The organism is Nocardiopsis sediminis, from assembly GCF_042650565.1.
Taxonomy (GTDB): domain Bacteria; phylum Actinomycetota; class Actinomycetes; order Streptosporangiales; family Streptosporangiaceae; genus Nocardiopsis_B; species Nocardiopsis_B sediminis.
Genome location: NZ_JBHSBH010000014.1, coordinates 76,943 through 133,738 on the forward strand (window position 1 = coordinate 76,943; position 56,796 = coordinate 133,738).

At 73.9% G+C, this 56,796-nt stretch carries 51 protein-coding genes and 1 pseudogene; 16 read left to right on the plus strand and 36 right to left on the minus strand.

Features of this window, described 5'->3' with window-relative positions:
- Window positions 1–478: 478 nt before the first annotated feature.
- Complete coding sequence (locus tag ACFOVU_RS22020) at window positions 479–904, minus strand: GNAT family N-acetyltransferase (RefSeq protein ID WP_378536608.1); 426 nt, start codon at window positions 902–904, stop codon at window positions 479–481.
- A gap of 75 nt (window positions 905–979) precedes the next feature.
- Here ACFOVU_RS22020 and ACFOVU_RS22025 point away from each other — a divergent pair, with 75 nt between their 5' ends.
- The 5 genes from ACFOVU_RS22025 (at window position 980) to ACFOVU_RS22045 (ending at window position 5,187) form a co-directional block, all read left to right on the plus strand.
- Window positions 980–1,840 carry an AraC family transcriptional regulator gene (locus tag ACFOVU_RS22025; RefSeq protein WP_378536610.1) on the plus strand — a complete coding sequence of 287 codons (861 nt, stop codon included), beginning with the start codon at window positions 980–982 and terminating at the stop codon, window positions 1,838–1,840.
- A gap of 9 nt (window positions 1,841–1,849) precedes the next feature.
- Window positions 1,850–2,203 carry an Imm51 family immunity protein gene (locus tag ACFOVU_RS22030; protein WP_378536611.1) on the plus strand — a complete coding sequence of 118 codons (354 nt, stop codon included), beginning with the start codon at window positions 1,850–1,852 and terminating at the stop codon, window positions 2,201–2,203.
- 118 nt (window positions 2,204–2,321) lie between these two features.
- Entirely contained in the window at window positions 2,322–3,020 is a 699-nt protein-coding gene (locus ACFOVU_RS22035) for an AzlC family ABC transporter permease (protein ID WP_378536784.1), read from the plus strand.
- Between the two features lie 83 nt (window positions 3,021–3,103).
- Entirely contained in the window at window positions 3,104–3,418 is a 315-nt protein-coding gene (locus tag ACFOVU_RS22040) for an AzlD domain-containing protein (RefSeq protein WP_378536613.1), read from the plus strand.
- 71 nt (window positions 3,419–3,489) lie between these two features.
- Window positions 3,490–5,187 carry a thiamine pyrophosphate-dependent enzyme gene (locus ACFOVU_RS22045; protein WP_378536615.1) on the plus strand — a complete coding sequence of 566 codons (1,698 nt, stop codon included), beginning with the start codon at window positions 3,490–3,492 and terminating at the stop codon, window positions 5,185–5,187.
- A gap of 1 nt (window position 5,188) precedes the next feature.
- Here ACFOVU_RS22045 and ACFOVU_RS22050 read toward each other — a convergent pair whose 3' ends face one another.
- Window positions 5,189–6,091: a LysR family transcriptional regulator gene (locus ACFOVU_RS22050; RefSeq protein ID WP_378536617.1), complete on the minus strand. Its 903-nt coding sequence runs from the start codon at window positions 6,089–6,091 to the stop codon at window positions 5,189–5,191.
- A gap of 73 nt (window positions 6,092–6,164) precedes the next feature.
- Between ACFOVU_RS22050 and ACFOVU_RS22055 the strand changes: the two genes are divergently transcribed.
- On the plus strand, window positions 6,165–7,163 hold the full coding sequence (locus ACFOVU_RS22055; RefSeq protein WP_378536619.1) for a DMT family transporter: 999 nt from the start codon (window positions 6,165–6,167) through the stop codon (window positions 7,161–7,163).
- Here ACFOVU_RS22055 and ACFOVU_RS22060 read toward each other — a convergent pair.
- The 4 genes from ACFOVU_RS22060 to ACFOVU_RS22075 all read right to left on the minus strand — a co-directional run bounded on the left by ACFOVU_RS22060 (window position 7,115) and on the right by ACFOVU_RS22075 (window position 9,717).
- Window positions 7,115–8,023 carry an RluA family pseudouridine synthase gene (locus tag ACFOVU_RS22060; protein WP_378536785.1) on the minus strand — a complete coding sequence of 303 codons (909 nt, stop codon included), beginning with the start codon at window positions 8,021–8,023 and terminating at the stop codon, window positions 7,115–7,117. The genes ACFOVU_RS22055 and ACFOVU_RS22060 overlap by 49 nt on opposite strands.
- A gap of 17 nt (window positions 8,024–8,040) precedes the next feature.
- On the minus strand, window positions 8,041–8,694 hold the full coding sequence (gene lspA, locus ACFOVU_RS22065) for a signal peptidase II (protein ID WP_378536621.1): 654 nt from the start codon (window positions 8,692–8,694) through the stop codon (window positions 8,041–8,043).
- A gap of 35 nt (window positions 8,695–8,729) precedes the next feature.
- Window positions 8,730–9,194, minus strand: coding sequence for a TraR/DksA family transcriptional regulator (locus tag ACFOVU_RS22070; protein WP_378536623.1), 465 nt, complete (start codon window positions 9,192–9,194; stop codon window positions 8,730–8,732).
- Between the two features lie 250 nt (window positions 9,195–9,444).
- A complete protein-coding gene (locus ACFOVU_RS22075) occupies window positions 9,445–9,717 on the minus strand; it encodes a hypothetical protein (protein ID WP_378536625.1) in 273 nt (90 codons plus the stop codon).
- 374 nt (window positions 9,718–10,091) lie between these two features.
- On the opposite strand from ACFOVU_RS22075, the gene ileS reads away from it, so the two are divergent.
- A complete protein-coding gene (gene ileS, locus ACFOVU_RS22080; RefSeq protein WP_378536627.1) occupies window positions 10,092–13,271 on the plus strand; it encodes an isoleucine--tRNA ligase in 3,180 nt (1,059 codons plus the stop codon).
- Window positions 13,272–13,537: 266 nt separating this feature from the next.
- On the opposite strand, the gene ACFOVU_RS22085 is transcribed toward ileS, so the two are convergent.
- From ACFOVU_RS22085 to mraZ, 19 genes are all read right to left on the minus strand, one after another.
- Window positions 13,538–15,136 carry a hypothetical protein gene (locus tag ACFOVU_RS22085; RefSeq protein WP_378536629.1) on the minus strand — a complete coding sequence of 533 codons (1,599 nt, stop codon included), beginning with the start codon at window positions 15,134–15,136 and terminating at the stop codon, window positions 13,538–13,540.
- Window positions 15,137–15,224: 88 nt separating this feature from the next.
- Complete coding sequence (locus tag ACFOVU_RS22090) at window positions 15,225–16,124, minus strand: DivIVA domain-containing protein (protein ID WP_378536631.1); 900 nt, start codon at window positions 16,122–16,124, stop codon at window positions 15,225–15,227.
- Window positions 16,125–16,254: 130 nt separating this feature from the next.
- Window positions 16,255–16,551 carry a YggT family protein gene (locus ACFOVU_RS22095; protein WP_378536632.1) on the minus strand — a complete coding sequence of 99 codons (297 nt, stop codon included), beginning with the start codon at window positions 16,549–16,551 and terminating at the stop codon, window positions 16,255–16,257.
- Between the two features lie 39 nt (window positions 16,552–16,590).
- A complete protein-coding gene (locus ACFOVU_RS22100; RefSeq protein WP_378536634.1) occupies window positions 16,591–17,115 on the minus strand; it encodes a cell division protein SepF in 525 nt (174 codons plus the stop codon).
- A 114-nt stretch (window positions 17,116–17,229) separates the two neighbouring features.
- Window positions 17,230–18,018, minus strand: a complete 789-nt coding sequence (locus ACFOVU_RS22105; RefSeq protein WP_378536636.1) for a YggS family pyridoxal phosphate-dependent enzyme — start codon at window positions 18,016–18,018, stop codon at window positions 17,230–17,232.
- A 2-nt stretch (window positions 18,019–18,020) separates the two neighbouring features.
- Window positions 18,021–18,743 carry a peptidoglycan editing factor PgeF gene (gene pgeF / locus ACFOVU_RS22110; RefSeq protein ID WP_378536638.1) on the minus strand — a complete coding sequence of 241 codons (723 nt, stop codon included), beginning with the start codon at window positions 18,741–18,743 and terminating at the stop codon, window positions 18,021–18,023.
- A 119-nt stretch (window positions 18,744–18,862) separates the two neighbouring features.
- Entirely contained in the window at window positions 18,863–20,248 is a 1,386-nt protein-coding gene (gene ftsZ / locus ACFOVU_RS22115; RefSeq protein ID WP_378536639.1) for a cell division protein FtsZ, read from the minus strand.
- 401 nt (window positions 20,249–20,649) lie between these two features.
- The gene (locus ACFOVU_RS22120; RefSeq protein ID WP_378536641.1) at window positions 20,650–21,405 is read right to left on the minus strand and encodes a cell division protein FtsQ/DivIB; all 756 of its coding nucleotides are present in this window, start codon (window positions 21,403–21,405) and stop codon (window positions 20,650–20,652) included.
- A gap of 55 nt (window positions 21,406–21,460) precedes the next feature.
- Window positions 21,461–22,897: a UDP-N-acetylmuramate--L-alanine ligase gene (gene murC, locus ACFOVU_RS22125; protein WP_378536643.1), complete on the minus strand. Its 1,437-nt coding sequence runs from the start codon at window positions 22,895–22,897 to the stop codon at window positions 21,461–21,463.
- Complete coding sequence (gene murG, locus ACFOVU_RS22130; RefSeq protein WP_378536645.1) at window positions 22,894–24,045, minus strand: undecaprenyldiphospho-muramoylpentapeptide beta-N-acetylglucosaminyltransferase; 1,152 nt, start codon at window positions 24,043–24,045, stop codon at window positions 22,894–22,896. Before murG ends, murC begins: the two co-directional genes overlap by 4 nt.
- Window positions 24,042–25,412, minus strand: coding sequence for a putative lipid II flippase FtsW (gene ftsW, locus ACFOVU_RS22135; protein WP_378536646.1), 1,371 nt, complete (start codon window positions 25,410–25,412; stop codon window positions 24,042–24,044). The genes murG and ftsW overlap by 4 nt, the downstream gene beginning before the upstream one ends.
- Window positions 25,413–25,592: 180 nt before the next feature.
- Complete coding sequence (gene murD / locus ACFOVU_RS22140) at window positions 25,593–27,035, minus strand: UDP-N-acetylmuramoyl-L-alanine--D-glutamate ligase (protein WP_378536647.1); 1,443 nt, start codon at window positions 27,033–27,035, stop codon at window positions 25,593–25,595.
- Window positions 27,020–28,075, minus strand: a complete 1,056-nt coding sequence (gene mraY / locus ACFOVU_RS22145; RefSeq protein ID WP_378536649.1) for a phospho-N-acetylmuramoyl-pentapeptide-transferase — start codon at window positions 28,073–28,075, stop codon at window positions 27,020–27,022. The genes murD and mraY overlap by 16 nt, the downstream gene beginning before the upstream one ends.
- Complete coding sequence (locus ACFOVU_RS22150; RefSeq protein ID WP_378536651.1) at window positions 28,072–29,484, minus strand: UDP-N-acetylmuramoyl-tripeptide--D-alanyl-D-alanine ligase; 1,413 nt, start codon at window positions 29,482–29,484, stop codon at window positions 28,072–28,074. Before ACFOVU_RS22150 ends, mraY begins: the two co-directional genes overlap by 4 nt.
- A gap of 248 nt (window positions 29,485–29,732) precedes the next feature.
- Complete coding sequence (locus tag ACFOVU_RS22155; RefSeq protein ID WP_378536653.1) at window positions 29,733–31,328, minus strand: UDP-N-acetylmuramoyl-L-alanyl-D-glutamate--2,6-diaminopimelate ligase; 1,596 nt, start codon at window positions 31,326–31,328, stop codon at window positions 29,733–29,735.
- Window positions 31,329–31,424: 96 nt separating this feature from the next.
- Entirely contained in the window at window positions 31,425–33,401 is a 1,977-nt protein-coding gene (locus ACFOVU_RS22160) for a penicillin-binding transpeptidase domain-containing protein (protein ID WP_378536655.1), read from the minus strand.
- A gap of 92 nt (window positions 33,402–33,493) precedes the next feature.
- Window positions 33,494–33,961, minus strand: a complete 468-nt coding sequence (locus tag ACFOVU_RS22165; protein ID WP_378536656.1) for a hypothetical protein — start codon at window positions 33,959–33,961, stop codon at window positions 33,494–33,496.
- Between the two features lie 34 nt (window positions 33,962–33,995).
- On the minus strand, window positions 33,996–34,964 hold the full coding sequence (gene rsmH, locus ACFOVU_RS22170) for a 16S rRNA (cytosine(1402)-N(4))-methyltransferase RsmH (protein ID WP_378536658.1): 969 nt from the start codon (window positions 34,962–34,964) through the stop codon (window positions 33,996–33,998).
- A gap of 255 nt (window positions 34,965–35,219) precedes the next feature.
- Complete coding sequence (gene mraZ, locus ACFOVU_RS22175) at window positions 35,220–35,651, minus strand: division/cell wall cluster transcriptional repressor MraZ (protein ID WP_378536660.1); 432 nt, start codon at window positions 35,649–35,651, stop codon at window positions 35,220–35,222.
- A 345-nt stretch (window positions 35,652–35,996) separates the two neighbouring features.
- Here mraZ and ACFOVU_RS22180 point away from each other — a divergent pair, with 345 nt between their 5' ends.
- The 3 genes from ACFOVU_RS22180 to ACFOVU_RS22190 are packed head-to-tail and all read left to right on the plus strand — an operon-like array spanning window position 35,997 to window position 40,628.
- Window positions 35,997–36,989, plus strand: coding sequence for an AAA family ATPase (locus ACFOVU_RS22180; RefSeq protein WP_378536662.1), 993 nt, complete (start codon window positions 35,997–35,999; stop codon window positions 36,987–36,989).
- A 14-nt stretch (window positions 36,990–37,003) separates the two neighbouring features.
- Complete coding sequence (locus ACFOVU_RS22185; protein WP_378536663.1) at window positions 37,004–38,239, plus strand: DUF58 domain-containing protein; 1,236 nt, start codon at window positions 37,004–37,006, stop codon at window positions 38,237–38,239.
- A 58-nt stretch (window positions 38,240–38,297) separates the two neighbouring features.
- Window positions 38,298–40,628, plus strand: coding sequence for a transglutaminaseTgpA domain-containing protein (locus ACFOVU_RS22190; protein ID WP_378536665.1), 2,331 nt, complete (start codon window positions 38,298–38,300; stop codon window positions 40,626–40,628).
- A 119-nt stretch (window positions 40,629–40,747) separates the two neighbouring features.
- On the opposite strand, the gene ACFOVU_RS22195 is transcribed toward ACFOVU_RS22190, so the two are convergent.
- Window positions 40,748–41,146, minus strand: a complete 399-nt coding sequence (locus ACFOVU_RS22195) for a DUF3040 domain-containing protein (RefSeq protein ID WP_378536667.1) — start codon at window positions 41,144–41,146, stop codon at window positions 40,748–40,750.
- Between the two features lie 358 nt (window positions 41,147–41,504).
- Entirely contained in the window at window positions 41,505–42,776 is a 1,272-nt protein-coding gene (locus tag ACFOVU_RS22200) for a DNA polymerase IV (protein ID WP_378536668.1), read from the minus strand.
- A 115-nt stretch (window positions 42,777–42,891) separates the two neighbouring features.
- Between ACFOVU_RS22200 and ACFOVU_RS22205 the strand changes: the two genes are divergently transcribed.
- A complete protein-coding gene (locus ACFOVU_RS22205) occupies window positions 42,892–43,320 on the plus strand; it encodes a protein-tyrosine phosphatase family protein (protein WP_378536670.1) in 429 nt (142 codons plus the stop codon).
- Between the two features lie 23 nt (window positions 43,321–43,343).
- Here ACFOVU_RS22205 and ACFOVU_RS22210 read toward each other — a convergent pair whose 3' ends face one another.
- The 6 genes from ACFOVU_RS22210 to aroC all read right to left on the minus strand — a co-directional run bounded on the left by ACFOVU_RS22210 (window position 43,344) and on the right by aroC (window position 48,186).
- The gene (locus ACFOVU_RS22210) at window positions 43,344–44,135 is read right to left on the minus strand and encodes a methyltransferase (protein ID WP_378536671.1); all 792 of its coding nucleotides are present in this window, start codon (window positions 44,133–44,135) and stop codon (window positions 43,344–43,346) included.
- A gap of 57 nt (window positions 44,136–44,192) precedes the next feature.
- On the minus strand, window positions 44,193–44,606 hold the full coding sequence (gene nusB / locus ACFOVU_RS22215; protein ID WP_378536673.1) for a transcription antitermination factor NusB: 414 nt from the start codon (window positions 44,604–44,606) through the stop codon (window positions 44,193–44,195).
- Window positions 44,607–44,646: 40 nt separating this feature from the next.
- Window positions 44,647–45,213 (minus strand): elongation factor P, encoded by a 567-nt coding sequence (gene efp / locus ACFOVU_RS22220; RefSeq protein WP_378536675.1) that lies wholly within the window; start codon window positions 45,211–45,213, stop codon window positions 44,647–44,649.
- A 129-nt stretch (window positions 45,214–45,342) separates the two neighbouring features.
- Window positions 45,343–46,437 (minus strand): 3-dehydroquinate synthase, encoded by a 1,095-nt coding sequence (gene aroB / locus ACFOVU_RS22225; RefSeq protein WP_378536676.1) that lies wholly within the window; start codon window positions 46,435–46,437, stop codon window positions 45,343–45,345.
- Window positions 46,434–46,958, minus strand: coding sequence for a shikimate kinase (locus ACFOVU_RS22230; RefSeq protein ID WP_378536678.1), 525 nt, complete (start codon window positions 46,956–46,958; stop codon window positions 46,434–46,436). Before ACFOVU_RS22230 ends, aroB begins: the two co-directional genes overlap by 4 nt.
- Before the next feature lie 49 nt (window positions 46,959–47,007).
- On the minus strand, window positions 47,008–48,186 hold the full coding sequence (gene aroC / locus ACFOVU_RS22235; RefSeq protein ID WP_378536679.1) for a chorismate synthase: 1,179 nt from the start codon (window positions 48,184–48,186) through the stop codon (window positions 47,008–47,010).
- 208 nt (window positions 48,187–48,394) lie between these two features.
- On the opposite strand from aroC, the pseudogene ACFOVU_RS22240 reads away from it, so the two are divergent.
- Window positions 48,395–48,796, plus strand: a pseudogene (locus ACFOVU_RS22240) (DedA family protein); the annotation flags it as partial.
- A 126-nt stretch (window positions 48,797–48,922) separates the two neighbouring features.
- Here ACFOVU_RS22240 and ACFOVU_RS22245 read toward each other — a convergent pair.
- Together ACFOVU_RS22245 and ACFOVU_RS22250 are read right to left on the minus strand one after the other, a co-directional pair.
- Window positions 48,923–49,765, minus strand: a complete 843-nt coding sequence (locus ACFOVU_RS22245; RefSeq protein WP_378536680.1) for a prepilin peptidase — start codon at window positions 49,763–49,765, stop codon at window positions 48,923–48,925.
- Between the two features lie 51 nt (window positions 49,766–49,816).
- Window positions 49,817–50,521, minus strand: coding sequence for an SseB family protein (locus tag ACFOVU_RS22250; protein ID WP_378536681.1), 705 nt, complete (start codon window positions 50,519–50,521; stop codon window positions 49,817–49,819).
- Window positions 50,522–50,790: 269 nt separating this feature from the next.
- Here ACFOVU_RS22250 and ACFOVU_RS22255 point away from each other — a divergent pair, with 269 nt between their 5' ends.
- From ACFOVU_RS22255 to ACFOVU_RS22270, 4 genes are all read left to right on the plus strand, one after another.
- Complete coding sequence (locus ACFOVU_RS22255) at window positions 50,791–51,333, plus strand: YceI family protein (RefSeq protein WP_378536683.1); 543 nt, start codon at window positions 50,791–50,793, stop codon at window positions 51,331–51,333.
- Between the two features lie 145 nt (window positions 51,334–51,478).
- Window positions 51,479–51,793, plus strand: a complete 315-nt coding sequence (locus tag ACFOVU_RS22260) for a DUF2470 domain-containing protein (protein WP_378536684.1) — start codon at window positions 51,479–51,481, stop codon at window positions 51,791–51,793.
- 195 nt (window positions 51,794–51,988) lie between these two features.
- Window positions 51,989–54,664 carry a protein kinase domain-containing protein gene (locus ACFOVU_RS22265; RefSeq protein WP_378536686.1) on the plus strand — a complete coding sequence of 892 codons (2,676 nt, stop codon included), beginning with the start codon at window positions 51,989–51,991 and terminating at the stop codon, window positions 54,662–54,664.
- A 416-nt stretch (window positions 54,665–55,080) separates the two neighbouring features.
- Entirely contained in the window at window positions 55,081–55,992 is a 912-nt protein-coding gene (locus tag ACFOVU_RS22270) for an aldose 1-epimerase family protein (RefSeq protein ID WP_378536688.1), read from the plus strand.
- Between the two features lie 91 nt (window positions 55,993–56,083).
- Here the strand turns inward: ACFOVU_RS22270 and ACFOVU_RS22275 are convergent, their stop codons facing one another.
- Window positions 56,084–56,707 (minus strand): nucleotidyltransferase family protein, encoded by a 624-nt coding sequence (locus ACFOVU_RS22275; protein WP_378536690.1) that lies wholly within the window; start codon window positions 56,705–56,707, stop codon window positions 56,084–56,086.
- Between the last annotated feature and the right edge of the window lie 89 nt (window positions 56,708–56,796).

Sequence of the window (56,796 nt, forward strand, 5' to 3'; positions counted from 1 at the left end):
GGCCGCCAGCTCCGCGGGGATCTCCGTCTCGTCGATAACGGTGAACCCGAAGTCTCTGGGATCGGGGAACCGGGTTGCCGGCTGGGTGTCGACCGTCATGGCTTCCTTCGGCGTCGTGCTGGGGCTCGGCCGGGCGGGGGCGCGGCCGGGGATGGCGGCGGGCGGCACCCTCGGTGCCGAGGGCCGGCGGGAGGGGGATTTCCCACCGGAAGAGAACATTACTCGCTAGTAGCAAACGGCCGTGACCCGGGCCGTCCGCGGGACGGAGGGCGTGCCGGGAAACCCGGCCGTCGCCCCGTGCAACCCCGGCGTTCCCGGCGCTATTTCGTGATGCTCGCCACCGCCGAAAGCGACGGCGCCCGCCACGGTGCGGCACCATGACCACGGCCCGGCGGAACCCGCGCAGCGCGGCACAGCGACCCGTGTGCGTGCCCTGCGGCGCGCGGACGACCCCTGCACGGACTCTGCTGCGACGCGGTCAGAGATCCTTGCGCATGTGGAGGTGCGGGATCCCGGCGTCGAGGAACTCGTCCCCGTAGGCCTGGTAGCCGAGCTTCTCATAAAATGCGAGGGCATGGGTCTGGGCGTGCAATTCCATGGCCTTCAGGCCCCGGACGCGGGCCCGTTCCTCGATCGCCCGCACCAGCGCGGCCCCGGACCCGGTCCCCCGCGCCTGCGGGAGCACCGCCAGCCGCCCCAGCACCCCCGTCCCGTCGCGCGCCACCAGCCGGCCGGTACCCACGGCCACCCCGTCGAGCCGCGCCAGAAGGTGGTCGGCGTCCAGGTCGTGGGCGTCCCACTCCTCCTCGATCGGCACCTGCTGCTCGGCGACGAACACGGCACCCCGGATGACGAAGACGGCCGCACGGTCCTGCGGGTTCTCGGCGACGGCGATGGTCAGCATGCGCCGAAGCGTAGTGCACCTCGCGGAGGGCTCCGCGCACCACCCGCCCCTCCGCAATGCGCCTAAGCTGGGGACATGACCGATTCGCCCGTTGACCGGGCGCGCTATTGGCGGCACCCGGGGCTGCCCGATGTCGAGTTGCTCAAGGCCAGGTTCGTCCGGCACGCCTTCTCCCGGCACACGCACGACACCTACGCATTCGCACTGGTCGAAACCGGTGTGGAGGAGTACTCCTACCGGGGAGCGCTACGCCGGGCCTTCGCGGGCTCGGTGGCGGTGGTCGAGCCCAACGAGGTGCATACCGGCCAGGCCGGAACCCCGTCCGGGTGGCGCTACCGTGTGCTCTACCCCGGCATCGGAGCCGTGACCGACGCGGCGGCCGACCTGGGCCTGCCCGCTCCCCCCGCATTCCCCGACGACGCGTTCCACGCACCGGAGGCCGCACGCCGGCTGCGCGCCGCGCACATGGCCGCGGAGCGGGGCGACCGGCTGAGCGCGTCCTCGCTCACCCGCGAAGCACTGGTGCACATCATGCGGCGGCACGCCCGCCCCGTGCGCCGCGCCCGCGCGCAGGTGGCCCCGGCGCCCTCTCAGGCGGCGGCCGACGCGCGCGACCTCCTGCACGGCAGTCTCGTGGACCCCCCGCGGCTCGACGACCTCGCCGCCGCTGTCGGCTGCACGCCCTTCGCGCTGCTGCGCGCCTTCCGCTCCGCCTACGGGCTGCCGCCGCACGCCTACCTCAACCAGGTGCGGGTGCACCGCGCCCGCCGGCTGCTCCTGGACGGGGTGGCGCCCGCGCAGGTCGCGGCGGCCGTCGGCTTCGCCGACCAGTCCCACCTGAGCCGGCATTTCAAGCGCTCCACCGGTGTCCCGCCCGGCGCATTCCAGAAAGGCGTTGCGCCCATCGAGCCGCGCGGGACCGCCTCCAGCCGATAGGTTGCACGGATGGACGATCTCGCGACGTACCCCCCGTTCGTCTTCGAGTCCACCGGCCACGCGCCCGGCTACGCCCTCCGGCTCCACGACGGCCACATGGCCGCGGCCGACGCCGTCTTCGCCGCGGCGGGCTGGTCCTCCGGCGGCCACGGCTGGGAGGGTGTCGCCCGGTTCCTCCTGGACTCCGGTGCCACCACCGGAGGCGGCCCCGTCTCCTTCGACAGTGAAGCGGGCATGTTCGCCTGCTACTCGGCCGACCCGGTCGCGCTCGACCGGCTGGCGGCGCTACTCCAGACCCTCCACCGCGACCACGCCGCCCTGGCCCGGCTCCTCGCCCAGGCGAACGACGCCCGCACCGGCTGAGCCGCGGAGCGGGGCGTGCGCATTCCCGGCGAAGCGCGCAAGAACGTTCAATACGCGCACGCCGGACCGCCGTAGCGTCCGAGGGGTGACCACCTCCCTTCCGTCCCTGTCTCCGCCGGTGCGCGATGCCCTCGGCATCGGGCTGGCGGTCGGCGTCTCCGGCGTCGCCTTCGGCACCGCCGCCGTCGCCGCCGGCCTCACTGTGGCCCAGGCGTGCGCGCTGAGCCTGCTCGCGTTCACCGGCGCATCCCAGTTCGCCCTGGTCGGGGTCGTCGCCGGCGGCGGCAACCTGGTCGCCGGAGCGGTCGGCGCGCTGCTGCTCGGCGGCCGCAACACCCTGTACGGCCTGCGCATGGCCGACGTCCTGGGCTGGCGGGGCGCGCGCCGCGTGATCGCCGCCCACGGGGTCATCGACGAGACGACCGCCGTCGCCCTCGCCCAGCGGAGCCCCGCCGACGCCCGCACGGCGTTCACCGCCACGTTCGCCTCGCTGTACGTCTTCTGGAACGTGACGACCCTTGCGGGTGCGCTGGCCACCGAGCGGATCGGCGATCCCGCGGTGTTCGGGCTCGACGCGGTCGGGCCGGCGATCTTCCTGGCGCTGCTGTGGCCGCGGCTGCGCGAGGGGGGCCGCGAACGCCTCGTCGCCGCGCTGGGCGCCGCCCTGGCGCTGCTGGCCGCGCCGTTCCTGCCCCCGGGCGTTCCGGTGCTCGTGGCGGCGGTCGCCGCACTGGCGGGCGCAGGCTCCGCCGGATCCGGCGCGGGCGCAGCGGACGCCGCGGACGCTCCGGATGCCGGGGACACGACGCGGCCGTGACCGCCTCCCGGGCGTGATCCGGCCCGCCCGTTGTCCGCCCGTGCCCCTTCCTCCATCCCCCACTGCGCGCAAGGAGTTCTCAGATGATGGTGTGGGTCGCGATCCTCGTGACCGCTGCCGGCTGCTACCTGCTCAAGTTCGCCGGGCTGGCCGCCCCGCGCCGGCTGCTGGACCACCCGCTGGTCCGCAGGTTCGCCATGACGGTGCCGGTGGCCCTGCTCGCGGCGCTGATCGCCGTGCAGGCGGCGGCGCCCGACGGCCCCGTCTCCCTGGACGCGGCCCGGCTGAGCGGGGTGGGCGCGGCGGTGGTCGCCCTGCTGCTGCGGGCCCCCTTCCTGGTGGTGGTCGTCGTGGCCGCGGGAACGACCGCCGCGCTGCGGGCGATGGGCGCGGGCTGATCGCGGGTAGGCAGACCTCGTGGGCCACCGCGGATGCGGTGGCGTCCCCTGGAACCCGTGGAAGGAACCCGATGAGCCCTGCCCCCCTGCGCCCAGCGGCCGAGCACGTGGTCGACGTCCTGGCCGGCGCGCACATCCGCCGCTGCTACACCGTGCCGGGCGAGAGCTTCCTGGAACTGACCGACGCCATCGAGCGACGCAGCGGCATGCGGCTCGTCTCCACCCGGCACGAGAACGGCGCCGGGTTCATGGCCGAGGCCGAGGCCAAGCTCACCGGGACCCCGGCCGTGGCGGCGGCGACCCGCGGCCCGGGGGCGGCCAACCTGGCCGTGGGCGTGCACACGGCCATGCAGGACTCCACGCCGATGATCGTCTTCCTCGGCCAGTGCGAGACCACCCGGCTGGGGCGCGAGGCGTTCCAGGAGGTCGACCTCACCGCCTTCTACTCCCCCATCACCAAGTGGGCCACCACGGTCACCCGCGCCGACCGGCTCGCCGAGACCACCGCGCAGGCCGTCCGGGTGGCCACCACCGGCCGCCCCGGCCCGGTGGCGATCGCCGTGCCGGGCGACCTGTTCGGCGAGCCCGTGCCCGCGCCCGAGGCGCTGCCCGGCACGGTCCCGGCCCGGCCGCCGCTGGGCGAGGACGAGCGCGACCGGCTCGCCAACTGGCTGGCCCGCGCCGAGCGCCCGGTGATCATCGCCGGCGGCGGGGCGCGGTGGGCCCGCGAGGAGCTGATCGCCGTCGCCGAGCGCTTCCACACCGGGGTCTACGCGTCCTGGCGCCGCCAAGACGTCTTCCCCAACGACCACCCCCTCTACCTCGGCCACCTCGGCCTGGGGTGCCCGCCCGAGATCCTGGGGCCGCTGCAAGAGTCCGACGCCGTGCTGGTGGTGGGGTCGCGGCTGAGCGAGACCACCACGCAGGGCTACCGGTTCCCCGCCCCGGCGACCCACGGCCCGGGCTCCCACGTCGCCCAGATCGACATCGACCCCGGCCAGATCGGCAAGATCGCCGGCGTGTGGCTGGGCGCGGTCGCCGATGCGCGCCGGGCGCTGGACGCGCTGGCGCACGCCCCGGTCACCACCCTCTACCGCGACTTCGACGGCGCCCACCGGGCGTGGCTGGCGACCACCACCCCGCCCGAGGGCGTCGCAGACCACCGCGGCCCCGGCCTGCACCCGTGGGCGGTCGTGCAGGCCATGCGCCGGGTCCTGCCCGCCGAATCGGTGATCACCAACGACGCGGGCAACTTCGCCTCGTTCCTGCACCGCGGGTGGCGGTTCGGCCATCCGCGCACCCAGCTCGCGCCGACCAGCGGCGCCATGGGCTACGCCGTTCCTGCGGCGGTGGCCGCCAAGCTGGTCGAGCCGCACCGCACGGTCGTGGCGGTGGTCGGCGACGGCGGGGTGCTGATGACGGGCCAGGAGCTGGAGACGGCGGTGCGGCTGGGCGCCCCGGTCATCGTGCTCGTCTTCCAGAACGGGCTGTACGGAACGATCGCGATGCACCAGGCGCGCGAGCTCGGCCGCCTGTCGGGGACCGAAATCGGCGGCCCTCTGGACCTCGCCGCCTACGCGCGGGGGCTCGGCGCCCGCGGCGCGACCGCCAGCACCCCAGAGGAGCTGGAGAAGGCGCTCACCGAGGCCCTGGGCGCCGATGCCCCCACCCTGATCGACGCCCGCACCGACCCGGATGTCATCAGCCCCGGGGCGACGCTGTCGGGGCTGATCGCGGCGCACGAGGAGAGCGGGCGCGCCGCCGGCTGAGCTAGTGCATCCGGGCGGCGGCGTCGCGCAGGGCGCGGACCGCCGCCCGGATGGCGGGGCGGCGGGCGGCGTCGGCGCGCCAGATCACATAGACCTGGCGGACCAGGGCGGGCTGGACCCGCACCAGGCGGACGCCGTCGGGCACGGGGCCGCGGCCCAGCCGCGGCATGACGGCCACCCCGAGCCCGGCGGCGATCATCGCCAGCTTGGTCTGGTGTTCCCCCGCGGCGTGGGCGATGTCGGGTTCGACCCCGCGCGCCCGCAGCATGCCGTGGAGCCAGTTGTCGCAGATGGACCCGCCGATCCAGCTGATCCAGGGCTCCTTGGCGACGTCGTCGAGGTCGATGATGCCGCGGTGGGCGAGTGGGTGGTTCACGGGCAGGGCGATGTCGGCGGTGTCCTCCATCAGCGGAGCCCGCTGCATGCCCTTGGGCATCGGGATGACCCCCTCGATCCAGTCGACGACGATGGCCATATCGGAGTCGCCGCGGGCGACGGCCGTGACGCTCTCGTCGGGCTCCTGCTCGATGAGCTTGACCCGCAGACCGGGGTGGGCCTCGCGCAGCGCCACGAGCGCCGGCGGCGCCAGGTCGCGCGCAGCGGTGGCGATGGCGGACAGCCGCAACTGGCCCAGGACGGCGTCGCGATGCGCCTCCAGGTCGGCTTCGGCCTGGTGGACGAGGGAGAGGATGTGCCCGGTGTGCTCCACCAGGAGTTCGGCGGCCTCGGTGAGGCGCACCCCGCGCCCGTTGCGCTGCACCAGCGCCTGGCCGACCTCGCGTTCGAGCTTGCTCAGCTGCTGGGAGACGGCGGAGTTGGTGACCTGGAGGGCGGCCGCGGCCCCTGACAGCGATCCGTTGACGGCGATGGCGTGCAGGACGCGCATCCGGTCGACACTCAACATGTAAGAGATACTAAGTGAACGATTAAGGAGAATGAAGTAGACCTTTCGGTCTTTCACCCGATAAGAACATCCCATGACCGCCTCATCCGCCGCCGCCTCACCCGTGCCACCCGCGCACCGCGGCACCGCGCTGCTCACCGCCTGGCAGCCCAAGTTCCTGCTCCTCGCGCTGGTGTGGGGGCTGAGCTTCATCTTCATCTCCGTCGCCACGACGGAACTCGCCCCGCTCCAGATCACCCTGGGGCGCATGGCGACCGGCCTGGCGCCGCTGGCCGTGGTCCTGCTGCTGCGCCGGGGGCGGCTGCCGCGCTCGCCGCGCATCTGGCTGCACCTGTCGGTGGCCGCGCTGCTGCTCAACGTGGTCCCGTTCTCGCTCTTCGGCTACGCCGGATCGATGATCCCCTCGGCGCTGTCGGGGATCTGCAATGCGGCGACCCCGCTGTTCGCCCTGGGGTTCTCACTGCTGCTGCTCTCCGACGAGCGCCCGTCGCGCGGGCGGCTGATCGGCCTGGCCACGGGGTTCGCGGGCGTGCTGGTGGTGTTCGGGGTCTGGCAGGGCTTCGCGGGCGCCGCCACCACCGGCATGCTCATGGCCGTGGGCGCCACCGTCTGCTACGGGATCGGGACGCCCTACGTCCGCCGCTACCTGACCGGGACCGGCCACACCACCCTGGAGATGGCCACCGCCCAGCTGCTCGCCGGGACCGTGCAGCTGCTGGTCATCACCCCGTTGTTCACCGACCTGCCCGCCCACCTGTCGCCCCGGGTGCTGCTGGCCGTCACCGCGCTGGGCGCCCTGGGCACCGGGCTGGCCTACGTGCTGCAATACGCGGTGATCACCCAGGCGGGGGCCACGGTGGCCTCGACCGTGACCTACGTGATCCCCGTGGTCGCCATCGCCGCCGGCGTGCTGGTGATGGGCGACTCACTGGCGTGGAACCACCCCGTGGGCGCGGCGATCATCATCGTGGGCGCCGCACTGTCGCACGGCGCGCTGCGATGGCCGCCGGCCCGCGGGCGAGGTCAGTCCTCGCGCAGCAGCTCCAGCGCTGCGGCGAGGTCGTCGGGGTAGCCGCTCTCGAACTCCACCGGGCGCCCCTCGGTGGGGTGCTCGAAGCCCAGGCGCACCGCGTGCAGCCACTGGCGGCGGATACCGAGCCGCTCGGCGAGCGTGGGGTCGGCGCCGTAGAGATGGTCGCCGACACAGGGGTGGCGCAGGGCCGCCATGTGCACCCGGATCTGGTGGGTGCGGCCGGTCTCCAGCTTGATCTCCAGCAGGCTGGCCGCCCGGAACGCCTCGACGGTGTCGTAGTGGGTGACCGAGGGCCGCCCGCCCGCCACGACCGCGAACCGGCCGTCGCCCGAGGGGTGGCGGTCGATCGGGGCGTCGACGGTGCCGCGCAGGGGGTCGGGGTGGCCCTGGACGAGCGTGTGGTACCGCTTGTCGACCGTGCGCTCCTTGAAGGCGCGCTTGAGGAAGGTGTAGGCGGGCTCGCTCTTGGCCAGCACCATGAGCCCGGTCGTGTTGGCGTCGAGCCGGTGCACGATGCCCTGCCGCTCGGCCGCGCCGCTGGTGCTCAGCCGCACGCCCGAGGCGAGCAGGCCTTCGAGCACCGACGGCCCGGTCCAGCCCACGGTGGGGTGGGCGACCACGCCGACCGGCTTGTCGACCACGATGATGTCGGTGTCCTCGAACACCACCCGCAGCCCCGGCACCGGTTCGGGCCGGGCCACCGGGGCGCTCGGCGGCGGGGGCAGGGTGACGTCCAGCCACGCTCCGGCCTGCACGCGGTCGGACTTGGCGGCGGTGCCGCCGTCGACCATGACGCCGCCGGCGGTGATCAGCTCGGCGGCGCGGGTGCGGGAGAGCCCGAACATCCGCGCGATGGCGGCGTCGAGGCGGTCGCCTTCGAGGCCGTCGGGAACGGGCATGCTGCGGCGGTCCCCGGTCACGGGCGCTCCTCGTTGCCGGTGGACCCGGTGGACTCCGTGGTGCCGGTGTCGCCGCCCGCGGGGCGGGCCGGCCCCTCCTCCGCGGCCGCGCCGGCTTCGCCGGAGTCCGCCGCCTGCGCCTCGGTCTCCCCGGCCTCCCCGGCGGTGTCCGACTCACGCGTGCCGTCGATGTTGACGCCCCGGAACGCGAGGAACACCGCCAGCACGCCGCCGACGACGATGCAGGAGTCGGCCAGGTTGAACACCGGCCAGTTCGGCAGCTGGATCCAGTCGACGACCGCGCCGTGGAAGGCCGCCGGAGGCCGCGTGACCCGGTCGATCAGGTTGCCCGCGGCGCCGCCGAGAATCAGGCCCAGTGCCACCGCCCACGCCGGGCTGCGCAGCCGGCGGGCGATGACCAGGATGTAGACCACCACGCAGGAGGCGATCAGGAAGAACACCCATGGCACATCGGATCCGATGGAGAAGGCGGCGCCGGTGTTGAAGACGAGGGTGAACTGGAGCAGTTCGCCCACGACCGGCACGCTCACCCCCGGCGTGAACCGGGCCAGCGCGATCTCCTTGGTGGCGTAGTCGGCCACGAGGGCGACCACCGCCACGATCAGTAGCAGAACGAACCGCCACGGCTTGGTCGTGGCGGGCTCGCTCACCGTCTGGTGTCCGTCCCCGGAGGGCTCTACGTCAGTCAGCGACGCTCCTCGCGCTGTTTGCACTGCACACACAGTGTGGCCCGCGGGAACGCCTGCACGCGCGCCTTGCCGATCGCCTGGCCGCACGATTCACAGACGCCGTAGGTGCCCGCGTCCATCCGCTTGATCGCCCGCTCGCTCTGGGCGAGCAGGTCACGAGTATTGTAGGCCAGCGCGAGGTCGTGCTCGCGCTGATAGGCCTTCGCTCCCGAGTCCGTGGGGTCGTCCCCCGCGCCCTCCACGGAGTCCGACAGGCGCTCGGCCAGCTCCGATTCGGCCATGGCGATCTCCGCGCGCAACCTGCCGACCTGCTCCTCCAGCCCGGCGCGGACCTCGGCCAGCTCGGCCTCGCTCCAGGGGTCCTCCCCCTTGCGCACCGGCAGGTCGGCGGCCTTGACGCCCTGGACCGCCGTCTTCCCCCGGGCGCCGCCCCCCGTCGCCGCCGCGGTCGTGGATGCCATACGACTCCTCCCCCCGGGCCGCCCCGTGGCGGCCCCCTAAGCCCCGTATGACGTGCGGGAACACCCGGACAAGGGGTGGTCGATCCGCACAATGGGGGGAAGCCTAAACGGCCGGTGAGGGCGAATCAACCAACCACGGCGCAACACACCCACGCGGGCTGTTTTCCCATATGTGTCCCGCTCCCGGAAGGGGACCGGAAACCCGCCGGGAACGCCCCACAGGCCGCGGGGCGGCGGCCGCCGGGCGCCGTCACTCCGAGACCGCGAACCCGCCGTAGTCCTCCGCCAGCAGCGACAGGTGCGGCCCATCGAAGGCCGCCGGCCCGCCATGGGGCCCGGTGCGCACGACGATCACCCAGTCGGCGTCCTCGGCGTCGTCCTCGCCCGCGAGCATGTCGCGGTGGACCGTGCACGGCTCATAGCCCTGGTCGGTCAGCTGCTCGGCGAGTTCCTCGGCGTCGTCGCGGTCCGGCAGCGTCACCAGGACGGTGCCCTCGGGCCCCGTCGCCTCCGTCGTCGTCATGCCCGCCCTCCGGTCGTAGTCGGCTCCGGCAGGCAAGTATGCCCCGGCCCCGCACCCCCGGCGGAAAAGGCCGGGCGCCGCCCCCGGGGTGGGCTATCCTCGAAAGCAGCAAGGCGTGGATGGGGACGAGTACCGCCGGACACAGCCCAGAGCGACCCGGGGACGGTGGGAGCCCGGGGGCATGACCGTCGGGAAGATCACCCCGGAGCCGCCGGAGGAAAGGCAGCCGCGCACCGCGCGGGCCGAGTAGAACCGGCCGCGGCAGCAACGAAGTGGGGCGCGCGCACAGCGGCGCCCAAGGAGGGTGGTACCGCGGGGCCCACGGCCTCGTCCCTCCGTCAGGTGGACGCACTCCTGATGGAAAGGTACCTCCGTTGGCCACGCCCGACCCCTCCCCCGCCCGGCCCTTCCCGGCGCTGCCCGCACAGATCGACCTGCCCGCCGTCGAACGCGACGTCCTCGCCCGCTGGAGCGAGCAGAAGGTCTTCGAACGCTCCCTGGAGCAGACCCAGGGCGGCCCCAACTGGGTGTTCTACGAGGGCCCGCCCACCGCCAACGGCCAGCCCGGCGTGCACCACGTCGAGGCCCGCGTCTTCAAGGACGTCTTCCCGCGCTTCAAGACCATGAAGGGCTTCCACGTCGACCGCAAGGCGGGGTGGGACTGCCACGGCCTGCCGGTGGAGGTCGCGGTCGAGAAGGAGCTCGGGCTCACCGGCAAGAAGGACATCGAGGAGTTCGGCGTCGCCGAGTTCAACGCCCGCTGCCGCGAGTCCGTGCTGCGCAACGTCGACTCCTTCACGGAGCTGACCCGGCGCATGGGCTACTGGGTCGACATGGACTCCGCCTACCGCACGATGGACCCGCAGTACGTGGAGTCGGTGTGGTGGGCGCTCAAGGTGATCTGGGACAAGGGCCTGCTGGTCCGCGACTACCGGATCAGCCCCTACTGCCCCCGGTGCGGCACCACCCTGTCCGACCACGAGCTCGCCCAGGGCTACGAGACCGTGGTCGACCCCTCGGTCTACGTGCGCTTCCCCATCACCTCCGGGCCGCTGGCCACGCCCGAGACGCCCACTTCGCTGCTGGTGTGGACCACCACGCCCTGGACGCTGGTCTCCAACACAGCGGTGGCCGCGCACCCCGACGTCGCCTACGTGGTCGCCACCGACGGCACCGAGCGGCTCCTCCTCGCCGAGCCCCTGGTCGCCCAGGTCCTCGGCGACGGGTGGGAGCTGACCGGCGAGCGCTTCGAGGGCGCCGAGATGGAGCGCTGGACCTACCAGCGCCCCTTCGACATGCTCGGCTTCGACGACCCCGCGCACTACGTCATCCTCGCCACCTACGTCACCGTCGAGGACGGCACCGGGCTGGTCCACACCTCGCCCGCCTTCGGCGCCGACGACATGGCCGCGGCCCGCCCCTACGGCCTGCCGGTGCTCAACCCCGTGCGCGCCGACGGCACCTTCGAGGCCGACCTCGGGCTGGTGGGCGGGGAGTTCTTCAAGACCGCCGACGCCACCCTGGTGGCCGACCTCGACGAGCGGGGCCTGCTGTTCCGGCACACCCCCTACGAGCACAGCTACCCGCACTGCTGGCGCTGCCACACCCCGCTGATGTACTACGCGCTGCCGTCCTGGTACATCCGCACCACCGCCATCAAGGACGAGCTGCTGGCGCAGAACGCCGGCACGAACTGGTTCCCCGAGAACGTCAAGGAGGGGCGCTACGGGGAATGGCTGCGCAACAACATCGACTGGGCCCTCTCCCGCAGCCGGTACTGGGGGACCCCGCTGCCGGTGTGGCACTGCGCCGATGACCACTTCACCGTGGTCGGCTCACTCGCCGAACTCGGCGGGCTCGCGGGCAGCGACCTCAGCGCCCTGGACCCGCACCGGCCCTACGTCGACGACGTGGTGTTCGACTGCCCCGAGTGCGGCGGCGAGGCCCGCCGGGTCCCCGAGGTCATCGACGCCTGGTTCGACTCGGGGTCCATGCCTTTCGCCCAGTGGGGCGCCCCGCACCACAACGAGCAGACGTTCCGGGCCAGCTTCCCCGCCCAGTACATCTGCGAGGCCATCGACCAGACCCGCGGCTGGTTCTACTCGCTGATGGCGGTCAGCACGCTGGTGTTCGGCCGGTCCTCCTACGAGAACGTGGTCTGCCTGGGCCACATCCTCGCCGAGGACGGCCGCAAGATGAGCAAGCACCTGGGCAACATCCTGGAGCCCATGGCGGTCATGGACCGCCACGGCGCCGACGCGCTGCGCTGGTTCATGGCGGCCAGCGGCTCGCCGTGGGCGCCGCGCCGGGTGGGCCACGCGGCGCTGGAGGAGATCGTCCGCAAGGTCCTGCTGACCTACTACAACACCGTCTCCTTCTTCACCCGCTACGCCAACTCCCGCGACACCTGGGACCACTCGCTCCTGGCGCAGGCGCCGGCCCCCGCGGAGCGGCCGCTGATGGACCGGTGGCTGCTGTCGGAGCTGAACCGCGTGGTCAAGGGGGTGGACGAGGCGCTGGAGCGGTTCGACACCACCGGGGCGGGGCGGCTGCTCACGGCGTTCGTCGACGACCTCTCCAACTGGTACGTGCGGCGGTCGCGGCGCCGGTTCTGGGCCGGGCCGGGAACGGCCGCGGGGGCGGCCGCGTTCGCCACGCTGTTCGAGGCGCTGGAGACACTGACCAAGGTGATGGCCCCGCTGGTGCCGTTCCTGACCGACCACGTGTGGGCGGCGCTGCGCCGCCCCGACGCGCCGGAGTCGGTGCACCTGACGCCGTGGCCCGAGGTGCGCGAGGAGCTGATCGACACCGGGCTGTCGGAGCAGATGGCGCTCACCCGCCGCCTGGTCGAGCTGGGCCGGGCCGCGCGGGTCGACTCGGCCGTGCGCACCCGCCAGCCGCTGGGCCGCGTCCTGGTGGGCGCGGCGGGCTTCGACGCGCTGCCCGAGCAGCTGCGCGCGCAGATCACCGAGGAGCTGAACGTGCTCCAGCTCGACCCGCTCTCGGCGGTCGGCGGCGACCTGGTGGACTACACGGTCAAGCCCAACTTCCGCGCGCTCGGCAAGCGCTTCGCCAAGCGCACGCCGCTGGTGGCCAAGGCCGTCCAGGCGGCCGACCCGGCGGAGCTGGTCGCGCAGGTGCGCTCGACCGGGTGGGCCAACGTGCAGGTCGAGGGCGAGCCGGTCGAGATCAGCGCCGACGAGGTGCTCGTCACCGAGCAGCCGCGCGAGGGCTGGACGGTGGCCTCCGACGCCGGGGAGACCGTCGCGCTGGACCTGGAGGTCACACCCGAGCTCCAGCGGGCCGGGCTGGCCCGCGAGGCGATCCGCCTGGTCCAGGACGCGCGCAAGTCCAGCGGCCTGGACATCTCCGACCGGATCGACCTGTGGTGGACGGCCACCGACCCCGTCTCCGCCCAGGCCCTGACCGAACACGCCCGCTCCATCGCAGGCGAGGTCCTGGCCGAGGGCTTCACCGAGGGCCGCCCCGAGGGCGAGGCCTACAGCGTGACCTCGGAGGAGTTCGGCGTCACGGTCTGGCTCCGCAAGGTCTGACCCGGTAGCCCACTGCATCCTCCCGGAGGCCGTGGGCCCGGTTGAGCCGGCCCTGGGGCGGACACGTGGTGTCCGCCCCAGGGCCGTTCATGTCTGCGGGTGTCCCGTGCCTGCGTGCCGGCGCTCCATGGGTCGGCGGATGCATAGGGGATACCGGTGGTCGCCGGTGGGCTTTCCCGTTCATGTGCCGCGCCGGTCCCGCGAAGATGCGCGACCCGGGCAGGCGACGACCGGAGGCTCAGAGGCCGGTGAGCCGCGGGCGGGTATCAGTCGTCGGCCGGCTTGGGGCGGGTGAGGACCGCGGTGGAATCCGGGTCGGAATCGGCGTCGCCGGGTCGGGCCGTGTCGACCGGGGCCGCGTCGGACACGGCCTGCGCGGTGCCGGTCCCGTCCGCGGGGGCCGCTTCCGTGTCCGAGGGGGTTTCCGCGGGCTGGGATTGGCCCGCGTCCTCCACGGGATCCGGGTCCGAAGCCGACTCGTCATCGGGGGCGGCCTGCGCCGGCGCATCGCCGGAGGATCGGACGAACGCGTCCGTGGTGTCGAGGTCGACGTCCTCGGCTCCCGCCGCCGTGGCCGGGGTGGCGGAGCCGGCCTCGGGCGCTTCGACGTCGTCGACGGACGGCGCGATATCGGCGCGGGTTTCGGCGTCGTCCACCAGAGCGGAGGCGGAGTCCGCGGCGGGAGTGGGAGCCGCGTCCGGGGTGTCGTCGTCCGGGACAACGGCCTGCGGCTCGACGTCGGAGGGGCCGTTGGCGGCTTCCACGGCGTCGGCCCCGTCCTCGGGGACGACGTCGACGGCTTCCGGGGCCGCGACGGTGTCGTCGGCCTGAGCGGGATCGGTGGCGGCCGCCGCGTCCTCGGTGGTGTCCTGCTGCTCGGCGGCCGCCCGGGGGTCGTCCCCGGCCGGGGCCGTCGCGCTGTTCTGGAGCCGGGAGACGAAGGCACCGAAGGACGTGGTCTCGTCGGCTGCCGCGTGGTCGTCGTCGGCGAAGACGGCATTCGGGGTGTCGCCGGGGACCGCGGACGCGTCGGCGCCCTCTTCTTCCTCTTCGTCGGTGCGGCCGGAATCGGCCGTGGCCCCGGCTGGCGGAGCGAGATCAACGGGATCGGTCGCGCCGTCCGCCGAATCGCTCGTGCCGGACCGGTCCGCTGCGTCGCCCGGATCGGTGGGGTCGGGCTCCGCGCCGGGCGTTTCGGCCGCAGAGGCGGTGCCGACCGCCTCCATGGCGGACGCGTGCTCGACGGCCGGGGCGGCTGCGGAAGACGGCGCGGGGACGTCCGGAGAGTCCGCAGAGTCGGGGGCCGCGGAGTCGGGGGCCGCGGAGTCGGGGGGGTCCGGTGATGTGTGGTTCAGCGGGGACCCGGGGGCGCCGAACACCGACAAGCGCGCGCCTGGATCGTGTTCGGCGTCCGGGTCCCGCGTGGCCGGCGGGCCGGCGGGTGCCGGGCCGGTGGGGCCGCGGTTCTCCGCGTGGTCGTGCGGGGTGGGCCGCGGGATGCCCCACGGCGGTGCGCCCGATTGGACCGACGCCCGCGCCGGCTCGCCGGCCGGCGCGGGTGCGTATGTCGGGCGGTCCTCGAACCCGGTGGCCGGCCCTGCGGCCGCGGTCATCGCGGCCGGGACGGACGCCTTCCCCAAACCGTCCGTCCGGGACGCCGGCACCGGAGTGGCCGCACGTTCCTGTGTCCGAACCTGCCCGATACCCAGCTCCGACCGGCTTCTGACCAGTTCGACCGCGAACGTGACGGCCCCGAGGCCGCCCAGGACGAGGGCGATGTAGACCAGGGTGGTCTCGGCGAGCACCACGGCCACCGCGATGACGACCAGGGCCGCCACGAGGATGACCAGGCTGAGGATGAACACGGGAAGTGAGAGCCTTTACTCAAGGGTTCTGCTGTTCATCTGCGCGGAGCCTATCCGCGCAGTTGTTCAGTTGTGGTCGCCGTACGGGTCAGCGGCGCTCGTGCGGAGCATCGGGGTGGTAGCCGCCGTGCTGGACCGGTTCGGGCTGCGCGAACGGGTTGCCGGTGGGCGCACCGCCGACAGGGCCGCCGTGCTGGAGTGACGGGGTCCCGCCGGTGGGGGCCATCGTCTGGAAGCCGCCCGTGGTGGCAGGGCCGGGTGCACCCGGCTCGTTGGCGCCCTCGGCGAGCTCGCGGAGCTGGCGCTCGAAGTAGTCCTTGAGCCGGCTGCGGTACTCGCGCTCGAAGTCCTTGAGCTCGCTGACCTTGTGCTCCAGTTCCTCGCGCTGCTGCACGAGGGAGCCCATGACCTGGCGGTGGCGCTCCTGGGCGTCGCGGTCGAGGTTCTCGGAACGGGCGCGGGCCTCGTTCACGATCTGCTCGGCCTGGCGGCGGGCCTTGCCGAGGATGTCGTCGGCCTCGTGGCGCGCGCGCCCGAGGGTTTCGTCGGCTTCCCGGCGGGCGTCGGAGATGGCCTGGTCGGCGGTCTGCTGGGCGAGGGCGAGGACCCGCGCGGCGGTGTCCATGTTCTCCTCGGAACCCGGCAGGCCCATGCTCTGGGCCATGGCCGGCATGGGGGGCTGCTCGACGACCGGCTGGACCGGCTGCGGGATGGGCTCGGGCCGCACCGGCTCGGGCTGCGGGGGGGGTTCCGGAGCGAGCTGTTCCGGCGGCGGAGCCTGCTGGAAGTCCTGCATGCCGGCGTTGGGGACCTTGCCCCGCAGGCACTCGGCGAGCTTGCCCCGCAGCTCCTCGTTCTCCTGGATCAAGCGGTCGAGCTCGGACTCGACTTCGTCGAGGAACGCATCAACCTCTTCCTCGTCGTACCCCGGCCGTAGCCGGGTCGTACTGAACTGCTTATTCCGCACATCCGCGGGTGTCAGCGGCATGTTCGTCTCCTTGGCGCGCTTGGACTCTGTCCGTAGGGACGCTACCTGATCGTGACCTTACGGCAATCCAGATCATGACCAAGACCACATATCGGAACCAGAGGCTATCTTTTCCGACATCTGTGACCTTCTAGACGACCGGGATCGAGTTTCTCACGATCGAGCTGAGGATCACCACGACGAGGAAGAGGACGGTGAAGCTCAGGTCCAGCGCCACACTCCCCAAACGTACGGGCCTGATGAACCGACGCAGGAACCTCAACGGGGGGTCGGTGATCGTATAGGTCGTCTCTGCCAGTACCAGGACGAACCCGCTCGGTCGCCACGATCTCGCGAACGACTGCACGAGTTCGAAGACGAGCCGTCCGATCAGCACCAGCAGAAAGATCTGTAGTGCGTACCAGACGATGGTCAAGACGATACTCACGGTCGTTCCCCGACCCAATCTCTGGACATCAGTGATGCTCTAACTCTGATTGAAGAACCCTCGCTCAGCGATACGTGCCTTGTCTTCAGCGGTCACCTCAACATTAGCCGGGGAGAGCAGGAAGACCTTGTTCGTGACCCGCTCGATGTCACCGTGCAGGCCGAAGATCAACCCCGCCGCGAAGTCGACCAGACGCTTGGCGTCACTGTCGACCATCTCGGTGAGGTTCATGATCACCGGTATCCCTTCCCGGAAATGCTCTCCGATAGTACGCGCTTCGTTGTACGTGCGCGGATGGAGTGTCGTGATTCGAGCGAGGTCCGCGGTGGCCGGTCTGGCATGGGGGGTGGCGCGCCGCTCGCCGGCGGAGGCGGCGTGGCCGTCCGCATCCGTCATGGAGTCGGCTCGGGGGTCGCCCTGGGAGTCGGTGTCCCGGTCACGCCGGTCCTCGGCGCCTTCATCGAAGTCGTCGAAGTCATCATATTCGTCCGCATAGCGGTGATCGTAGCGGTCGTCCTCCACGAGGCCGAGGTAGACCGCCATCTTGCGCATCGCGCCGGCCATCTCTTGTCCTCCGTCGTCCCTGTGGTGCGGCACCGCAGATGACTATTCCGTGTTCGCCCAGGTCCGCCGGTCGGGCGAACTCGACAGATGGGCGCCAAGGTCCATGTGGGGACATTACCCCACGATCGGGCCACGATCATCGAGCAACGCCGTGCCCACCCGCAGGTGTGTCGCACCCTGGGCGATCGCCGCTTCGAGGTCGGCGCTCATGCCCGCCGACACCGTCCTGGCCTGAGGGTAGCGACCCCGGACACGCTCGGCGACCTCATAAAGCCGCGCGAACGCCGATCCGGGATCGCCCTCACGCGGCGCGACCGCCATGACACCGCCCAGGACCAGCCCGTCCTCGGCCGCGATCGTGTCGGCGATCCCGAGGACGTCGCGCGTGTCGGCACCACCCCGGGGACCCAAAACCCCAGGTGAGGAGCTTGGATCCAGGTTGACCTGCACGAGGCAGGTGAGCCGCCGCCCCTCCGCTCGCACGCGCCGGCCCAGCTCGTGGACGAGCCGCGGCCGGTCCACGGAGTGCACGACGTCGGCGTAGCGCGCCGCCGATTTGGCCTTGTTCGTCTGAAGCTGGCCGATGAAGTGCCATCTCAGGTCGAGATCGGCGGACTCCGCGGCCTTGGGCGCGGCCTCCTGGTCGCGGTTCTCGCCGATGTCGCGCACGCCGAGTTCCGCGAGGATGCGCACGTCGGAGGCGGGGAAGGTCTTGGTGACGGCGATGAGGGTCACATCGCCGGCGGGGCGGCCGGCGGCGGCGCAGGCGCGCGCCACGCGGTCGCGCACCGATTCGAGGTTCGCCGCGATGCGCGCGGCGCGCCCCTCGGGGACACCTTCCGGGCCCGTCGCGCCCTGCCGCCCGCCCGGCGGCGTGGCCCCGGCACGGCCGTCGTCCGCCATGGTCAGGACCGCCAGACGTAGCCGGCGAACCGCCCGGTCCGGGCGTCGCGCCGATGGGAGAAAAGGTCGCGCGTCTCCAGGGTGCAGCGCTCGTCGGCGGATATGTGGCCTACTCCGGCCGACCGCAATTGGGCGGTCACCGCGGCGCGCATGTCGATGCCCGCGGTCCCGGCGCGGGTGCGGCTGGCGCCCTCGGGGGTCGAGCGGGCGACCTCCTCCTGCATCTCCGGGGGCACTTCGTAGCAGTGGCCGCAGATGGAGGGGCCCAGCGCCACGCTGATCCGGTCGCGCCGCGCCCCCTGGGCGACCATGGCGTCCACCAGCACCCCCGCCACCCCGGCGGCGGTGCCCTTGCGCCCGGAGTGGGCGGCGCCGATCACCCCGGTGCCGGGGTCGGCGGCGAGGATGGGCAGGCAGTCGGCGGCGAGGGTGGCCAGTACGAGGTCGGACCGGGCGGTCACCACCGCGTCGACCCGGCCGACCACGCCCGGCCGCTCGGCGACGGCGGCGTCGGCGCTGTGCACCTGGTCCATCCACACGACGCGCTCGTGGTCGAAGCCCAGCTGGCCGGCGGCGATCACGCGGTTGCGGCGCACCGCATCGGGGTCATCGGGGACCCCCATGCCGAGGTTGAGGGTGTCGTAGGGGGCGGCGCTGACCCCGCCGTCGTAGCGCCGGGTGAAACCGGCGGACACGCCCGGCCCCAGCTCGATCACGGCACTCATGTTCTGGGCTGTTCCTCCTGGGACCGATGGTGCGGGTCTGGGCAAAAGCGTACCGGCGGCGGGATGTCCCGCCGCCGGTAGGACCGTGCGATCTGCCGTTGTCCGCGCTCTCGGCGCGATCATTTCAGGAAGTCGGGTACGTCCAGGTCGTCGGGGTCGTCGAAGATCACCCGGCGCCGGGGCGTGGGGATCTCGCCGGCGCGGGGGAACGAGCCCTCCGTGCCGGTGCGGCGGACCTGGGTGTAGCCGCTGTCGTTGACCGCGTGGATGCCGCGCGCGGGCCGCTCCTCCTCGACGTCGTCGGCGGGCTCCTCCGGCTCGGGCTCGGAGATGTCCTCCACCGGCGCGGGCGCGGGCGCAGGGGCGGGCGCCGGCTCGGCCGGGGCCGCGGCCTCGGACCAGGCCGGGGGCTCCTCGCGGACGGGCTCGGGGGCCTTGACCGGTTCCGGCCGCGGCGGTGCCGGGGGCGCCGGAGGCCGCGCGGCCGGAGCGGGGTCTCGCCGCGGGGTCTCGGGGGTCGCGGTCGCCGCGGCGCGCGGCGGGGTCAGCGCCTCGCTGCGCGGCTCGTCGAACCCGGCGGCGATCACGGTCACGCGCACTTCGTCGCCGAGGGCGTCGTCGATCACCGCGCCGAAGATGATGTTGGCGTCGGGCGCGGCGGAGTTGGCCACGAGCTGGGCGGCCTCGTTGATCTCGAACAGGCCGAGGTCGGAGCCGCCCTGGATGGACAGGAGCACGCCGTGGGCGCCGTCGATGCTGGCCTCCAGCAGCGGCGAGGATATCGCCATCTCGGCGGCGGCGACGGCGCGGTCGTCGCCGCGCGCGGAGCCGATGCCCATGAGCGCCGATCCGGCCCCCGACATCACCGACTTCACGTCGGCGAAGTCGAGGTTGATCAGGCCGGGCGTGGTGATCAGGTCGGTGATGCCCTGGACACCGGAGAGCAGCACCTGGTCGGCGGCTTTGAACGCGTCCAAGACGCTCACCTGGCGATCGGAGATGGACAGCAGCCGGTCGTTGGGGATCACGATGAGGGTGTCGACCTCGTCGCGCAGCATCGCGATGCCGGACTCGGCCTGCGTGGCGCGCCGCTTGCCCTCGAACCCGAACGGGCGGGTGACCACGCCTATGGTCAGCGCGCCCAGCGAGCGTGCGATGTTGGCGACGACGGGTGCGCCGCCGGTGCCGGTGCCGCCCCCTTCGCCGGCGGTGACGAAGACCATGTCGGCCCCCTTGAGGACCTCCTCGATCTCCTCGCGGTGGTCCTCGGCGGCCTTGCACCCCACATCGGGGTTGGCGCCCGCGCCGAGTCCGCGGGTGAGTTCGCGGCCGACGTCCAGCTTGACGTCGGCATCGCTCATGAGCAGCGCCTGAGCGTCGGTGTTGATGGCGATGAACTCGACGCCTTTGAGTCCCTCTTCGATCATCCGATTGACGGCGTTGACACCGCCGCCGCCGATACCGACGACTTTGATGACCGCGAGGTAATTCTGCGGTGCTGCCACGACGAGGGGCCTTTCCGCTCGCATCCTGCCTGCCGTGCCGCCGGCCCTGCGCGGGCGGGCGGCCTCAGCCGCTCCCCCCGTGGGCGGACCGACCGGCTGGCTGTCCGGTTCTACTGTCTTTGCTGGGATCCGTGGGACCGGCCGGGGGCCGATCGGGGGTCCCATCAGGGTGCGGGGCGCGGCCGCCCGCATTCCGGGTGCTCCGCCCCAAGCGCCCTAACGCTTCGAGTCCATACTTATGTCAACCAAAGGTAGTGCTTCTCGACAGTAAGCCGCGGCCTGCCGACGGGCAACTAACCACGTGTTCAGCCTAACGGCGTGTCGGGTGATGAGGCGATGTGCGCCCTCGGCGCGTCGCGCCGGGAATGTCCGGGGCGCCGTTTCGCCCCGGCGGGCGCCGGCTAGCGGACGACCGCCATCTCCGGCGCGCTCACGTCGTACTCGCGCCCCTCGCCCGGCGGGTGCTCCGCCATGAGGATCCGCAGGATGTCCCGCTTCTGCCCGGCGCGCTCGGCGTCGCCCCACACGATCGCGGCCCCGTCGCGCAGGTCGAGGGTGATCCGGGCGGGGTCGTCGGCCCGTATCTCGTCGACCTCGGAGAGGATCTCCTCGGGCAGGACGTCGGTGATCTCGGCCGCCGCGGCGATGGCCGCATTGCCTTCGACCTCGCCTTTGACGCTGATCAGCGGGTACTCCTCGGGGCGGGTGTCGGAATCGGTGATGCGGACGCCGTCGTGGTCGACCAGGCGGTAGCCGTCGCCCACGCGCACGCTCAGGCGCGGGGTACGCTCGGTGACGGCGACGCGCAGCGTGGCCGGCCAGCCCCGGGTCACTTCGGCGTGCTCGACCAGCCGCAGGCCGCGCACGTCGGCGGCGGCGCGGTCGGTGTCGACGCGGGCGAGCGGGGTCCCGGTGGGGACCGCGACCGCGTCGACGATGTCGGATTCGGCGAGCCGGTCGGCGCCGGTGACCTCGACCTCGCGCACCACAAGCAGCCGCGACCCCAGCAGCACCCAGGTGACGACGGCGAGCAGGGCGACGATGAGCAGGATGACGAACGCGGCCTTCCAGGGGTCCGAGCGCCGCCGCACGGCCGCACCGGTTTCGGGGTGCGTGCCCGCGGGCGGCGCGGCGGTGTCGTCCTCGGTGGTGCCCAACGTGCGTTCCGTCCCCTGTTCCTGCCGCGTCCCGCAGTCGCCGCCGCCGGTCGCGCTAGGGGACGGCGGTCCCCAGCGCCTCGACGATGCGCGGGCCGAGTTCGGTGACGTCGCCCGCGCCCATGGTGAGCACGATGTCGCCCGGCGCCGCCAGCCGCGCCGCCAGTTCGACGGCGGATTCGCGGTCCGGTGGAGCGTGCACCCGGTCGTGGCGGACGGCGCCGGTGATGAGCTCGGAGGACACCCCGGGCTCGGGGTCCTCGCGGGCCCCGTAGACGGGGAGCACCACGGCTTCGTCGGCCAGGGTCAGCGCCTCGGCGAACTCCGCGGCGAAGATCCGGGTGCGACTGTACAGGTGGGGCTGGAAGACGGCCACGACCCGGCCAGGCGCGGCGCCGGCGGTGTCGCCCTCGCGGGTGTCGAGGGCGGCGCGGGCGGCGTGCAGGTCGGCGGCGATCTCGGTGGGGTGGTGGGCGTAGCTGTCGTAGACGGCGACGCCGCCGGCCTCCCCCTTGGGTTCGAAGCGGCGCGCGGCGCCGGTGAAGGACACGAGCCCCTCGACCGCGAGCGCGGGGTCGTGGCCGAGTTCGCCGGCGGCGGCCACGGCGGCGGCGGCGTTGAGCACGTTGTGCCGCCCGGGGACGGCGAGGACGCACTCCAGCGGGTCGCCGCCCGCGGTGGTGAGGGTGAAGGCGGTGGTGAAGCCGCGCGCGCGGATTCCGCTGACGCGGTAGTCGGCGTCGGCCGCCTCGCCGTAGGTGCGCACGCACAGGCCGCGCGCGCGGGCGGTGTCGGCGACCCGGCGGGCGCCGGGGTCGTCGATGCCGGCGATCAGGGCGCTGCCGATGCGGTCGACGAAGGCGGCGAAGTTGGCGTGGATCTCGTCCAGGCCGCCGTAGTTGTCGAGGTGGTCGGCCTCGACGTTGGTGACCACGGCGACGGCGGGCGAGAGCATCAGGAAGGAGCCGTCGCTCTCGTCGGCCTCGACCACCATGGTCGCGCCGGTGCCGGCATCGGCGCCCAGGCCCGTGGTGACGAGCTTGCCGCCGATGACGTAGCCGGGGTCGGCGCCGACGTGCTGGAGCACGACGGTGAGCATCGAGGTGGTGGTGGTCTTGCCGTGGGTGCCGGCGACGGCCACGCCGTGCCGGTCCAGCAGGAGCGCGCCCAGGGCGGCGGCCCGGGGCAGGATGCGCAGCCCGCGCTGGCGGGCCTCGACGAGTTCGGGGTTGTCGTCGCGCACGGCCGAGGAGACGACGAGGGTGTCGGCGGGGCCGACGTTGGCGGCGGCGTGGCCGATGTGCACGTCGGCGCCGAGCTGGGCGAGTTCGCGCAGCAGCGGGCCGTCCTTGGCGTCGCTGCCGGAGACCTCGGTGCCGCGCTGGAGCAGGATGCGGGCGATGCCGGACATGCCCACCCCGCCCATGCCGACGAAGTGCACCCGGCCGAGCTTGCCCACGGGCACCGGCTCGGCCTGTTCGACCAGGCTCATCGCAGGTCCCTGCCGTCGTCGGCGTAGTCATCGTCGTCGCCGAACGGCACGTCCTCGGTGGGGCGGTCGCCGCGGGCGATGGCGATGACCTCGCGTGCCAGCTCCATGTCGGCGTCGCGCCGGCCCAGGCGGCCCGCCGCCTCGGACATGGCCACGACCCGGTCGGTGTCGGTGAGCAGCGGGATGAGCTGGTGGCTGATCCACTGCGGGGTGAGGTCGGAGTTGCTGACCATCAGGCCGCCGCCGGCCTCGACGATGGGCTCGGCGTTGAGCCGCTGCTCGCCGTTGCCGTGGGGCAGGGGGACGAAGGCGCCCGGCAGGCCGACCGCGGTCAGCTCCGCGCAGGTCATGGCGCCGGAGCGGCACATGGCGACGTCGGCGGCGGCGTAGGCGAGGTCCATGCGGTCGACGTAGGGCACCACGACGTAGGGCACGCCGTCGCGGGTGCGGTCCTCGGGGCCTTCGGCGTTCTTGGGGCCGACGACGTGCAGGACCTGCACGCCCGCGTAGCGGAACTGCTCGGCGGAGTCGTAGGCGGCCTGGTTGACGACCTGGGCGCCCTGGGAGCCGCCGAAGATCAGCAGCGTGGGCAGCTCGGGGCGCAGCCCGAAGTGGGCGCGCGCCTTGTCGCCGATGGCCAGCCGGTCCAGGGTCGAGATCTGCTCGCGCAGCGGGATGCCGACGTAGCGGCCGTTGCGGATCTCGGTGTGGGGGTGGCCGGTGTAGACGTGCGGGGTGAGCCGCGCGCCGAGCCGATTGGCCAGGCCGGGCAGCGGGTTGGCCTCGTGCACGACGATGGGGATGCGGCGCCGGCGCGCGGCGAGGTATCCGGGGGTGGCCACGTAGCCGCCGAAGCCGACCAGGACGTCGGCCTCGATGCGGTCGAGGTGGTCGCCGGCGGCGCTGATGGCGTTGGCGAGCTTCCCGGGGACGGTCAGGAGCTGGGGGGTGAGCTTGCGGGGCAGGGGGACGGCCGGGATCTCGCCCAGCTCGTAGCCGCGCATGGGGACCAGGCGGGTCTCCAGCCCCCGCTCGGTGCCCAGACACACGATCTGGGTCGTGGGGTCGATGCGCCTGAGCGCATCGGCCAGGGAGAGCGCGGGCTCGATATGCCCGGCCGTGCCACCTCCGGCGAGGGCTACCCTCATCGTCGCCGATTCCTCCTCGCTTGGACCGGGGTCGGTCGCGAACCGTTCTTCGCCTGCGCCGTGCTCCCGGGCCGCTTGGCCTCGCCGGTGTCCGTGCTGTCCAGGCCAAGCCAGCTTAGAGCTTTTTGCACCCGGTTCGGACCGCGCGCGGCGAGGGCCTTGCGGGCGTCGGGCTCGTTCTTGGCCAAGGCGAGCAGGATGCCCAGCCCGACCATGGTCGGGATCAGCGACGATCCGCCCGCCGACACCAGGGGCAGCGGGATACCGGTGATCGGCAGGACGCCGATGACCGTGCCGATGTTGACCAGCGCCTGGACGACGATCCAGGCGGTGACCGACGTGGCGGCCAGCCGGACGAAGGGGTCCCGTGCCCGTGCAGCGACGCGCAGCCCAGCGTAGCCCAGCACGCCGAAGAGGCCGACGACCAGGAGGGTGCCGATGAGGCCGAGTTCCTCGCCGATGATCGCGAAGATGAAGTCGCTCTCGGGGTGGGGCAGGAAGCCCCACTTCTCGCGGCTGCCGCCGATGCCCACGCCGAACACCCCGCCGGTGCCCAGCGCGTAGAGCCCGTGCAGGAGCTGGAAGCCCGACCCGTTGGGGTCGGCCTCGGGGTTGAGGAAGGAGGTGATCCGCGCCATGCGGAACGGCTCCACCGTGATCATGATGGCCGCCAGGGAGACGACCAGGCCGATCATCCCGAGGAAGAGCTTGCCGGGGGCGCCCACCACCCACAGCAGCGCCAGGAACGTCACCAGCAGGACGAAGGTGGTGCCCAGGTCGGTGCCGAGCAGGACGAGCACGACGAGCGTGCCGCAGCCGGGCAGCAGCGGGATCAGCAGCTGGCGCCACTCGACGAGCTGCTTGAGCTCCTCGCGGCGGGCGAGCACGTTGGCGCCCCACAGCGCGAACGCGATCTTGGCGGGCTCCGACGCCTGGATGGTCAGCCCGCCGATCTCCAGCCAGCGCACCGCCCCGTAGTACTCCACCCCGCGGAACACGGTGATGAGCAGCAACGCGACCGAGACGAGCATGGCGGGGTAGCCGACCATGCGCAGCGCCTTGAGCGGCATGTGGGAGGCGATCACCATCAGGGGCAGCCCCACCGCCGCGGCGGCGATCTGCTTCTGGAACAGCGAGAACGCCGACCCGGTCTCGGTGTAGGAGTCGACCATGGACGACGACAGCACCATGGTCAGGCCCAGGGCGATGAGCAGGGAGCTGCTGCCGAAGATCAGGTAGTAGGAGGTCAGGGGCCGGTTGAGCGCGAGGGGAAGCTCACGCAGCCGCGTGCGGGTTCGGTCCCGCCCGCCGGCGTCCCGTCGGCCACCTGCACGGGTGGCCGAGGGAATCGATGTCGACACCGCCATTGCCCGCCTCCGCACACGCCCCGCTTACCCCAGCGTCGAACAAGTCTGGCGGCAATCGTGCGCTGAGCCTCGGACATATTGCGCGTGTTGTGGTTCTTTCTGGCACCGGATCCAATAGCGGGGGCCGGATCCGGCCCCCGCCGGGGGTCCCCGGCGGTGGGCGACGGGTGGAAACCAGGGTCAGAGCTTCTCGACGGCCTCCGCGAAGCGCCGGCCGCGGGCGGTGTAGTTCTCGAACATGTCCATCGACGCCGCCGCGGGGGCCAGCAGGACGGTGTCGCCCGGCCGGGCGAGCCCGGCCGCAGCGGCGACCGCCTCGGCCATGGCGGTGCCGCCGGTCTCGGCGATGTCGGTGACGGGCACGTCCGGGGCGTGGGCCGCGAGGGCGGCGCGCAGCCGGTCGCGGTCGCGGCCCAGCAGGACCGCGCCGCGCAGCCGGGGCGCCGCCTCGCGCACGAGGTCGTCGACCTCGGCCCCCTTGAGCAGGCCGCCCGCGATCCACACGATGGCGGGGTAGGCGGCCAGGGACGCGGCTGCGGCGTGGGGGTTGGTGGCCTTGGAGTCGTCGACGTAGTCGACACCGGACACGGTGGCGACGCGGGCGATGCGGTGCGGCTCGGGGGCGAACGCCCGCAGCCCCGCGCGCACGGACTCCGGTGCGACGCCCACCGACCGGGCGAGCGCGGCGGCCGCCAGCGCGTTGGCGACGTTGTGCGGCGCGGGCGGGCGGACGTCGCCCAGCGCGGCCAGCTCCTCGGCGGTGGAGGCGGGGTCGGCCGTGAACGCCCGGTCCACGAGCAGGTCCTCCACGACCCCCAGTTCGCCGGGGCGGGGGGTGCCAAGGGAGAACCGGACCAGCGGGGTGGCGGGGTCGCCGTGCTCGGTGGCCAGGCGCTCCGACCAGGGGTCGGCGGCGTTGGCCACGCGCACGGTGCCGGTGCCGAAGACGCGCCCCTTGGCCGCGGCGTAGGGCTCGGTGCCGCCGTGCCAGTCGAGGTGGTCGGGGGCGACGTTGAGCACCACGGCGGCGTGCGGGCGCAGCGACGAGGACCAGTGCAGCTGGAAGCTGGACAGCTCGACGGCGAGCACGTCGGGGTGGTGGCCGTCGGGGCCGGGCAGCGCCGCCTCGATGATGGGGGTGCCGACGTTGCCGACCGCCACTGCGTCGCGGCCGTCGGCTCGCAGCATCGCCTCGAGCATCCGCACCGTTGTCGTCTTGCCGTTGGTGCCGGTGATGGCCAGCCAGGTCTGGCCGGCCGGGGCCAGGCGCCAGGCGAGTTCGACGTCGCCGATGACCTCGATCCCGGCGCGGGCCGCCGCGACCAGGACGGGCGCGTCGGGCCGCCAGCCCGGGGAGGTCACGACCAGCCCGGTGCCGGGCGGGAGGTCGTGGGCGCCGAGGACGACCTCGGCGCCCTCGGCGCGCAGGGAATCGGCCACCCGCCGGGCGGTGTCGTCGTCGCGGCCGTCGACGACGGTGACCCGCGCGCCCCGGTGCAGGAGGGCGCGGGCGACCGGCGGGCCGGAGACGCCCAGGCCCGCCACGCACACGGCGAGGTCCTTCAGCCCGGCGGCGAAGTCGCGGGCGGGGTCGGTGTCGCTCACCGCTACCTCGGCATCCATTCCAGGTAGAAGAGGCCGATGCCGATGCCCACCAGCAGGCCCTGGATGATCCAGAACCGGATGACGATGGTGGTCTCGGCCCAGCCCTTGAGTTCGAAGTGGTGTTGCAGGGGGGCCATGCGGAACACGCGTTTGCCCGTGAGCCGGAACGACCCGATCTGGATCATGACCGACATGGTGATGAGCACGAACAGGCCGCCGATGACCAGCAGCAGCAGCTGGGTGCGGGTCGTGATCGCCAGGCCGACGATGAGGCCGCCCAGGGCCAGGGAGCCGGTGTCGCCCATGAAGATCTTGGCGGGCGGGGCGTTGTACCAGAGGAACCCGATGCAGCCGCCCAGGGCCGCTGCGGCGACGACCGCGAGGTCGAGGGGGTCGCGGACCGGGTAGCAGCTCGGCGACAGGTAGGCCACGCAGCTCTGCCGCAGCTGCCAGTTGCCGATGATGACGTAGGCGACCAGGGAGAGGATGGTGGCGCCGGTGGCCAGGCCGTCGAGTCCGTCGGTGAGGTTCACGGCGTTGGAGAACCCGACGATGAGGAACAGCGCCCAGATGACGAACACGCCGAGCATCAGCGGCGGCCCGAAGTCGCGCAGGAACGACAGCTGGGGCGAGGCCGGGGTGTAGCCGTAGCCGTTGGGGAACTGGGTGACGCCCACGGCGAAGCCGACGCCGACGATGGTCTGGCCGAGCATCTTGGCGCCGCTGCGCAGGCCCAGGCTGCGGCGCTTGTAGATCTTGATGAAGTCGTCGAGGAACCCGACGCAGCCCATGCCGACGAACAGGAACATCACCAGCAGGCCCGACACGGTGGGCTGGGTCATCAGGATCAGGTGCGAGCCGAAGTAGCCGATGATCGCACCGAGGATGATGATGATGCCGCCCATGGTGGGCGTGCCCTGCTTGGTCTTGTGGCCCTCGGGGCCGTCGTCGCGGACCTCCTGGCCGAACTTGAACCGGTAGAGGATCCGGATGACCAGCGGCATGGTCAGCAGCGAGACGATGAGCGACAGGCCCGCCGCGGCGAGGATGCCGGTCACTTGGCGTCCTCCCCGGAGACGAGCCGCTCGGCGACGTGTTCCAGCCCGGCCACGCGTGATCCCTTCACGATGACGACGTCTTTGGACCGCAGCCGTTCGCGCACTGCTGCGGCGGCCTCGGCGGCGTCGGAGACCCGCACGATCTCCCCCTGCCAGCCGGCCACCCCGCGGGCGCCGTCGGCGATGGGCGCGGCGTGCTCTCCGACGGTGACCAGCGCGGCGACGCCGGTCTCGGCCGCGAGGCGGCCGATGGCCTCGTGCTCGTCGCGGCCGCCGTCGCCCAGCTCGGCCATGTGCCCCAGGACCGCGATCGCGCGCCGCTGCTCGGCGAGCACCGCCAGCGTGCGCAGGGCGGCGGCCATCGACTCGGGGTTGGCGTTGTAGGCGTCGTTGACGATGGTGACGCCGCCGTCGATCTCGGTGACCTCCATGCGCCAGCGGCTGACCGGCCCGGCCGCGCCCAGTGCGGCGGCGATGGCGTCGGCGTCCATGCCGTACTCGGCGGCGACCGCGGCCACGGCGAGCGCGTTGTGCACCTGGTGCACGCCGACCAGCGCGAGCTGGACGGGGACGCTGCGGCCGCCGATCTCCAGGGTGAAGCGCGCGCGGCCGGCGGGGTCGGAGGCGACGTCGCGGGCGCGGACGTCGGCGTCCTCGGACAGGCCGTAGGTGACGACGCGGGCGCGGGTGCGGCCGGCCATGCCCAGGACGGCGGCGTCGTCGGCGTTGAGCACCGCGACCCCGCCGTCGGCCGCAGCGGGCAGCGCCTCGACGAGTTCGCCCTTGGCCTGCGCGATGTTGGCGCGGCTGCCGAACTCGCCCATGTGGGCGCTGCCGACGTTGAGCACTACGCCGATGCGCGGCGGGGCGATCTCGCACAGGTGGGCGATGTGCCCGATCCCGCGCGCCGCGACCTCCAGGACGACGAAGCGCGTGTCCTCGTCGGCGCGCAGCACGGTCAGCGGGTGGCCGATCTCGTTGTTGAACGAGCCGACGGGCGCGATCGTGGGGCCGAGGCGGCCCAGCACCTGCGCGAGCAGGTCCTTGGTCGAGGTCTTGCCGGAGGACCCGGTGACGCCGACGATGTCGGCGTCGGTCAGGCGGCCGGCGACGTTGCGGGCCAGCCGGGCCAGCGCGGCGACGACGTCGTCGTCGCCGCCGTCGACCAGCAGCTGGGGCGCCGCGACCGGCCGGGATCCCAGGACGGCCGTTGCGCCGCCCGCGATTGCGGCGTCGGCGAAGTCGTGGCCGTCGACCCGCTCGCCACCCAGGGCCACGAACAGGGCGCCCGGGCGTACCTGCCGCGAGTCGATCACGACGGGGCCGGTCACGATGGACTCGGGGCGCGCCGAGGGGCCTATTCGGGATTGGGTGATCTCAGCGATCCGATCGAGCGTCAGCGCGATCAAATCCACTCCTCATGTCGGGCCCGGTCCTCCGCGCTCAGGGCGCCTCGGGGGAGATGAACGGCGCGAAAACGGGGTCAGCGCTGTACTCGTCAACCGCGAGGCGGCGTCTTCACGCCACGGGGCCGGGCGGCGATTGCCGGACCTACCTTAGAACATGTTTGGTTACCCGGGTTGCGCACAGGCCGCAATCCGGACCACTTCGTGATCACCGTTTCCGGGCCCGCCCGGGTGGCGCGCATCGGGGGCGCTCAGGCCTTCACGCGGCGGTGCAGGGCCTCGCGCAGGACTTCGCGGTCGTCGAAGGGCAGGACGCGCCCGGCGACGTACTGGCCGCGTTCGTGGCCCTTGCCCGCGATGACCAGGACGTCTCCGGGCTGGGCGCGGCGGACCGCGAGGTCGATCGCGGTGGCCCGGTCGGGTTCGACGCAGATGCGGGCCCGCTGGTCGATGGGCACCTTGGCGACGCCGTCGAGCATGGCGGTGACGATCTGGACGGGGTCCTCGGTGCGGGGGTTGTCGTCGGTGATGATCAGCGAGTCGGCGAGCCGGGCCGCGGCCTCGCCCATCAGCGGGCGCTTGGCGCGGTCGCGGTCGCCGCCGCAGCCCACGACGATGCTGAGGGCGCCGTCGGTGGTCGTGCGCAGGGCGCCGAGCACGGCTTCGATCGCCCCGGGTTTGTGGGAGTAGTCGACGAGCGCGGTGAAGTCCTGGCCCTCGTCGACGCGCTCCATGCGGCCGGGCACGCCGGGGGCGGCCGCGACGCCGTCGAGCGCCTCGTGCAGCGGGATCCCGGCCTCGACCAGCCCCACGATGGCGGCCATGGCGTTGGACACGTTGAAGGGGCCGGGCAGCGCAACGGCGGCGTCGGCCTCCATGCCGCCGGGGCCGACGATGCGGAAGGTGCTGCCGTGGGACCCCAGGCGCACGTCGACGGCGCGCCAGTCGGCCTCGGGGTCGCCTTCGGAGGAGAAGGTGGTGACCGGGACCGCGCCGCGGTCGGCGACCATGTCGATGAGCACCCGGCCGAAGCGGTCGTCGCGGTTGACCACGGCGATCCGGCAGTACTCGGGGGTGAACAGCCGGGCCTTGGTGTCGAAGTAGTCGCGCAGGTCGGCGTGGAAGTCGAGGTGGTCCTGCGAGAGGTTGGTGAACACCGCGACGTCGTAGGAGGTGCCGCCGACGCGGCCCATGGCCAGGGCGTGGCTGGAGACCTCCATGGCCGCCGCCGCGACCCCCTGCTCGCGCATGACGGCGAAGAGCCCGTGCAGGTCGGTGGCCTCGGGCGTGGTCAGCGAGGACGCGACCCGTTCGTCGCCGACGCGCATCTCGACCGTTCCGACGAGCCCGGTGCGCAGCCCCGCGGCGCGCAGCCCCGATTCGACCAGGTAGCTGACGGTCGTCTTGCCGCTGGTGCCCGTTGTGCCGATGAGCAGCAGGTCCCGGGAGGGGTCGCCGTAGACCCAGGCGGCGACCTCGCCGAGACGGGCGCGCGGGTCGGCGACGGTGAGGACGGGCAGGCGCGTGGCCGCGGCGCGGTCGTAGCCCCGGGGGTCGGTGAGGATGGCGGCCGCGCCGGCCTCGGCGGCCTGGGCCGCGAAGTCGGCCCCGTGGGCGCTGGTGCCGGGCAGGGCGGCGTAGAGGTCGCCGGGGCGCACGCGGCGGGAGTCGTGGGTGACGCCCGTGATGGTGGTCTCGGTGCCAGGGCCGTCCGCGCCGCCCGGCGGCGCCGGGTCGCCGGGGACCGGGGGGGCGTCCCCGGGCTCGGCGAAGGTGACGAACGCGTCCGGGCCGAGGAGCCGGGCGAGTTCGGGCAGCGGGCGGAGTTCGTGATGTTCAGGTCGCATAACCGGTGGCACGTCGTGAGGTTATCGGCTGTGGTGGGCTGGGCGTGAATCCGGCGGCGCGACCGCGCGCCGCCCCGCAGGCGGGGCGGGCGGCGGTCACTCGTCCTCGAACAGCCGGATGTTGGGCGGCTCGGTGTCGGTCGGCGGGATCTTCTCGGACTTCAGGGCGAAGGACATGACGTCGGTGAACACCGGGCCGGCCGCCGCTCCCCCGTAGTACTGCTCCTGCGGGTTGTGCAGGACGACCTGCACGATCAGCTCCGGGTCGTCGGCGGGCGCGAAGCCGACGAAGGTGGCGGTGTAGCCGCCGCCGCGGTAGGTGCCGGTGTCGGGGTTGACCCGGTTGGCGGTGCCGGTCTTGCCGGCCACGCGGTAGCCGGGGATCTGGGCCTCGGTGGCGGTGCCGTCGTCGCCGGTGACCGCCTCGAGCATCAGGGAGAGCTCCTCGGCGGTCTCGGCGCTGACCACGCGCTCCTGGCGGGGCTCGGGCGAGGGGTCGAACTCGCCGTCCTCGCCGACGGTCCCGGCCACGAGGCTGGGCTCGGTGCGCACGCCCCCGTTGGCGATGGTGGCGTAGACCGACGCCATCTGCACCGCGTTGACCGACAGCCCCTGGCCGAAGGAGACGGAGGCGAGCTGGGTGCCCCACCAGTCGTCGGGGTCGGTGAGGATGCCGGCGTTCTCGCCGGGCAGGTCCAGCCCGGTGGGCCGGCCGAACCCGAACTTGCCGAGGTAGTCGTAGAGGCCGTCGGCGCCCAGCTGCTCGCCGACCTGGATGGTGCCGACGTTGCTCGACTGGGCCATGATGCCGTTCAGCGTCATGCGCTCGGTGTCGTGCACGTGGGCGTCCTTGAAGGTCTGGTCGTAGCGCTGGATGGAGTAGGGCACGGTGTAGACGGTGTCGGGCGTGGTGAGGCCTTCCTCCAGCGCGCCGGCGGCGGTGATGACCTTGTTGGTGCTGCCCGGCTCGAACGCCTCGGCGACGGCCCCGTTGGCCCGGTCCTCGGGGGTGGAGTCGTCGACCTCGGTGGGCGCGTAGGAGGGGTAGTCGGCCATGGCGACGATCTCGCCGGTGGGGCGCATGACGATGACGCTGCCCCCGTCGGCGTCGAGCTCCTCGGCGCGCTCGGCCAGGGCCTGCTGGGCGTGCCACTGCACGTCCTGGTCGAGGGTGAGGCGGACGTCGCGCCCGGCGACGGGCTCCTGGGCCAGCCCTCCTGCCATGGGGATCTGGGTGCCCGAGGCGCCGATCTCCACCTGCTGCTTGCCGGGCTCGCCGGCGAGGGTGTCCTCCATGACGCCCTCGAGGCCCTCGAGGCCCTCGCCCTCGGCGCCGGTGAAGCCGATGAGGTCGGCGGCACCGGTGTCCTCGGGGTAGACGCGCTTGTAGTCGGTGAGGGCGCCCACGCCCTGGAGCCCGACCGCCTCCAGGTCGCTCCACTCCTCGGGGCTGATGTCCTCGGCGACGACCTGGTAGCGGCTGGGCTCGGCGGTGACCTTGGCCATGACCTCGTCGCGGTCGAGGCCGAAGCGGGCCGAGAGCTCGTCGGCGACCTGGTCCTGCTCGTGCTCGGGGATGTCGACGGGGTCGACGAAGACGGTGCGGACCTCGACGCTCATGGCCAGCGCGTTGCCGTGGACGTCGGTGATCTCCCCCCGGGTCGTGGGGATGTCAATGGTGCTCAGCCGCAGGTCGGCGGCTGCCGAAGCGTACCCGGCGGCGTCGACCGCCTGGATCTGCACCAGCCGGCCGGCGAACAGCAGCAGGACCGCGGTCATGAGGGCGCCGGCCGCGTGGATGCGCCGCCGGGGGTTGCCGCGGCGGAAGGGGCGGCGCAACGGGGCGAGCGGGCCCCCGCCGCCGCCCCGGGTGCCGGTGCGGGGTGCGGCGCGGGGGCGCCCGTCGGGCGGCGTCCGGGCGGGGTCCTCGCGGGCGGGCCGGGGCGGCCCGCCGGATGTGCCGCGGGGGCGCTGCCGGCGGTCGCCGCGCGGTGCGGGCCCCCGGGACGAGCGCGCGGAGGAGGGGCCGGGGCGGCGGGGGTCGCGGGACCGGCCCTCGCGCGGGGAGGTCATCGGCCGCCCCCCGTGGTGGGTCTCCTCCGTCGGGGCGCGTGCATCCGGCGCTCCACTTCCTGTTCCGTGGTCGTCTGGGGTCGCCCGCTGGGCTAGGGCTCAGCGGGCGCCGGGGTGTCGTCGCCCCGGATCTCGCCCGCGGGCAGGTCGAGGACGACCGGGGGCCCGCCGGGCTCCATCCCGAGCCCCTCGGCCTCGTCGGCGATGTTGGAGGGGGCCTCCTGGGCCAGCACGTCCTCGCGCAGCCCCTCTTCCTGGATGGCGAGGTCGGCGTTCTGCTCCTGGAGCGTGCTGATGGCGAACGCGTCCTCGATCAGCACCGTGCGCAGCGCGAGCAGGCTGATGAGCGCCCCGCCGAGCAGGCCGAGGACCAGCAGCACGAACGGCATGCGGGGCGCGGGCGCAGGCGCGGCGGCGCGGGGCGCCGGCGCGGGCCGCTTGGCGGCCGTGGTGGCCGGAGCCGCCGGGCGCGGGCGCGCGGCGGTGCGGCCGCGCCCGGGGGCGGCCGTGGTGGAGCGGGTCCGGGTGGCGCCCGGTGTGGTCTCGGTTGCCGTGCTCATCGTGGTCTCCCGAATGTTCCGGCGGGGCCGCCGTTCATGGGCGGCGCACCCGTTCGGCGGCGCGCAGCCGGGCCGAGGCGGCGCGCGGGTTGCGTTCGTTCTCCTCGTCGCCGGGGAGTTCGGCGCCCCGGGTCAGCAGGCGGAGTTCGGGCTGCCGGTCGGGGAGGGGGACGGGCAGGTCCGGAGGGGTGGTGTCGGTGGCGAGCGCGGCCAGCGCCCGCTTGGTCATGCGGTCCTCCAGGGAGTGGTAGGACAGCACGGCGATGCGCCCGCCCACGTTGAGCCGGGAGATGGCCGCGGGAAGGGTGGCCTCGAGGATGCTGAGCTCGGCGTTGACCTCGATGCGCAGCGCCTGGAAGGTGCGCTTGGCGGGGTGGCCGCCGGTGCGGCGGGTGGCCGCGGGGATGGCGTCGCGCACGATGTCGGCGAGGCGGCGGGTGGACTCGATGGGCGCGGTGGCGCGCTCGCGGGCGATGGCCTGGGCGACGCGGGCGGCGAAGCGCTCCTCGCCGTACTCGCGCAGGATGCGGGTGAGCGCCGCGACGGAGGCGGTGTTGACGACGTCGCCCGCGGTGCGGTCCTGGGTGCGGTCCATCCGCATGTCCAGCGGGGCGTCGTAGGAGTAGGCGAAGCCGCGTTCGGCTTCGTCGAGCTGGGGGGAGGACACGCCGAGGTCGAGCAGGACGGCGTCGGCGCCGGTGATGCCGAGGTCGTCGAGGACGCGCGGGACGGCGTCGTACTCGGCGTGGACGAGGTCGATGCGGTCGGCGTAGGGGGCGAGCCTGCGGCCGCTGCGCTCCAGCGCGGTGGGGTCGCGGTCGATGCCGACCAGGCGCGCGCCGGGGTTGGCCCGCAGCAGCGCCTCGGAGTGCCCGCCGAGGCCGAGTGTGCCGTCGACGAGGACGGCCCCCGGCCGTTCGAGGGCGGGAGCGAGGAGCTCGACGATGCGGTCGAGCATGACCGGGACGTGTACCGCCCCGGTCTCGCCGGCGATGTCCCCCATGAGCACGGTTCCCCCTCTTGCTTCCTCACGCCCGTCGTCGCGTCCCCTGCGCGCCCCCGGGCCGGACTGGCCTCCAGACGCGAAAGCGGTGGTGCCGCGGTTGCCCTGCGGCCGCCCGCCACCTGGCGCCGGGGAAGATGCGTCAGCTGGCATAGGTTCGCGTCTGAAGGCCGGAATCCGGACTGGGTTCTGACGGCGGTGGCTCTGCGGTCCGCGTCGCCCCGGGTGTCGAGGCCGGTGCGGCGGTCCGCGAAGTCACAGCACCCCCGGCAACACCTCCTCCGACAGATCCGCGAATGCCTGTTCCTGCTCGGCCTCGTAGGCCGCCCAGGCCGATGCGCCCCAGATCTCCAGACGCGTGTTGGCCCCGATGACGACGCAGTCCCGTTCGAGGCCGGCGTAGGAACGCAGGCCCGAAGGGATCGTGAGCCGCCCTTGCTTGTCGGGGACCTCGTCGGACGCGCTGGCGAAGAAGACGCGACTGTAGTCGCGGACCGCCTTCGCGGTGACCGGAGCCGCCCGGAGGGCATCGGTGATGCGCTGGAACTCGTCCATGGGAAAGACGTAGAGGCAGCGCTCCTGGCCCTTCGTGATCACCAGCCCCCCCGACAGTTCGTCGCGGTACTTCGCCGGAAGGAACAGTCGTCCCTTCTCGTCGAGGCGGGGTGTATGGGTGCCGAGGAACACCGGCCCCACCTCCCACGCCCCTGTGCAGGGCGGTCTCCCGCTCCACGATGCCCCACTGTACTCCACTCCTCCCCACCGTCAACAGTTTCAACCATCCGCGAAGCGCGTTCCGACTCGAGAAACCGCTGGTCAGCGCGGGGGGTGCGAGGTGGAGGGGGCGGGGGGTACCCTACGGGCGGGCGTTCGTCACCGCCCGCATCCGGAGCGTCACGCTGCGCCGGGAAGATCGTCCCGGCGGGCCCCCTTCGGAGGCGGACCACACTTTCGCCGTTTTGGTTTGCATTCGACCACTTTGGCTCTAGCCTCGATTTCGTTGGTCCAGGGACTGCGCGGAGAGGGAGACACGTGTCACTCGGCACGCGGTACAACGGCCAGGGCGACGGCCCACCCGGGAGCGCGGCCGGGGTCATCGCCGTCGCCGACCGGATCCGGCAGGCCATGGAGACGGTCATCGAGGGCAAGCCCGAGGTCGTGCGCATCGCGCTGACCGTCCTGCTCGCCGAGGGCCACCTGCTCATCGAGGACATCCCGGGCGTCGGCAAGACCATGCTCGCCAAGGCCCTGGGCCGGGCGGTGGACTGCTCGGTGCAGCGCATCCAGTTCACCCCGGACCTGCTGCCGTCCGACATCACGGGCGTGAGCGTCTACCACCAGGAGCGGCACGAGTTCGAGTTCAACCCGGGCCCGGTGTTCGCCAACATCGTCCTGGGCGACGAGATCAACCGCGCCTCCCCCAAGACGCAGGCCGCGCTGCTGGAGTGCATGGCGGAGATGCAGGTCAGCGTCGACGGCGAGACCCGCCCGCTGGAGCGACCGTTCATGGTCGTCGCCACCCAGAACCCGGGCGACATGGAGGGCACCTACCCCCTCCCCGAGGCGCAGCGCGACCGGTTCATGGCCCGCATCTCGGTGGGCTACCCCACCGCGCAGGCCGAGCTGGACATGATCGACAGCCACAGTGCGAGCTCGCCGCTCGACGAGCTGGCGGCCGTGGCCGCGGCGGCCGACGTGCGGTCGATGGTCGACCACGTGCGCACCATCCACGTCGCGCCCGGGATGCGGCGCTACGCCGTCGACCTGGTCACCGCCACCCGCACGTCGCGGGCGCTGCGCCTGGGTGCGTCGCCGCGCGCCACGCTGCACCTGGTGCGCGCCGCGCGCGCCTACGCCGCCCTGGAGGGGCGCGAGTACGTCGTGCCCGATGACGTCCAGACCCTGGCGGTGCCGGTCCTGGCCCACCGCCTGCTGCCCAGCGCCGAGGCGCAGATGGAGCGGCACACCCCCGAACGCGTGGTCTCCGACATCGTCGCGCGGCTGCCCATCCCCGCCCCCCACTAGACCCGGAGACCCAGGTGAACCCGCTGCGTGCCTTCACCGCCCGGGGCGTCGGCTTCCTGTGCGCGGGACCGGCGGTCATCGGCGCGGGCCTGGTGATCGGGGAGCGCGACCTGGTGGGCCTGGGGGTGCTGGTGCTGCTGCTGCCCGTGCTCTCGCTGCTGACCGTCGCCGGGGCGCCGCGCGCCATCGCCCACAGCCGGGCGCTCCAGCCGGCGCGGGTCGCGGCCGGCTCCGACGCCCGCGTCCTCATCCGGGTGGCCAACTCCGCGGCGCTGCTCCCGGTGGGCGGGCTGCTCGCCGAGGACACGCTGCCCCACACGCTGGGTGAACGGCCCCGGTTCACCATCGGCTACCTGCGCCCCCGCGGGGTCCGCGACCTCACCTACCGGGTGCGCACCCAGGTCCGCGGCCACTACCCCGTGGGCCCGCTGCGGCTGTCCTTCACCGACCCGCTGGGGTGCGTGTGCCTGGGCCGCGAGGTCGGCACGCCGACGTCGCTGCTGGTCACCCCGCCCATCGTCCGGCTCTCGGAGGTCCCGCTGCCCGGCGGCGCGGCCGAGGGCGGCGACAGCACCGCCCGCACCATGTCCGCCGGGGGGCAGGACGACCCCATCCCCCGCGCCTACCGCCACGGCGACGACCTGCGCCGCGTGCACTGGCGCTCCACCGCCCGCCACGGGGAGCTGATGGTGCGCCGCGAGGAGCACCAGTGGAGCGACCGCAGCGTCGTGCTGCTGGACATGCGGGCGGGCGCCCACGCGGGAACCGGGGCCGATGCGTCGGTGGAGACCGCGGTCAGCGCGGCGGCGTCGATCGCCCTGCACCTCAGCGGGCGCGGCCAGGAGATCCGGCTGCTCACCGACGGGGCCGAGATCGCGTCGCCGCGCGGCGACGGGTTCCTCGACGCCCTGGCCACGGCCCGCCCGTCCGCCGGCACCGGCCTGCACGGCGCCGCCGAACTGCTGGGCGCCGCCCCGGTCACCGGCCGGGGGCGGCTGGTGGCGGTCCTGGGGGCCGTGGGCCCCGCCGACATCGACGCCCTCGGGCGCGCCCGGGCCGGGCGCGAGCACGACTGCACCGCGATCCTGTGCCGGACGGCCGCCTGGCCCTCCCCCGACGCCGCACGCGCGGCCGGCGAGGCGCTGTCGGCCGCCGGCTGGCTGGTGGCCGAGGTCGGGTCGGCCCGCGACCTCGCCGGCGCCTGGGCCCGCCTGGCCGACCACCCGATCCGCCCGGGAGCCACCCGATGATCGCGAGAACACCGCCCACCATCGCCACCGCCCCGGCGATCCTGCCGGGAGCCGCCCGATGATCGCACGGACAGCGCTCACCGTCGCCGCCGCCCTGGCGGTCCTGCTGGCGCTGCCACTGCTGGCGCCGCTGTTCACCGGCGACGGCTGGTGGCATGCCTGCGTCCTGGTGGTGGGGCTGGTCGCGGCGGCCGGCGCGGGGCTGCGGGCGACCCGGCTGACCCCCGCGCTGCTCCCGCTGGCGCAGGCGCTGGCGGCCCTGGCCGCGCTGACCGCGGTGTTCACGCCCGAGTCCGCGCTAGGCGGGTTCCTGCCCACGCCCGCTTCGCTGGAGGCGCTGCTCGCGACCTTCGCCGAGGGGCGCGACATGATCGAGCTCACCCCGCCCCCGGTGGCCTCCGAGCCCGGCGTCAGCCTGGTCATCGCGGTCTGCATCGGCCTGGCCGCGATCATCGCCGACTTCTGCGCCGTGACCGCGCGCGCGGCCGCTCTGGTCGGCCTGCCCCTGTCGGGCCTGGTCGTGGTGCCGCTCGTGGTCGACGACGCCGGCGTGGGCTGGGGGGCGTTCTCCCTGGCCGCGGCCGGGTACGCACTGCTGCTCGGGGTCGACTCCTGGATCCGCGCATCGGGGTGGGGGGTCTACGCGCGCGCCGCCCACGAACCCGCCGCGCCGGTGGTGGGCGGACTGCGGCACGCGTTCGCCGGCGCCGGGGTCGCCGCCGCCGCCATCGTCCCCGCGCTGCTGCTCCCGGCCGCCCTGCCGGGGCTGACGTCCTCGGCGCTGCACGGGCTGGCCGACGCCACCCGGCTGGGCGGCGAGACCGTCACGACCACCCACCCCCTGGTGAGCCTGCGCCGCGACCTCGCCTCCACCGGCGACGGCCCGGTGCTGACCTACGAGACCTCCGCCGAGCGGCCCGAGTACCTGCGGATGTACGTGCTCGACGAGTTCGACGGCGTGAACTGGACGATGTCGCCGGTCGAGGCGTCGGGCGACACCATGGTCGGCGGCGACCCGCTGCCGGCCCCCGCCGGGCTCGCCGATCAGGACGCGGAGCGCGCCACGACCCGGATCGCCCTGGCGCCCGAGGCCTCCGTGGACTTCCTGCCGCTGCCCTACCCGGCGGCGGCGGTCGACATCGACGGCGACTGGTTCGCCGACCCCGAAAGCCTCATGGTCTTCACCACCACACCGCAGGACCCGGGGCTGGCCTACGAGGTGGAGAGCATCCTTCCCCGGCCCGACGCCGCCGCGCTGGAGGGCCGCACCGCACCCGCGGCTGGCGTCGACCGCCGCTACCTCGCGGTTCCCGAGAGCGTCGACCCGCGGGTGGCGGAACTGGCGGAGTCGATCACCGCCGGCTCCGCCTCCCCGCACGAACGCGCGGTGGCGCTCCAGAGCTGGTTCACCGGCGACGACCGCTTCGAGTACTCGCTGCGCCCGCCGCCGCTGCCCACCGGGTCGGACCCGCTGTCCTACTTCCTCTTCGACAGCCGGATCGGCTATTGCGAGCAGTTCGCCGCGGCCATGACGCTGATGGCCCGCCAGCTGGACATCCCCGCGCGGGTGGCCATCGGCTACACGTCGGGCACCTCCGCGGGCGAGGGCCGGTGGGAGGTGTCGGAATCCGACGCCCACGCTTGGCCGGAGCTGTACTTCCCGGGCGAGGGGTGGCTGCGCTTCGAGCCGACGCCGGCGTCGGACGGGGGCCAGGGCACCGCCACCGTCCCCCCGTACGCGCAGTCCGCACCGGAGCCCGAGGACGCCCCCTCCGCCGCCCCGGAGCCCGAGGCCCCCGAGCGGTCCGAGGCCGATGACGAGGCCGCCCCGTCCCAGGACGCGTCCGCGCCGCCCGAGGCCGCCGGCCCTGCCGACAGCGCGGAGGACGGCGCCGCGGGCACCGGCTGGGACGCCGTCGCCGCCTGGTGGCCGGTCCTGCCGGCCGCGGCGGCGGTCGCGCTGCTGGCGGCGGCGCCCGCGCTGGCCCGGATGCTGGTGCGGCGGGTGGCCCGGATACGCGCGGGCACGCCGCGGGCGCGGGCGGACGCCGCCTGGCGGGAGGTCCGCGACGACGCCCGCGACGCCGGGGTGGGGTGGAACCCCGCCGAGAGCCCGAGGGCGGCGGCGGCGCGGATCGCCGCCGAGCGCTCGCTGCCGGCCGAAGGCCGCGAGGCGCTGTGGCGAGTGGCGATGGCCCAGGAGAGCGCGTGCTACGCACCCGACCCCGCGGCGGTGCCGGAGTCGCTGGAAGAGGATGTGCGCGCGGTGCGCACGGCGCTGCGCGCGTCCCTGGGCCGTGCGGCGCTGCTGCGCGCGGTGCTGCTGCCGAGGTCGCTGCTGCCCCTGCACGCCACCCGGGAGGGGCCGGCGAGCCCGGAGCCCGCCTGAGGTTCAGCGGAATGGGAACGCGCCCCCGGGCTGAGCCCGGGGGCGCGTTGTGTTCGTGGTGACCGCCGGAGCGGGCGCCGGTGAAAGGCGCTCTGCGGAACGGTCGAAAAGAGCCCGGCCTAGCGGTCGTCGCCCTCCTGGCGGCGGCGCCAGCGCTCCTCGAAGCGGTTCATCAGGCCCTGGCGCTGCTGGCGGCGCTGCTTGGGCTCGGCGGGCGTCGCCGGGGCCGCGGCCTCTCCGCTGCCACCCACCACGCGCCGCCACGCGGACAGGCCCCACAGGAGGCATGCCAGCATGACGAGGAACCCGATGACACCGATCGCCACCTGCTGGAAGACCGCTCCGCCCATGAGCAGCGCGACACCAGCGACGAAGCCGATCGACGCCTTGATGATCCACCGCTTGTAGTGGACCGCCGGGTTCGTCTGACGCACGGTGTTGGCGAACTTCGGATCCTCGGCATACAGCGCCTGCTCGATCTGGTCGAGCATGCGCTGCTCGTGTTCAGAGAGCGGCACGACGCCTCCCAATGACAGTCCCCGGGTGGTGGGGTGACGGGTACTGAACAACGACTTGATGGTCAGTGATATGCCCAGAATACGGTGGCTTAGCGCCTACTGAAAAGAAAAGATGCGCATGTAGCTGACCCACATGGGTCACATTACCCTCACTGTCCGACCGAAACACCGGTTCACGCCCACTCCGGGGCCCCGCCGGGTTCATTCGACGTTTCATAGGTTCCGTCCAGACCATCCGCGACCGTTCAGGACCATCCCTCGGCCAAGGCCCGATGGGCGCGGCCGCCGCGCTCACCGTGCCCGCGAAGCCCTGCCCCGCACCGGTTACAACGCGCGACGGCGCCCTGAGGTTGCCGTACTATACGTCATCCTCGTCACGCTTGGCCAAAGCCGCGGGCAAGAGCGCCCCGGGGCCGAACCTGCGCGCCACGCGGTCCATCACCTGCTCGGCTTCCCGCCACCCGCTCTCGGGTTCGTCGAAGGCCATCTGGCGGTGCGCATCGGAGGCGGCGATCAGCCCTTCGACCCGCACCCCCACCAGCCGCAGGCGCACGCGCTCCAGCCCGGCCCCGGCGTAGAGGTCGCGGGCGGCGGCGTTGATCTCCCGCGCCACGTCGGTGGGCTCGGCCAGGGTGCGCGACCGCGTGATGGTGGTGAAGTCGGCCCGGCGCAGCTTCACGACCACGGTGCGGCCGGCCTGCTCGCCGGCGCGCAGGCGCCGCGCGACCTTCTCCGACAGCCGCAGCAGCTCGCGGTGGATCAGCTCGGGGTCGTCGACGTCGCGCGGGAACGTCTCCTCCGCGCCGACGCTCTTGTCGGGGGTCGTGGGCACGACGCGGCGGTCGTCGATCCCGCGGGACAGCGACGCCAGGCGGGCGCCCAGGGCCTGCCCGAACTCATGGCGCAGGGTCTCGGGGTCCACCGCGGCCACGTCGCCCACGGTGTGCAGGCCCAGCCGGGTCAGCGCCTGCTCGGTCTTGTCGCCGACCCCCCACAGGGCGCCCACGGGCAGCGGGCGCAGGAAGCCGTCGACCCGGTCGGTGGGCACCAGCAGCAGGCCGTCGGGTTTGCACTGCGTGGACGCGAGCTTGGCGATGAATTTGGTCGCGGCCACCCCGACCGAGCAGGTGAGCCGCTGCTCGGTGCGGACGCGCTCGCGGATCATCTCGGCGATGCGCACCGGGCCGCCCAGGCGCCGCCGCGCACCCGACACGTCGAGGAACGCCTCGTCGGACGACAGCGGCTCCACCTCGGGGGTGACGGACCGGAAGATGTCCATGACCGCCTCGGACACCCGCCGGTAGGCGGCGCCGTCGGGCGGGAAGACGACGGCGTCGGGGCACAGCCGCAGGGCGCGCACCATGGGCATCGCCGAGTGCACGCCGTAGCTGCGGGCGATGTAGTCGGCAGAGGAGACGACCCCGCGGGGGCCGGTCCCGCCCACGATGACGGGCTTGCCGCGCGCCTCGGGGTGTTCGAGCTGTTCGACGCTGGCGAAGAACGCGTCCATGTCGATGTGCAGGATGTGGCAGTCCGTGTCGCGGCCGGACGCGGCCTCCAGCGGCTCGATGCCGCCGGCACCGATCATCCCCCGCAGCGCGGTTCCCCGCTCAAGCTGGCGTCGACTCATGCGACCAGTCTGCCGTGCCCCGATGACCAGGGCGAATCCGCATGTCGGACCCTTGCGGGCGCCGGGTGCACGCCGCCGTGCGCCGACCCCTCCCCCATGGCGTTACGCTCTGCGGATGACCGCTTCCTGGGATCCCGCGGCGCCCGGTGTGCTGCGGCTGCCGTCGGGCCGGCTCGTGCGCGGACGGGGGCTGCGCCATCCGCTCCCCGGCCCCCCGCTGCCCGCGTTCGCGCTCTACCTGCTGGGCCACGAGCCGCCGCCGGTCTCCTGGGAATCGCACTGGGTGCGCTGGCCCGACTTCCGGCTGCCGGCGGACCGCGAGGGGGCCGCCCGGGCCCTCCGGGAGGCCTGGCGGCGCTCGGCGGCCGAGCGCGTGGAGGTCGCGTGCTCCGGCGGGCGCGGCCGGACCGGCACGGCGCTGGCCTGCCTCGCCGTGATCGACGGGGTGCCGGCGCGCGAGGCGGTGGCCTACGTGCGGGAGCACTACTCCCGGCACGCGGTCGAGACCCCGTGGCAGCGCCGCTACGTTTCGCGGTTCGCCTAGCCGCCGACCGGGGCGGGCACGGCCTAAGGGCGGCGCGCCACGACGTGCAGCTGGGTGGCGATGCCCGACAGCGCCGGGTGCACGGCCGCGGTCTTCTCCAGCTCCACCAGCCGGCTGCGGGCCTGGGGGTCGCCCTCGAAGACCCGGCCGGGCAGCAGGTCGGCGAAGACCCGCACACCCCGCACCTCGGGCCCGATCAGGCCGGCCTCCAAGACCAGCTCCACCAGGCGCTCGGCGGTGAACCGGCGCGGCATGGGGTCGCCCGCGCCCCACCGGCCCTCGGGGTCGGCGAGGAGGCGCTGGGCGTCGCCGACGTGGCCGGCCAGGGCGCGGTGCAGCGCCCCCGCCACGGCGTTGGCCGCCAGCAGGCTGACGGCGCCGCCCGGGCGGGTGGCCGCGACGGCGTCGGCGAGGGCGGCGGCGGGGTCGTCGACGTACTCCAGGACGTTGTGCACGAGCACCGCGTGGGCGTGTTCGGCGGGCAGCAGGTCGGCGAGGTCGCGGGTCTCCCCCTGGAGGGCGCGCACCCGCACGCCGGCCTCGGCGGCCCGGCGCTCCAGCGCGGCGAGCGAATCGGGGCTGGGGTCGACCACGGTGACGCTGTGCCCCAGCTCGGCGAGCGGCACCGCGGCTCCCCCGGTGCCGCCGCCGACGTCCACGATCTCCAGCGGGGAGTCGGACGCGTGGCCGAGGCCGGCCAGCAGGGTGCGCAGCGCCTCCCACACCACGGCGGTGCGGGCGGTGCTGGCCGCCCTCTGCGGCCCCGACGACACCAGGGCGCCGTCGGTGCCCGTGCCACCGGCCTTGTCAGTCACGGCGGGTTCCTCCCCCTCGCCCGTCGTCGCCGGGCCTCCTGCCGCTCGCGGCGGCCGCTACAGGGCCAGCTCGGCCTTGTTCTCCATGAGCCGCGACAGCAGTCCGTTGATGAACGCCGGGGACTCGTCGGTCGACAGCTCCTTGGCGACGGCCACCGCCTCGGCGATCGCCACGCCGTCGGGGATGTCGTCGGCCCACAGCAGCTCATAGGCGCCCATGCGCAGGACGTTGCGGTCGACGACCGGCATGCGCTCCAGGGTCCAGCCGATGGCGTACTCGCCCAGGAGCGCGTCGATGCGGTCGCGGCGTTCGTCGACGGCGGCGGCGAGCTGCTCGGTGAACTCGTTGATGGGCGGCTCGGTCTGCGCCCGGCGGCGGTCGATGACGGCGGCCACCGTGGTGTTGCGCAGCTCGGCCTCATAGAGCACCTCGACCGCGCGTCTGCGGGCCTTGCGCCGTGCTCCGCTCACTGTGTCTCTCGCTTGCTTCCGAGGCGGTCGTATCGCAGGATCATGCGTTGACGCGGCCGAGGTAGTCGCCGGTGCGGGTGTCGACCTTGACGCGCTCGCCGGTGGTGATGAACAGCGGGACCTGGATCTCGGCGCCGGTCTGGAGGGTGGCGGGCTTGGTGCCGCCGGTGGAGCGGTCGCCCTGCACGCCGGGGTCGGTCTGGGAGATCACGAGCTCGACGGCGGCGGGGAGCTCGACGTAGAGCGGGTTGCCCTCGTTGACCGCGACCGTGACCTTGGCCTCCTCCAGCAGGTAGTTGGCGTTGTCGCCGACCACCGCGGCACTGACGGGCAGCTGCTCGTAGTCCTGGGTGTCCATGAAGATGTAGGAGTCGCCGTCGAAGTAGAGGTACTGCATCTCGCGGCGGTCGACGTTGGCGAACTCGACCTTGGCGCCGGCGTTGAACGTCTTGTCGACGACCTTGCCCGAGGTGACGTTCTTCAGCTTGGTCCGGACGAACGCGCCGCCCTTGCCGGGCTTGACGTGCTGGAACTCCACGACGTTCCAGAGTTCACCGCCGTCGAGCTTCAGGGTCGTGCCGTTCTTGAGGTCGTTCGTCGTGGCCACGTCGGTCGTCTCTCCCAGGGGTCAGGCGAAGTCGAAGGGGGATGTGCCCCCGCCGGCTGCGTCGACCCTCGGCGGGGACGCGGATGGGTGCCGGCACTGTTCGGTGTTCTCCGCCAGTCTAGTGGCTTCTCACGGTGCGGGGGTTCCGCCGCTCACAGCCGCGTAGGCGGAATCCAGGAGCGCGTCGCCGGGGCCGGCCAGGATGGCGGGCTCACCGATGCGGTCGAGCACCACGAACCGCAGGGTGGCGCCCCGCGCCTTCTTGTCGACGCGCATGGCCGCCTTGAGCTGCGGCCACGCCTCGGCCGCGTAGGTGGTGGGCAGGCCCACGGAGGCGAGCAGGGAGCGGTGGCGCGCGACGGTCGCGGCGTCGATGCGGCCGTCGAGCCGGGCGAGCTCAGCGGCGAACACCATGCCGATGGACACCGCGTACCCGTGCCGGAACGTGTAGTTCTCGGCCCGTTCGACGGCGTGGCCCAGGGTGTGGCCGTAGTTGAGGATCTCCCGGCGGTGGCTCTCGCGCAGGTCGGCGGAGACGACCTCGGCCTTCACGGCGATGGCGCGCTCGATCAGCTCGCGGGTGTGCCGGCCCTCGGGCCGGGTCGCGCCGTCGGGGTCGTCCTCGATCAGGTCCAGGATCACCGGGTCGGCGATGAAGCCCGCCTTGACGATCTCGGCCAGGCCCCCGATGTAGTCGGCGGTGGGCAGGGTGGGCAGGGTGGCGAGGTCGCACAGCACGCCGGCGGGCGGGCTGAAGGCGCCGACGAGGTTCTTGCCCTCGGCGGTGTTGATGCCGGTCTTGCCGCCCACGGCGGCGTCGACCATGGCCAGCAGCGTGGTGGGCACCAGGACCCCGCGGACCCCGCGCAGCCAGGTGGCGGCGATGAACCCGGCGAGGTCGGTGGTGGCGCCGCCGCCCACGCCCACGATGGCGTCGCTGCGGGTGAACCCGGCCTGGCCCAGCCGCGCCCACAGCCCGGCGGCGACGGCGGCGTCCTTGGCGGCCTCGCCGTCGGGCACCGCCATGGTGTGCACGGTGTACCCGGCGGCCTTGAGCGCCCCGGCAACGGGGTGGACGATCGCGCCCAGCCCCTCAGGGTGGACGACGGCGACCTGCTCGGCGCGGTCCCCCACGAGCGAGGGAAGCTCGGCGAGCACCCCGCTGCCCACGACGACGTGGTAGTCCTCCCCCGCCGCCCCGACCGCGATGCGCGTGGCGGTCACCGGGCGCCGCCCTGGTGCTGCGGGAGGGTCGCGATGATCGCGTCGACGACCTCCTCGGGGCCGCGCCCGCTGGTGGAGACCGTGGTGGCGGCCAGGGACTCGTAGACGGGCAGCCGCTCGTCGAGGAGTTTGCGCAGGCGGGCGCGCGGGTTGCCGGCGAGCAGCGGGCGGGCCTGGTCGAAGCCGACCCGCTTGGCGGCGTCGGCGAACTCCACCTGAAGGTAGACGACGTGCAGGCCCCGCAGGTCGGCCTGAGTGTCGTGGTCGAGCACGGCGCCCCCGCCCACGGCGACGACGCCGGGCCATCCGGCCAGCGCCTCGGCGACGACCTCGCGCTCCAGCGCCCGGAAGGCGGCTTCGCCGTCCTCGATGAAGATGTCGCCGATGGGCTTGCCGGCGCGCGCCTCGATCTCGGTGTCGGTGCACATCAGGTCGGCACCCAGCCGGGCCGCCAGGGCCCGGCCCACCGTGGTCTTGCCGGCGCCGGGGGCGCCGATGAGCACCGCGATCGGTGTGCTCATCCGTTCCTCCTCCTGCCCCGCCGGGCCCTGCCGCGGGCCCGTTGCGGGGTCATCGAATGGTGAGAGCGTCGCGGTAGGCGCGCAGGTTGCGGCCGGTCTCCTCAAGGGAGTCGCCGCCGAACTTCTCGACGGCGGCCTCGGCCAGGACCAGCGCGACCATGGCCTCGGCCACGACCCCCGCCGCGGGGACCGCGGTGACGTCGCTGCGCTGGTGGTGGGCCTGCGCGGCCTCGCCGGTGGCGATGTCGACGGTGTCGAGGGCGCGCGGGACGGTCGCGATCGGCTTCATCGCGGCCCGGACGCGCAGCGGCTCGCCGGTGGTCATGCCGCCCTCGATGCCGCCCGCGCGGTTGCTGCGCCGGCGGACGCCGCCGGGACCGGGCTCGATCTCGTCGTGGGCGGCCGAACCGCGCCGGGCGGCGGTGCGGAAGCCGTCGCCGACCTCGACGCCCTTGATGGCCTGGATGCCCATGAGCGCGCCGGCGAGGCGGGAGTCGAGCCGGCGGTCCCAGTGGGTGTAGCCGCCCAGGCCGGGCGGGAGCCCGTAGGCGAGGACCTCGACCACGCCGCCCAGGGTGTCGCCGCTCTTCTTGGTGTCGTCGACCTCGGCGACCATGCGGGCGCTGGTTTCGGGGTCGGCGCAGCGCAGCGGGTCGGCGTCGATGCGCTCCAGGTCGCCGGGGCCGGGCAGGGTGCCCTCGGGGACCTCGATGGGGCCCATGGAGACCACGTGGCTGAGGATCTCCACGCCCAGGGCCTGGCGGCAGAAGGCGCGCGCGACCTCGCCGATGGCGACGCGCGCGGCGGTCTCGCGGGCGCTGGCGCGCTCCAGGACCGGGCGGGCCTCGGCGTGGCCGTACTTCTGCATGCCGACGAGGTCGGCGTGGCCGGGGCGGGGGCGGGTCAGGGGCTCGTTGCGCGCGACGCCGTCGAGCTCCTCGGCCGGGACGGGGTCGGGCGACATGACCTGTTCCCACTTGGGCCATTCGGTGTTGCCGACCTCGATGGCGATCGGGCCGCCCTGGGTGCGGCCGTGCCGGATGCCCCCGATGAGGGAGACCCGGTCCTGCTCGAATTTCATGCGGGCGCCCCGGCCGTACCCGGCGCGACGGCGGCGCAGTGCGGCGGCGATGTCGTCCGAGGTGACGGCGACGCCGGCCGGTAGGCCCTCCAAGATCGCGACGAGTGCCGGTCCGTGGGACTCCCCTGCGGTCAGCCAGCGCATCATGTCCTCGATCTTCCCATGGACCGGGTGGTCCCGGCACATCCGGGAGCGCCCCGGCCCGCCCCCGGACTTCCGGCGCCCGGAGCGTTTCCGTGTACGAGCGCGCCGCGCAGGCTGGACAATCTCGGGCATGACCTCTTTCACCGACGACCTCCTCGCCTCCCTCTCGGAGCTGCCGCCGTGGCTCGTGGCGGCGACCGTTGTGGTGTTCATGGCGCTGGAGACGACGGCGTTCATCGGGCTGTTCGCACCGGGCGACCCGGTGGTGCTGGTGGCCGGGGCCACGGTGACCGATCCGCAGGGCTTCGCGCGGGTGGCGGGGGCGACCCTGGCGGGGGCGCTCATCGGGGAGACCGCGGGGTACCTGATCGGGCGGTGGGCGGGGGTGCGGTTCCGGCTGAGCCGGATGGGGCGCTGGATCGGCGAGGAGCGGTGGCTGCGCGCGGAGGAGGTCCTGGCCCGGCCGCGGGGCGGGCTGGCGATCGTGGGATCGCGGTTCGTGGCGGTCGTGCACGCGATCGTGCCGGTGCTGGCGGGCACGGTGCGGATGCCCTACCGGCGCTTCATCGCGTGGGCGATGCTCGGCAGCACGCTCTGGGCCCTGCTGCACGTGGGGATCGGCGCCACGGTCCGCGCCGCCTACGGCACCGATTCCGGCGGCCTCGGCTCGGTGACGGCCGCGGTGCTGGTCGGCGGCGCGCTGCTCATGCTGATCGGGTGGGCGCCGCGCCGCCGGCCCTCACGGCAGGAGGGCGGCGGGGTCGCCGAACAGGACCACGACGAACGCGGCGCCGATCATGAACGGGCCGAGGGGGATCTGGGTCTTGCGGCCGGCGCGGCCCAGCGCCATGAGGGTCAGGCCGAAGGCGGCGGAGCACAGGAAGGTGAGGAAGGCGCCCGACACCACCCCGCCGAGCCCGCCCCAGCCCATGTAGAGGCCGAGTAGCCCGGCGAGCTTGACGTCGCCCCAGCCCATGCCCGCGGGGTAGATGAACCAGAGCAGCCAGTAGAACGCGGCGAGGGCGGCCATCCCGATGAGGGCGGTCACGAGGTTGGCGTAGGCGGGGCCGGTGGCGGGCTCGTAAGCGGGGGCGGGGGCGAAGGTGCCGTAGAGGACCAGCAGGACGGCAACGGGGTAGGACGGCAGGACCAGGACGTTGGGCAGCCGCTGGACGCGGGCGTCGATGACGGTGAGGACCACGCCGACGTAGAGGAGGAACAGCAGTGCCGGCACCCCGATGTCCGGCTCGACCGGGCGGGCGATGACGAGGGCGCCCGCGACGGCGAACACGATCGGGACCCCCCAGGCGACCGCCGCCGAGGGCCGGACCTCCTGGGCGCAGGCGGGGCAGCGTCCGTGCTTCCAGAACCCCGGGACCCGCGAGAGGCCGGGCAGCCAGCTGACGAACGGGATCTCGGCCCCGCAGTGCGGGCAGGTGGGCGGCGGAGGCGGCCCGTCGTCGCCGGGATCGGGGTCGTGCCGGGGGAAGAGGGGCACGAGCCTGCCGGCGGCCCTGCCGATGGGCACGCCGACACCGCCGAAGATCAGCGCCAGTACTGCGGCGAGGACGAAGTCGACCATGTGGACAACCCTTGCTGGATCGGGGGGCGCGCCGGGGCAGGGGCGGTGCGGTCAGGTGTCGCGCCGGGCGCGGACCACGGCGCTGAGTTCGACCCCGCCGGGCAGGACGGGCCCCAGCTCGTCGGCGAGCCGCTGGGCGACGCGGCGCAGGGACTGGTCGTCGCGGCGGTCGAGTTCGAGGCGGACCCCGATGTCGGCGCGGTCGGAGGCGTGGATGCGCACGCGCTGGATCCCGAACTCGGTGTGGGTGACGCGGTAGATGCGGGCGAGGACGTCGGGGTCGTCCTTGGGCTCGGGAACGGCGCCGTGCTCGGCGAGCGCGGCGAGGAAACGGCCCTGGACGGCGTAGGTGACCGGGCCGGCGACGTCGACGACGAGGGCGTCGGCGGCCTCGTCGACGGCGGCGCGGCAGGCGTCGACGGTGGTGAAGGGCACCGGGCGGGCGTCCTCGCGCCACCGCCGGACGCTGTCGACGCTGGTGAAGGCGAGGACGCCGCGGCGGCCGTCGGCCCCGGTGAGCACGGGGACGGCGACCTCGCTGTGCTTGTCGCGCTTGAGGCCGTCGATGCCGGTCTCGACCTCGGTGGGGACGGCGACGACGGGGACGAGCAGCCGTGAGGGGCCCAGGGCAGCGAGGACCTGCCGGTCGCCGGCGGCGCCCCGGGCATAGGCGGCGAGCCGTTCGGCGACCAGGGGGTCGGCGGAGCCGTCGTCGTCGCGGAAGCGCTGGGCGCCGAGGATGGTGGGGCCGGTCACGACGGGCTCAACGCTCCTGATCTTCTGCTCCGGCAGAACTCGGATTCCGCCCGAATCAACACCATCGTCATCATCGTGGACCAGCCTAACGGTGGGTGCGCGCGTGAGCTGGGGATGCGCCGCACAGGGATGGCGGATTCGCCGAAGGCGGAATAGGAACCTCTTGCAAAGAAGTTGTTTCTCCGTGAAGCTTTCATCCTTCCATGACCGCCATGTCACGGAACGTTACAGTTGGACCACCGCCCCATACGGGGACGATAGGGGGAATCATGCCTGAACAGCAGCTCGTGCCGGGCACCTGGCAGATCGACACCGCCCACTCGGAGGTCGGCTTCTCCGTGCGGCACATGATGGTCAGCCGGGTACGCGGCCGGTTCGAGAAGTTCGACGCGGTGCTCACGGTCGAGGAGGACCCGTTCGCATCCTCGGCGCGCGCCACGATCGACGCGACGTCCATCAACACCGACAACCAGCAGCGCGACGACCACGTGCGCTCCGCCGACTTCTTCGACGTCGCCGACCACCCGGAGTGGACGTTCGTCTCGACGGGTGCGCGCCAGGCGGGCGACGACTTCATCCTCGCCGGCGACCTCACCATCAAGGGCAATACCCGCCCGGTGGAGCTGAAGCTGGAGTTCAACGGCGTCACCAAGGACCCCTACGGCCTGACCCGCGCCGGGTTCCACGCCGAGACCGAGATCAGCCGCAAGGAGTTCGGGGTCGACATCGAGATGCCCATGGACGGCGGCGGCGTGGTCGTCGGCGACCGCATCAAGGTCGAGATCGACGCCGAGTTCACCCTCCAGGAGTAGCGGCCGGGACGAGCGTCACCGGCACGGGCGGGCCCCGCGGCGGGCGGGCGCGGCCTGCGGGCCCGCCTGCCGTAGGCTCGTCGGGCCACAGTGTCGCCCGGGTCCGCCCGCGCGTCCGTGCCCGTCGCTTCCCGGAAGGGGTCCCGTGCCGGCATCGCCGTTCCCGCCCGAGGTCGTCCGCGCGGTCACCGCGCACATGAACGACGACCACGCCGACGACACCCTGCTGATCTGCCGCGCGCTGGGCGGCCGGCCCGATGCGGAGTCGGCCCGGATGACCGGCCTCGACGGCGCGGGCGGCGACTACGTCGCCGTGGTCGGCGGCGCGGAGGTTCCCGTGCGCATCCCCTGGTCGGAGCCGCTGACCGAGCGCGCCCAGATCCGCCGCGAGGTCGTGCGGATGTACCGGGAGGCGTGCCGACGCTTGGGCTTGGCCCCGCGCGGCGAGACCGAGCACTGAGCGGCACCGGGCGCCCGCGCGAGCGGCGGGGCCGGCGGCCGTGCCGCACAGCGCCGAGGCGTGTCCCTTAGGGGAAATACCCGTGTCGCCCGCCCTGCGCGGGCGGGCGGGGCTCGCCTAGTCTGGAAGGCACGGCGCCCGCCCCCTGCGGGAACCGCCGACGGCCGCAAGACTGCGAAAGACACTGCCTCGACGATGGTCACACCCGAGCCCTCGGACCCCGCGTCTCCCACCCGCCGAGTCGAGCCCGCGCCCGCGACGGCCCGCCTCGACCCCGGTCGCGCGCGGACACGCTGGGCCACCCGCATCCTGCGGCCGGGCGCCGCCACCACCGTCACCGACACCCTGCCCGACGCCCCGGCCGGCGCCACCGCCCGGCTGCGCCGGCCCACCGCCTCGGGGGCGGCGCCCCCGCCGGCCGGCCCGGCCGCGCCGTCGTGGTGGCAGCGGGCGTTCGGGCCGCTCATCACCTGGTTCTCCCGGCTGATCGCGCGGGTGGTCGTGGGACCGGCGGGCGAGATCGACTACGCGATCCCCGCCGAGCTGCGCCGCTCCTACAACGTCCTCGGCTACATCGGCTCGGGCGGGGAGGCCGTGGTCTACCTCGCCGAGCCCGGCGGGACAACGCGCGGCGACAGCGGCGGCGGCCAGGGCGGCGGCACCGGCACGGGCCGGCGGATCGCGCTGAAGGTCTACCGGCCGGGCCACGACATCAACCGCGAGCTCCTCGACCGCCTGCGCGCCCGCGGCGAGGCCGACCCGCACACCCCCGCCATCCACGGCTACGGCACCGCCCGCAGCTCGTGGGGCGAGGACGTCGCGTGGGAGGCGCAGGAGTACTTCGCCCACGGGTCGCTGCGCTCGCTGATGGACGACGCGCCCCTCAGCCCCGATCGCGCCCGCGCGGTGGTCGAGGCGGTCGCCGCGTGCCTGCACCACTGGCAGGACTCCCTCCAGCACAACCACACCGACGTCAAACCCGAGAACCTGCTGGTGCGCAGCCTCGACCCGCCGGTGTTCGCGCTCACCGACTTCGGCGGCGCGGTCCGCGCCACCATGAGCCGCGTCTACGGCGGGCTGGCCATCACCGAGGACTACGCCGCCCCCGAAGTGGTAGAGGGCCGGCGCGAGGCGCCCGCCGCCTGGTGGTCGCTCGGCGTCATGGTGCACGAGATGATGACCGGGCGCCGACCCGAGCGGGGCGAGAACTGGCTCACGGCGCGCAGCACCGAGGTCGACGTCTCCGCCATCGCCGACGACGCCTGGCGGCTGCTGGCGCGCGGCCTGCTGACCCCGGCGCCCTCGGCCCGGTGGGGCCACGCCGAAGTGCGGCAGTGGCTGGCCGGCGAGCGGCCGAGCCTGGTCAAGGCGCGCTCCCACGCGCCCATCCGGTTCGCCGACGTCACCCACGAGGACGCGCCGAGCCTCGCGTTCGACCTGCTCGACCGCTCCGACAAGGGCGAGGTGTGGCTGCGCACCCACTGGCCGACCCTGCGCACCTGGCTCGACCGCGAGGTCAACGACTACACGTTCGACCGCGCCTACCTGACCGATCTCGACGCGCACCCCGAACGGGTGCACCTGGCCATCAGCGCGCTGGGGGCCAGGTTCGTGCCGGGGATGCCGCCGCGCTTCCGGGGCCACGAGGTCAGCGCCGACGGCGTCCTGGCGCTGGCGACGGGCGACCGAAGCCGGCACGGGGTGCTGCGCGAGGCCGTCGAGCTGGGGGCGCTGGGCCTCGCCGCCCGCCACTGGTGCGGCCACCCCGCCTGCCGCGCCGAGGGCGCGGGGCGGTGCGCGCTGCTGGAGCGGGTCCAGCACGAGGCGCCGCTGATCATGGCCGAGGTGCGCACCTCCGTGGACCGGATCGGCGCCGACGTGAGCGACGCCCGCGGCCTGCCCGCCCACGAGTGGGACTCCGCGTGGGCGCACGCCGTCGAACTGGTCCTGGACCCCGATGCGGCCGTGCGGACCCGGCGGACGCTGCGGGCGCAGTCGTGGCACCCGGCCCAGCGCAGCAGCGCGCCGCACGCCGGGTGGTGGCGCGAGCAGCGAACCGCGGGGCTGCGGGGGCGCGCGGGCGAGACCGCGGCCATCGCGGCGCTGGTCACCGCGACCCTGCTGCTGCCCGCGGCCACGCGGTCGGGGGCGGTGCAGCGCGACCGCGACCGCGCCGACAGCCGCGCGCGCCTGCAAGGCCGCTGGGACGCCGCCACCGGGGCGATCGGCGCGGGGTGGGCCCGCATACGCGGCCACGTCGCCGGCGCCGCCCACCGCGGTCCGGGAGCCGCCGGGCCCGGAACCGCCGGTCCGGGGGTTCCGCCCGCCTACGACCCCTACGCGCCTCCCGCCGGTACCCCGGAGGAACGGCGCCACCTGCGCCGCCGGCGCAGCGAGCAGAAGCGCGTCGACCGCGGCATGGCGCAGATCCAGCGCGCGATGGGCGCGGGTCGCTGCCGCAGGTTCGCCTACCCCGCCGGGCTGCTGGGCCTCCTCGACGGCCTCGGCCGCTGGCTGCGCGCCGACGGCTTCTTCCCCGAGATCACCACCCCATGGGTGTCGGCCTACGAGAGCGCGGTCGACTTCAGCCAGAGCCCCCCGGTATCGGCCCTGGCGGGCGCGGCCGACGCGGTGGTGAGCCTGCTCCCGGCCGACACCGGCCACGCGTGGTGGACCCCCGTCGTGCTGGGGGTGGTCCTCTACCTCCTGGGCCGGACGGCCGCCGGCCGCAAACGCAAGGCCCGCACCCAGCTGATCGCCTACCGCCTGGCGGTGGCGGGCTCGGTGGCGATGCTCCTGCTCCTGCTCAGCACCGGCTTCCTCACGGTCGCCGCGGGCATCCTGATCCCGCTCCACAACCTGATGGCGTAGTCCCCCGCCGGGGACCCTGTCTGCACGCCGGTGTTCATGACCGGCCACCAGTGGCGGCCTGAGTCCGGCGCACCAGCGGCGGCCCCGGCACCCGCACTGGCCGGCCCGGCCGCAACGCGCGGCGCCCACCCTCCCGGCAGCGTGACCGCCCGGCGGTGATCGGCTCGGGCGTCTCGTGGAGCCGTGACGGCGCATGGCCGACGTCACCGGCCCCCGATCCCCTCGTCCTCGCCGGGTGGCCGTCCGGCTCCAGGGCCGCACCCACCCGCAGAGCGGCAGGAGATCCCGGCAGGGATCCGCGGTCCCCGACGGTCGTGCCGTCTGCCCCCGCGTGCGCAGCGTGCATCGGGCGGCGCTCCGGAACCACGGCGGCTATGATCGCTCGGGATCACTCGCGATCGGGAAGACGGTGTGCTGTGGCCGATGTGATCGAACTGGCCGCCGGAGGGTACCGCGCGGTGGTCGGGCGGCATGGGGCCGGGCTGCTGCGGCTGGAATGGCGTGGGCATGACCTGGTGTGGCCCTGTGATGATCCCGCCGACCCCGTGGCGTTCCAGGGGCGGCTGCTGGCGCCCTGGCCCAACCGGGTCGCCGATGGCCGCTACGTGTTCGCCGGGGCCGAGCACTGCCTGACCGTCACCGAGCCGGAGCGTGCCACCGCTCTGCACGGCCTCGTGCACTCCGCAACGTGGCTGCCGGTGGAGACCGGTCCCGATCGCGTCCGGCTCGCGTTCACCCTCGACGGCGCCCCCGGCTACCCCTTCCGGCTGGAGCTCGCCGCGGACTACCGGCTCGACCCCGCCGAGGGGCTGCACGTGCACGTGGGGGCGCGCAACATCGGCGCCGCCGCCGCGCCCTACGGCACCGGCGCCCACCCCTACCTGCGGGTCGCGGGCGCGCTGGACGACGCCGTGCTGCGGCTGCCCGCCCGGTCGCGGCTGCCCGTGGACGGCCGCCTGCTGCCCGCCGGCGCCCCCGAGCCGGTCGAGGGCACCGAGCACGACTTCGGGAACGCCCGGCGCATCGGGGCCACCGTCTTCGACACCGCGTTCACCGGCCTGCGCCGCGACGCCGAGGGCCGGGCGTGGACCGTGCTGTCGGGCGGCGGCCGGTCGGTGGGTCTGTGGGCGGACGAGTCCTTCGGCTGGCTCCAGGTGTTCAGCGCCGACGGCCTGCCCGGCGGCCTGCACCGCAGCGGGCTGGCGGTGGAGCCCATGACCTGTCCGCCCAACGCCTTCGCGACGGGGACCGACCTGGCGGTGCTGGCGCCCGGCGCGGTGTCGGGCGCGCGGTTCGGGATCCGGGCGCTGGAGCCCGGCCGCGGCTGACCGGATCGCTCTTGCCGCCGCCCCGGCCGACTCCCCTGGCACCGCCTGAAAGGCCTGCCCCGGGCCGGCCCCCTCGCCGCGGCGGCGCCCCTCAGCTGCCCGCGCGCTCTCCGTTCACCATTTCGCGCAGCCGGGCGAGGTCCTCGGGGGTGTCGATGTCGTCGGGGCTGGCGATGTCGTCGCAGGCCACCGTGGTCACCAGGTGGGAGTAGGCGCGCAGGAACGGCCGGGCGCCGACGTCGCCCTCGGCGAGGGCGTGCACGCTGGGCCAGTGCTCGCGGCCCAGGAGCACCGGGTTGCGCAGGTTGCCGGCGTAGGTCGCCGCGGCGGCGCGGGCGCCGTCCTCGCGGTGGACGGCCAGCAGGCGGCGGACCGCGGCCGAGGTCACCAGCGGCTGGTCGGCGAGGGCCACGACGACCGCGTCGACGTCATCGGGCAGCGCATCCAGCCCGGCGCGCAGCGACGAGCCCATACCCGTGTTCCAGGAGGGGTTGTGGATGGAGTCGGCCCCGTCGACCACGACCTCGGCGGCGCCGGTCACGACGTAGATCGGTCCGCACCCGCCTTCCCGCAGGATGCGCACGCCGCGGTCGACCAGCCGCTCTCCCGCCAGTACGACGAGGGCCTTGGGACGGCCGAGCCTGCTGCCCTCCCCGGCCGCCAGCAGGAGGCCGGCGGGCGATTCGCCGGCCCCGCTGCGCTCGCGTGTCGTCATGACGCGATGATGTCACGGCCCCGCTGACCGCGTCGCCGGGCACAGTCCCGCATCTGCCATCGCATCGCTGAAAATCCCCCGTGGATGGG

Bases quoted from the DNA above. Each gene is read 5' to 3' on its own strand.
- ACFOVU_RS22040 (WP_378536613.1), top strand. From the start codon at position 3,104: ATGATGGTGTGGGTCGCGATCCTCGTGACCGCTGCCGGCTGCTACCTG.
- ACFOVU_RS22100 (WP_378536634.1), bottom strand. From the start codon at position 17,115: ATGGCCGGCGCGATGCGCAAGATGGCGGTCTACCTCGGCCTCGTGGAG.
- ACFOVU_RS22020 (WP_378536608.1), bottom strand. From the start codon at position 904: ATGCTGACCATCGCCGTCGCCGAGAACCCGCAGGACCGTGCGGCCGTC.
- ACFOVU_RS22045 (WP_378536615.1), top strand. From the start codon at position 3,490: ATGAGCCCTGCCCCCCTGCGCCCAGCGGCCGAGCACGTGGTCGACGTC.
- murC (WP_378536643.1), bottom strand. From the start codon at position 22,897: ATGAGCCTGGTCGAACAGGCCGAGCCGGTGCCCGTGGGCAAGCTCGGC.
- ACFOVU_RS22200 (WP_378536668.1), bottom strand. From the start codon at position 42,776: ATGAGTCGACGCCAGCTTGAGCGGGGAACCGCGCTGCGGGGGATGATC.
- aroC (WP_378536679.1), bottom strand. From the start codon at position 48,186: ATGATGCGCTGGCTGACCGCAGGGGAGTCCCACGGACCGGCACTCGTC.
- ACFOVU_RS22230 (WP_378536678.1), bottom strand. From the start codon at position 46,958: ATGAGCACACCGATCGCGGTGCTCATCGGCGCCCCCGGCGCCGGCAAG.
- ACFOVU_RS22160 (WP_378536655.1), bottom strand. From the start codon at position 33,401: ATGACCTCCCCGCGCGAGGGCCGGTCCCGCGACCCCCGCCGCCCCGGC.
- ACFOVU_RS22265 (WP_378536686.1), top strand. From the start codon at position 51,989: ATGGTCACACCCGAGCCCTCGGACCCCGCGTCTCCCACCCGCCGAGTC.
- murD (WP_378536647.1), bottom strand. From the start codon at position 27,035: ATGGATGCCGAGGTAGCGGTGAGCGACACCGACCCCGCCCGCGACTTC.
- ACFOVU_RS22255 (WP_378536683.1), top strand. From the start codon at position 50,791: ATGCCTGAACAGCAGCTCGTGCCGGGCACCTGGCAGATCGACACCGCC.
- ACFOVU_RS22075 (WP_378536625.1), bottom strand. From the start codon at position 9,717: ATGACGACGACGGAGGCGACGGGGCCCGAGGGCACCGTCCTGGTGACG.
- ftsW (WP_378536646.1), bottom strand. From the start codon at position 25,412: ATGGCGGTGTCGACATCGATTCCCTCGGCCACCCGTGCAGGTGGCCGA.
- ACFOVU_RS22030 (WP_378536611.1), top strand. From the start codon at position 1,850: ATGGACGATCTCGCGACGTACCCCCCGTTCGTCTTCGAGTCCACCGGC.
- ACFOVU_RS22060 (WP_378536785.1), bottom strand. From the start codon at position 8,023: ATGCCCGTTCCCGACGGCCTCGAAGGCGACCGCCTCGACGCCGCCATC.
- ACFOVU_RS22050 (WP_378536617.1), bottom strand. From the start codon at position 6,091: ATGTTGAGTGTCGACCGGATGCGCGTCCTGCACGCCATCGCCGTCAAC.
- ACFOVU_RS22155 (WP_378536653.1), bottom strand. From the start codon at position 31,328: ATGCGACCTGAACATCACGAACTCCGCCCGCTGCCCGAACTCGCCCGG.
- ACFOVU_RS22190 (WP_378536665.1), top strand. From the start codon at position 38,298: ATGATCGCACGGACAGCGCTCACCGTCGCCGCCGCCCTGGCGGTCCTG.
- ACFOVU_RS22070 (WP_378536623.1), bottom strand. From the start codon at position 9,194: ATGGCATCCACGACCGCGGCGGCGACGGGGGGCGGCGCCCGGGGGAAG.
- ACFOVU_RS22245 (WP_378536680.1), bottom strand. From the start codon at position 49,765: ATGGTCGACTTCGTCCTCGCCGCAGTACTGGCGCTGATCTTCGGCGGT.
- ACFOVU_RS22165 (WP_378536656.1), bottom strand. From the start codon at position 33,961: ATGAGCACGGCAACCGAGACCACACCGGGCGCCACCCGGACCCGCTCC.
- pgeF (WP_378536638.1), bottom strand. From the start codon at position 18,743: ATGAGTGCCGTGATCGAGCTGGGGCCGGGCGTGTCCGCCGGTTTCACC.
- ACFOVU_RS22275 (WP_378536690.1), bottom strand. From the start codon at position 56,707: ATGACGACACGCGAGCGCAGCGGGGCCGGCGAATCGCCCGCCGGCCTC.
- ACFOVU_RS22055 (WP_378536619.1), top strand. From the start codon at position 6,165: ATGACCGCCTCATCCGCCGCCGCCTCACCCGTGCCACCCGCGCACCGC.
- murG (WP_378536645.1), bottom strand. From the start codon at position 24,045: ATGAGGGTAGCCCTCGCCGGAGGTGGCACGGCCGGGCATATCGAGCCC.
- ACFOVU_RS22090 (WP_378536631.1), bottom strand. From the start codon at position 16,124: ATGCCGCTGACACCCGCGGATGTGCGGAATAAGCAGTTCAGTACGACC.
- rsmH (WP_378536658.1), bottom strand. From the start codon at position 34,964: ATGGGGGACATCGCCGGCGAGACCGGGGCGGTACACGTCCCGGTCATG.
- ACFOVU_RS22205 (WP_378536670.1), top strand. From the start codon at position 42,892: ATGACCGCTTCCTGGGATCCCGCGGCGCCCGGTGTGCTGCGGCTGCCG.
- ACFOVU_RS22025 (WP_378536610.1), top strand. From the start codon at position 980: ATGACCGATTCGCCCGTTGACCGGGCGCGCTATTGGCGGCACCCGGGG.
- ACFOVU_RS22105 (WP_378536636.1), bottom strand. From the start codon at position 18,018: ATGGCGGACGACGGCCGTGCCGGGGCCACGCCGCCGGGCGGGCGGCAG.